We start from the raw sequence: 56189 nt of genomic DNA on the forward strand, positions 1-56189 counted from the left end.
CGAGAGCACGGCCCCCGACAGGTTAATCCGCATCACGGTCTTGAAATTGAGTTCCCTGCGCAGCAGGGCCAGGCACACCGAATTGAACGGCAGGATCAGGAAGTTGAGCGCCACGATGCGGGCGATGGTGGTCAGGCTCTCTTCATGATAGAAGGCGCCGATCAGCGGCGCGCACAGTTGAATGAGCAAAAACAGGCTGGTGCCCAGGATCAGGGCCAGGCCCCAGGCGCTGGCGATGTACTCGCTCGTCAGCTCCTTCTTCTGGATCAAAAAATTCACGAGACCGAAATCACGGATCACCTGGGTGACGCTGATGATCGCCAGCGCAACCGAAAACAGGCCGACCTGCTTGGGCGTGAGCAGGCGCGCCAGCAGCACGAAGGAAACCAGGTTCAGGGCAATGCCGAGATAACTCTCCAGGAAGGAAAACGCCATCGCGCGCCGCACGGTGCTCATGCGGCGCTCCGTGGGTGCTGCACGATCGCGTCGAGGGCGAGCGCCAGTTTGCCAGTCAGGTTCGCGCGCGTGTACATGGCCAGCTCGCTGGGAATGCGCGGCGAAAAAATCGACGCCGGGCCGCTCTCGCACAGGCGGGCCAGAATGTCCGCCAGCGCCGCCACCTCGCCAGGGTCGGCACGGCATGCGCCGCCGACCTGGGTGAGCGTCTTGGCCACTTCGCTGACCGGCTGCGCCGAGGCCAGGATCGGGCGGCCGCTGCCCAGGTATTCGAACAGCTTTCCGGGCATGCTGGCGTGCTCGTAGACGCCTTTCGAGACCGGCAGGTACAGGGCGCTGGCGCCCGACATCAGCGCGGTCGCTTCGGCGTGCTGCACGCGCCCGCGCTCCTCGACGATGTCGTCGATGCCGTACTCGCGCGCGGGGCCCGGCGCGTAGCCGGCCACCACGATGACGAGGCGCGCCAGCGATGGCAGTCCACGCTCCTTGAGCAGCCGCACCGCCGCGTACAGGTCGTCCGGGCCGTAGCCGGGCCGCCATACGCCGGTGTAGACGATGCGTACCTGATCGTTGGCAGGCGCCGGCGCGGCGGCCGGGAAGTCGTCTTCATCGAAGCCGTTGGTAATAAAAAAGCGGTTCTTCGGCAGCAGCTCCTGCGGCAGCAGGCCAAGGAACGATTCGGTGGTGGCGATCACCCCGGACGCCGCGCGCAGCACGCGCCGCTCCAGGCCGGGGTTCAGGCGCCGCTGCAGCCAGGTGGACTTGTCCCACTCCACTTCGGCCGGCTTCCACAGGTCGCGATAATCGATCACGAACGGCACGCCGATGCGCCGGCTGAGCTTTTCGGCGACCAGGAAAGAAGACCACGGCCAGCCGGTGGCGTAAATGGCGTCAAAGGGTTGCGCCGCATGAAGCTGCACGGCATGCTCGACCGCCATGGGAATCCAGCTGGCGCATTCGTCCGGCACATTCCAGAAACGGCGCACGCGCCATTCGATGGCGCCGGCCAGCCGCTGCGGGTCGATCACGCTGGCGAATTTTGCCGCGATCCTGGGCGCCATGTGGCGGGTCCACAAGGGCGCGCGCTCGATGCGGGTGCCGGGGCGCACTTCATCCAGCAGCGAGGCATCGCAATCCTTCGGGTCCGGGCTGTCGACCGTCAGCACGGTCGGCGTCCAGCCATGGTCCGGCAAGTGATTGACGAACTCCAGGCTGCGGCGCGTCCCCGAATTGAAAATCGGCGGATACAAATAGGCGATGACCAGCACTTTCTTCATCGTTCAGCCGCGCACTTTGCGGTATACGGCCAGGTGGCTGGCGAAGCTCTCGGACCAGGCGAACTTGCGCACCCACCCGGCTGCCGCGGCGACCATCGGTGCGCGCTGCTCGCCCAGGCTTCCGGCACGCTCCAGCGCCGACACCCAGGCGTCAAGGTCGTGCGGCGGCACCACCATGGCCAGCGGTCCAATCAATTCCTTGAGGCTGCCCAGCGCGCTGAAGATGACCGGCACGCCGGCCGCCTGCGCTTCCAGCGCGGGAAAGCCGAAGCCTTCGTACAGGGTCGGGTACAGCACCGCCTGGGCGCCCCGGTACAGGGCGCGCAGTTCGGCGTCGGACAAAAATTCGGCGAACAGCACGCGGCCCTGCAGATGCGGCGGCAGGTCGGCCATGGCGGTGCGGCGGGCGGCGGCCCCAAAACCGCAGATGACCAGTTTCAGGTCCTTCTGGCGGCTGGCGGCGATCACTTCCATCGCCCACTCGGGGCGCTTGCGCTTCATCGGGCCGCCCAGGTAGACGGCGTAGGGTGCGCTGCCGATCTGGCGTGCCAATTCCGCGTGCATCGCACTCTGCTCATTCGTAAAATAGGCTTCGTCGATCCCGTGCGGGATCACCGTCAGCTTCGGCTCCAGCCACGGCCAGCGCGCCAGGATGTCGGTGCGCGAGCATTCGCTGATGGTGATGACGTGCGCGCACTTTTTCAGGGCGGCCGGAATCGTGTGGTCCCAGTACAGGCGCGCGCCCAGCGTATCGGGGCGTTCTTCCCAGGCCAGCGTATCGTGCAAGGTCACCACCGTGGGTTTCGGCTGCCACAGCGACAAGGCGCCTTCGGTCGCGTGCAGCAGGTCGATATCGAGTTTGCGCAGGCGCAGCGGCAGGCCGACCTGCTCCCATGCGCGGAAACGGTCGCCGCGGAAGGTGAACACGTCGGTTTCCAGGTTGGCGCCGGGCGGCGTGACCATGCCATGGCGGTCGTCGTCGCCGAACAGGCGCCAGTGCATCTCGGGATGGTTCTTCGAGTGGCTCAGCAGCTCGTACACGTACTTGCCCATGCCGCGAATGTGTTCGGTATTGAGGCAGCGTGCTACCAGTCCTATGTTCAGGCTCATGATTTTTCCTTTGATGGCGACAGCGCCTTGAGGCCAGTCTTGACCAGCACTTTCCACGCCGGGACGTGAGTGGGGTCGGTGCGCAGCGCGGTCCAGCCGGCGCGCCGCGCCTGGCCCAGGTTGCGCGCTTGCAGGTGGGCCCCGGCGAAGTCGCTCCAGCTTTTGGCGAGCATGCGCCGCACCGCTTGCGCGTCGCCGATGCGCCCGTCGGGCGAAGCCAGGCCCCAGCGGCCCAGCGCCTGGCCGATCACGCGCGCGCGGTAGTTTTCGGCGGGCGTGGCCCTGGTGATGCTGGCCGGGTGAATGCGGTACAGGGCGTAGGGCCGCGCCACGCGGTCAATCGGCGTCACGCGCGAGGCGCGCAGCCACAGGTCGTAGTCTTCGCCGAGACGCAAGGTGGTGTCGAAGCCGTTCAATTCCGCCAGCAGCGTGCGCTGCATCAGCACCGTGGAGGTCCACACCACGCAGTCGAGCAGCAGCTGCGGATAGATCCAGCCGGTCGCGCCGGCCCAGCGCGCGCTATCCATCGCCTCGTCCTGCAGGCGCGCCAGGTAGTCGGGCGGCGGCTGCGGCACGTCGCTCGGCCACACCTTCCAGGCGGTGTAGCTCATGCGGCAGTCGGGCAGCGCCGCGATCTGCGCCAGCTGGGCCGCCAGCTTACCGGGCAGCCAGATGTCGTCGGCGTCGATAAAGGCGATCCACTCGCCGCGCGCGGCGGCGATGCCGGCATTGCGCGCGGCCGCCACGCCGGCGTTGGCCTGTTCGATGACGCGCACCGCCGGGAAACCCGTGCGCACCAGTGCCACCGAGCCGTCGCGCGAGCCGTCGTCGACCACGATGATCTCCAGCGTAACGTCCTTTTGCGCCAGCACCGAGGCGATGGTCGCGCCGATGTAGCGCTGCGCGTTGTAGCACGGGATGACGACCGACACCAGCGGCGTGGATGCGTGAGGCATGGCTATTTCCGCACAATCGCGTTAAAGAGGCGCAGCTGGCCGGCGGTGGTGCTGTCCCAGCTGAACTGCTCGGCGTAGCGGCGCGTGTCGTCATGCGCGGGGTAGTCGGCGCGCAGCGCCTGCACGGCATCGGCCACGCCCTGGCGGCTGCGCTCCCGCATCAGCACACCGGCGGCCGGCGCGGCCACCACTTCCGGCGTACCCCACACGCGGCTGGCCACCACGGGTGTGCCGCAAGCCATCGATTCGAGCAGCACATTGGCCCAGCCTTCGCGGCTCGACGCCAGCACCAGCGCGTCGGCCGCGCCGTAGTAGCGCGGCAGCTCGGGCTGCGGCACGGCGCCCAGGAAGCGCACGCGCTCCTCCACCTTCAATTCGCGCGCCAGTGCCTGCAGGCGTGGCAGTTCGACGCCGCTGCCGGCGATCAGCAAGGTCACGCCGGGGAGCAGCGGCAGCGCGCCGATGGCCAGGTCGTGGCCCTTCAGTTCAACCAGGTGGCCGACCGACAGCAGGGTAAAGCCATCGAGCCCGATTTCGCGGCGCAAGCCGGCGCGGTCGCCCTGATGGAAGCGCTGCAGGTCGACGCCGTTGCGCAGCGGCGTGATGGTGGCCGGGTCGGCGCCCAGCTGCACCAGCTCCGTCTTGAGCGCGTCGCACACGGTGATGACGGCGGCGGCGTTGGCGGCGGCCCACTGGATCATCTTGCGCGGTTTGGCAAAATTCGGAATCAGGCTGATGTCCGAGCCGCGCGCGGTGATCACCACCGGCTTGTTGAAATGCTTGCCCAGCTTGACCGCGGCCACGCCATCGGGATAAAAATAGTGGGCGTCGATCAGGTCGAAGTCGTAGCCTTCATCGAGCATGCGGCCCACCGTGGCCTTGGCCGCGTTGGCCAGCAGCGCCGGCGCGAAGTTCATGCCGACCTTCGGGATGACCGGATAGCGCGGGTGCAGCACCGGCAGGCCGAAGCGCTCTTCACTGGCCGGCACGCGCGCAAAGTCGCCGTACTGGCCGAACCGCTTGGCCGTGAACGGAAACCAGGGCACCGGCGCCACCACGCGCGCCTCCACCTGGCCGCTGGCGACCAGGTGACGCAGGCGCGTCTCGACAAAAATGGCGTTGTTCGGCCTGACCTGGTTCGGGAACAGGGTCGTGAAGGTCAGGATTTTCATTCGTCACCGGCGCGTTTGAGCGAGCCGTACACCGCCTTGTAGCGCGCCACGCTGGCGGTCCAGGTGCGTTCGCGCTCCACAAAGGCGCGGCCGTTGGCGCGCAGCGCGGCCCAGCGCTCCGGCGCGCCCAGCAGGGCCAGCACTTTCTGCGCCAGCGCGGCCGGGTCGCCGGCGGCGAACAGGATGCCGGTCTGGCCGTCGGCTATCAGTTCGCGGTGGCCGCCCACGTCGGATGCGGCCAGCAAGCGGCCCTGGGCCATCGCTTCGAGCGGTTTGAGCGGCGTGACCAGGTCGGTCAGGCGCATCTTCAGGCGCGGATACACCAGCACGTCGACCAGGTTGTAATAGCGCTGCACCTGGTCGTGCGGCACGCGGCCGGTGAACACCACCTGATCGGCCACGCCCAGCTGCTTGGCCAGCGCCTTGAGCGCCGCATCCTGCGGGCCGCCGCCGACCAGCAGCACGCGGATGTCGGGGTTCGCCGCCAGCATCGCCGGCAGCGCGCGCAGCAGCACGTCCAGGCCCTCGTAGGCGTAGAACGAGCCGATGAAGCCGAGTACCGACTTGCCGTCGAGGTGCAGGCGCAAGGCCAGCGTCTCGTCGCGCGTGCCGTCGACGCCGAAGTCGGCCACGTCGACCGCGTTCGGAATCACGGTGATTTTATCGGCCGGAATACCGCGCCCGACGATCTCGGCGCGCAAGCCTTCGCAGATGGTGGTGGCGGCGTCGACGCGTTTGAGCGCATACGTTTCCAGCGCGCGCGTCATGCGGTAGCGCAGGCCCCATTCGCGGCTGGTGCCGTGATCGACCGCGGCGTCTTCCCAGAAGGCGCGGATTTCATACACCACCGGAATACCGAGGCGGCGCCCCACGCGCAGGGCCGCCACCGCATTCAACGCCGGCGAATGCGCGTGCAGCACGTCGGGCTTGACCTCGCGCGCGACGTTGAGCAGGCGGTCTTCCAGCACGTCGATGACGGCGATCTGGTTGAACACCGGCAGGCGCGATAGCGGGCCGCCCGCCGCCGCCGTGCGGAAGAAATCGAGGCCGTCGACGTGCTCGAAGGCGGCCTGGGTCATCCCCTGTTTGGGGCTGGTGACGTGAAAGGTGTCCCAGCCCAGCGCACGCTGTTCGTTCAGGATCGCGCGCGTGCGGAAGGTGTAGCCGCTGTGGAGCGGAATGGAGTGGTCCAGCACGTGCAGAATGCGCAGCGGTGCGCCCGCCACCGTCATGCCCCGGCTCCCAGCAGCTCTTTGCGCAGGAAGGCTTCAAACATCAGCAGGGTCCAGATCGGCGCGCTGTAATCGCGCCGGCCCGACTCGTGCTGCTCGACCATCTCGGTCAGGTAATCGATGTTGAAGATGCCGGTATCCTTGAGCGTTTCGCCAAGCAGCGAATCGCGCACGCGCTGGCGCAGCGGGCCGCGGAACCAGCCCGCCAGCGGCACCGCGAAGCCCATCTTCTTGCGGTACAAAATATCGTTGGGCAGGTACTGCTCCAGGCTTTTCTTGAAGATGTACTTGCCTTCGCTGCCGCGCAGCTTCATTTCCGGCGGCAGGCCCGAAATCCATTCCACCAGCTTGTGGTCCAGCAGCGGCACGCGCACTTCGAGCGCATGGGCCATGCTGGCGCGGTCGACCTTGGTAAGAATGTCGCCCGGCAGATAGGTTTTCATGTCGAGGTACTGGATCATCGACAGCGGATCGTCGGTCGGCGATTTGGCGGCGTGGCCCTGCATCACGTCGATCGCGCGGTAGCCCTGCAACTGCTTGTGAAAGCCTGGCGTGAACAACTGCGCGCGCATGGCGTCGGACATGATCGACACGCCATGAAAGTAACCCTCGACCAGATCGCGCGAGAGCGCCTCGAAGGTGGTCTTGGCGCGGAACATGCGCGGCGCCCAGTCGGCCTTGGGATAGTATTTTCCGAGCGGGCCGAAAACCAGCTTGCGCAGGCCGGTCGGCAGGCGCGAACGCACGCTGTCCTCGGCCATGGCGTAGCGGTAGCGGCGGTAGCCGGCCAGGTTTTCGTCGCCGCCGTCGCCCGACAGGGCTACCGTCACGCGCTTCCTCGCCAGCTGGCACACGCGGTAGGTCGGAATGGCGGAGCTGTCGGCATACGGCTCGTCGTACAGGTCGGCCAGGGTGTCGAGCAGCGCGTAATCGTCGGTGTCCACCGTTTCGGTGTGGTGGTGCGTCTTGTACTGGCGCGCCACCTGTTCCGCGTACTCCGACTCGTCGAAGGCCTTGTCGTTGAAGGCAATCGAGCAGGTGTTGACCGGGTCCTTCATCAGGCCGGCCATCATGGCCACGATGGCGCTCGAATCGACGCCGCCCGACAAAAAGGCGCCCAGCGGCACTTCGGCCTTGAGGCGGATCTTGACCGCTTCGCGCAGGCGCACCACCAGCTCGCCCTCGGCGTCGCTCTGGGTCATGGCACCGTGCAGCTTGAACGGCACGTCCCAGAACTGGCGCGGCTGCGGAATCGGCTCGCCGATTTTCACGGTCAGGCAAAAGCCCGGCGAGAGCTTGAAGGCACTGCTGTAGATGGTTTTCGGTTCCGGCACGTAGCCGTAGGCGAAATAGTCTTCCACGGCGCGCGGGTCGATCGCACGCGGCAGGTCCGGGTGGGCGCGCAGCGACTTGAGCTCGGAACCGAAGATGAACATCCCGTCCGGCAGCACGGCGTAGTAAAAAGGTTTGACGCCGAGGCGGTCGCGCGCCATGAACATGGTCTGCTTGACGCGGTCCCACACGGCGATGGCGAACATGCCGCGAAAGTGCTGCACGCACTCCTCGCCCCAGGCCGACCAGGCGTGCACGATGGTTTCGGTGTCGCTCTTGGTGCGGAACACGTAGCCGAGTTTTTGCAGTTCCTCGGTCAGCTCGGGGTAGTTGTAGATTTCGCCGTTGAAGACCACGCCGACATTGCCTTCGGCATTGAACATCGGCTGCTGGCCGCTCAGGATATCGATCACCGACAGGCGCCGGTGGCCGAAGCCGACGCCCGGCTCGGTGTACACGTCGCCTTCGTCCGGACCGCGATGGTGCTGGGTTTCGTTCATGCGCTTGACCAGCGCCGGGTCGATCTCGCGCGCACCGCGCGTATCAAAAATGCCGACTATTCCACACATGATTTCGCACTCTTCCTGAATTGTTTTTTATGTTCGCACAAGGCGTCGTACAAAGATTCGTAAGCGGCCACCATGGCCGCCATGTTGTAGTGGCGCTCGACCCGTGCGCGGCCTGCCGTGCCGTGTTCCAGCCGCAGTGCGGCGTCCGTCACGTAGCGCTCCAGCGCATCGGCCATGGCAGCCGGATCGGACGGCGGAACCAGCGCGCCCGTCACGCCATGGGCGACCACTTCCGGCACGCCGCCGACGCGGGTGCCGACCACCGGCAGGCCGCTCGCCATCGCTTCCAGCGCCGAACCGGGCGTGCCTTCGGCAATCGACGACAGCGCAAACATATCGAAGCCGCGCAAAATGTCGGCAACGTCGGTGCGCGCGCCGGGCAGCCAGACGGCGTGTGCCACGCCAGCCTGCCCGGCCTGGGCCTGCAGGGCCGCCAGCAGCGGGCCGCCGCCGACAATCGCCAGGCGCACCTGCGGCAGGCGCGCGTGCAGCAGCACAAAGGCGCGCAAGAGCGTCGCATGGTCCTTCACGTCCTGGATGCGGCCGACGGTGCCGATGACGATCGTCTCCGGTCCGAACTGGCGCACCGCGCCGCCTTGCGGGTTGAATTTGTCGGCGTCGATGCCGTTGGCCAGCAAGCGGCTCTTGTTCTCGGCCACGCCGATCACCGTGCGGTTCCAGGCCAGCATGTCGGCCGAATTGGCGTAGCAGCAGTCGTAAAACGGCAGCATCAGGCGGCGCAGCAGGTTGTGCTTGCGGTTGCGCCCTTGCGGATCGCCCGCGTCGCGTCCGTGCAGGCCGTTGATGCGCACCGGGACCCCGGCCAGCATGGCGGCCGGCGCGTATTCGACCGCCGACAGATTGTAAGTGTGCAGGATGGTCGGGCGCAGGCGGCGCAGCAGCTTCCACAGCGCCGCGTGGGTACCGGGCGACAAGCCGGGCTGCTTGTGCAGGGCGAACAGCTCCACGCCGGGCTTGGTGATCTTGTCGGCGAAGGCGGTGTAGTCGGTCAGGCACACCACCGCATGGCGGTAGTGCGCGGCCGGCATGCGGTTGATGCGCTCGACGAGCAAGGTCTCCAGGCCGCCGAAATCGAGCCGGTAGATCAGGTGGACGACGAGGGGTGCCGTGTTGTTCGCCTGCGCGGTCATCTGGGCCTCGTGTTGGCGGCCAGCGCGGCCTCGATGGCGGCCAGGTCGCCTTTGAGGAAGGCGCGCATCGCCACCCGCGCCGGCTCCGGATTCTCATCGTACGGCGCGAAAATCATCACGGCGGCGCCGTCGTCGCTGGCATGCAGCAGCTTCTGGCGGATCTGCAGCAGCTTGCCGACGTAGTCGTTGCTGGTGGTGCTGCCGTCGATCCAGTACCAGTGCCACACCAGCATCTTGCCGCTCGGGCCGGACATGCTGCTTTCGCGCAGGCGCAGGCCGCGCTCGCCGATCGCTTCGTCGCGCACGACGGTGGTGATGGTGCGCCAGACCGGATCTTCAACCGGCGAAAGGCGGTTGGTGGTGGTAATGAGCTTGGTGCCTTTGGGCGGCTTGCGGTAGTACAGCAGCTTGACGCCGACGCCAACGCCATCCTGCGCATGGAACTGCTGCAGTTCGGCGCTCGCTGTCGGGAAGGCCGGGGTCCAGTCGACAAAGGCGGGGCCGCGCGGCGCACGGGTAGCTACCTCGGTGAGCACCACGGGTGCGGGCGCCGGCTCGGTCTTTTCCAGGTAGTAGTCATAGGCGGGCCAGATGCCGACGCAGGCGATGACCGCCAGCGCGGCCGGCAGCAGCTTGTTCAGCGGCGCCGGCGGTGCATTCGGCACGGCCGGCGCCGCTGCCGCATCGGCGGCGGGCGCGATATCTTCGCGCCAGATGGCGCCGATCCAGAACAGCAGGAACATCACGAAGCCGAAGAACACCCAGCCGTAGATCAGGTGGTCGAAGCCGACCGCCAGGGTCATGCCGCTCAGGTGGCCGATCATCACGATCAGGTAGGCGCGCGCGCCGTTGGCGAAGATCGGCACGATGATCGAGGCGGCGATGAACAGCGCGCGGCGCCAGGTGGTGCGGTAGGTCAGGTAGGCGTACAGGCAGCCGAGCGTCACCGACGAAATCAGGTAGCGCACGCCGCTGCAGGCTTCCACCACAGACCAGTTGCCGGTCGGGATACTGAAGTTGTTCCCTTCGCGGAAAACCGGAATGCCGGTGGCGATCAGGGCGTCGACCGTGAAGTTGGCGGTCATGCCGATCAACGGTTCGATGAACACATCGCCGAAGGGCACCGCGAACAGCATGAACGCCAGCGGAAAGGCCAGGCTGCGCGCGATCGGCATACCGAGGATCGCCAGCGCGCTCAAAGGCAGCATGGCCACAAAGGCGTAGTGGCGCACGATCTGCACTTCGCCCATTTCGCCGAGCAGCCAGGCCACGCCGCAACCAGCCAGCAGGACAAGCGCGGGCCACCACGGCTGCACCGGCATGGCCCGCAGCGCATCGCGCCGGCCCCAGATCAGCCAGAGGCTGATCGGCAGGATCACATAGCCGTGCGCAAAGGTGCCGGAACTGTCCCAGATGTTGACGATCGACGCCGCCGTCTCGAAGTAGGCGAGGAAGGGAAACAGCAGCACGGCGCCGATCAGGAGCGCCTGCAGAAAATAGGATTGGGCCGGGCGCGCCGGGTTGAGGGTAATGCCTTGTTCCACTATGCGCTTTCGACGGACATCTGTTCTAACAGGGAGACAACCGGCGCCAGGTTGCTGGACCAGCCATACTGGGTTTCGACGACGTGGCGCGCGGCGCGGCCCATGTCGGGGCGTGGCGCGTCCAGCGCCTGGCCGATGGCGGCGGCAAACTGCGGCGCGTCGGCGGCGAGCAGCAGGTCGCGTCCCGGCTCGGCGGCGATGCCTTCGAGCGCCTGCGGCGACACCACCACCGTTTTCGCCATGGACAGGGCTTCGAGCACCTTGTTCTGGATGCCGCGCGCGATGCGCAGCGGTGCCACGCACAGGGCCGCGTGCGCGACGTACGGGCGTACATCGGGCACGGTGCCGGTGACGGACACGCCGGGCAGCGCGGCCAGTTGCAGCACGTCGGGCGCGGGACGCGCGCCGACGATGACGAATTGCGCCGCCGGATGGCGCGCCAGCACGGCCGGGAAAATCTCGCGCGCGAACCAGGTCACCGCGTCCACGTTCGGCCAGTAATCCATGGCGCCGCAAAACACCAGCGCCTGCTGGCCGGCGATGAACGGGTTCGGATAATCGGCGTGCGGCGTGAAGTAGTCGGTATCGACGCCGTTATTGAAAAAACCGGTGCGCTCGGCGCTCTCGGGCGCGAGCTGGCGAAACAGCGCCGCTTCCGGCGCCGAGACGAACAGCGCGGCCGCGCTGTCAAGCGCCACCTTGCGCTCGTAGCGCAGCAACTGGCGCGCTTCGTGCGCGTACAGCATGCTCATTGGCCAGGATTTCTGCGCGGCGTACTGGCGCCATTTGTCGGAATCGACATCGCAAAAGTCGACCACGCGGCGCGCCTTCTTATACGGCTCGGCATACTGCGCCATGGGCGAGGAAAACACCAGGATGCGGTCGATCCTGTTGGCCGCCATGGTGCCGGCAACCCAGCCGCGCAAACCCTTGTCGCGGTAGTAGTCGAGCGAGAGCGAGCGGTTGGCCAGCAGCGCGCCCAGGCTGCGCACGCGCGCCATGGTCGGATCGAGCCGGGCGAAATGGCTCGACGCGCACAGGGCTTGCACGCGCGGCAGGTGCTGCCAGTCGTCGGCGTCGTCCACAAACGTGGCCAGGTGTACCCTGTAGTGGCGCGCCAGGTGCTTGAGCAGATGATACGAGCGGATCTTGTCGCCCTTGTTGGGCGGGTAGGGAATCCGGTGGATCAGCAGCAGCAGGTCGTCCACGCTCAGCCCAGGCTCTTGACGATGTGCGGGCCCAGGACATTGGCCAGCGCCAGCGGCATCTTTTTCCACAGCTTGATGAACAGCTGGTACTTGGGATTGAGCGGGTTGTTGTCGGGCAGTTCGGTCGACTCGTACAGGCGGTATTCGTAGGCCAGCGGCGTGGGCGAAAAGCCCCAGTTCTTCTTGAAGTCGAAGGCGCCGGTACCGAGCTTGCTGCGGCCGAAGTCGAAGATGCGCGCGCCGCGCGCGGCGGCGGCCTGCATCAGGTTCCAGTACATGAAGTCGTTGCCGGCGAACTCGCGCGCGGCCGGCATGCCGCCGCCGTAGTAAGGCAGCACTTCGTCGCGGAAGTAAAAGCTCAGCACCCCGGCCACGATCGCGCCATCCTTGACGATGATGCGGATTTCGCATTCCTCGCCGAAGACTTCCTTGATCACCGCGAAGTACTTTTTCGGGAATACCGGCGTGCCGAGACGGTGCACGCTGGTGGCGTAGGCGGTGAAGAAGCGGTCCACGCCCTGGTCGATCTCGGCGCTGAGGCCGCACTTGATCCCCTTGCGCACCATGGCGCGCTGCTTGCGCGGAATGGCGTTCATGTTCTCGTCGTCGTCGGCGGTTATCGCCTTGCGGAAGGTGACGTACAGTTCCTTCTGGTGCCAGGCCGGGTCGCCCGCGTGCGCCGGCAGCAGGTTGCGGTATTCGAGGTGACCGACCTTGAGCGACGCGGCCAGCTTGTCGGCGGCGGCGTCGAGCAGCGGACGGGCGACGTCCGAGGTGGCGGCCACGCCGCCCAGCACGCAGAACGGCAGCGATCCGAGCGAATGGCCGAACAGGCGGCTCTTGATCTCGGCCAGCGGCAGCACGCCGACGATCTGCCCATCCTGTTCCACGTAGTAGAACCAGGTCTTGTGGCCGTACACGCGGTCGATGATGGTTTGCCAGCCGGCGCGATGGAAGAACGTCGCTTCCGGACAGGCGGCCACGAAGGCATCCCAGCGCGCCATGTCGCGCGCGTCGCCGGCGCGCAACAGATGCACGGTGGCGCCAGCGCCGCTGCTGGTAGTCGGGCGGTCCTGCACAGCGTCGGTAATCGAACTCATTTAGTCCCTAAGAATATGCGGTCCATCCGGTCCCAGGCAAAATCGCGCGTGAGCAGCTTGATGCGCCCTTCCATGCGTTGCAGGTTGACGTAATGGCGGAAACGGGTTTTCAGGCTGGCGCCTTCGGGGCGCGGCTGGCCGGGATCGAGCTCCCACGGGTGGAAGTAGAAGATCGCCGGCTGGCCGTCGTCGCTGTTCACGCGCCGCATCATCCAGCGCGACAGGCTGTAAGGCAGCAGGCGAAAGTAACCGCCGCCGCCGGCCGGCAGCTTGCGCTGGCCCAGCATGGCGGTGGTGATCGGCACTTCCAGCAGGCCATCGGGGCCGTTCGGGAAAAACGCGAAGCGCGGCGCGTCCGGCATGCCGTAGTGGTCATGCTGGATCGGGTAGATGCTGGAGCTGTAGCGGTAGCCGGCGTCGTGCAGCACGTCGAGCGCCCACAGGTTGGCCGTGCCGATCGAAAAACTCGGCGCGCGGTAGCCCAGCACTGCTTGGGCCCCGATGTCTTCCAGCAGGGCCTTGCTGCGCCCGACGTCGTCGGCGAATTCGGCGCGGGTCTGGTCGGAGGCGCGCAGGTGGCCGTAGCCGTGGCTGGCCAGTTCGTGGCCGCCGGCGACGATGCGGCGCACCATGTCGGGATAGCGTTCGGCGATCCAGCCCAGCGTGAAGAAGGTGGCATGCACGCCGCCGTCGGCCAGGATCGCCAGGATGCGTTCGATGTTCGCTTCAACCCGGCATTCGCGCGCGGGCCAGGACTCGCGCGCGATGATGGGCGCGAACGCCGACACCTGGAAGTAATCCTCGACGTCGATCGTCATCGCATTGCGGATCGGTTGGCCGAGCGCGCGCGGCATGGCGGCGGGATGCAGGCGGTCGTTCATTCGTGATGGTCCGATGGATGGTGATCCGGCGCCTGGTGCGAGAGCGCCGGCAGGGTACTGACGACTTTTTTGAGGATCGACAGCACCGAGGCCATCGACTTTTCCATCTTGAGAATGCGCTCGTCGAGGTAGCCCGGGTTATCCAGCGTGCCGATCGAGGCCACGCCGCGCAGGGCGGCGGCAGCCTGCTCGCGCAGCGCTTCGGGCGGCAGTTCGTATTCCTGGCGGATGTCGCGCACCACTTCATTCACATCGGCTTCGGTGAAGGAGTGCATCTCTTCCAGGTAGCCCATCAGCAGCAGGCGGTCGCACAGGGCGTTGGTCTTCCTCGGGATGCCGCCGCTGTAGTCGTAGATGGCCGCGTGCGCGCCGGGGGAGAACGAGGGATCGTTGTTCCAGCCGACCGTATGCAGGCGGTGCTCGACGTAGGCCTGGGTTTCCGGGCCATCCATGGGGCCGAGGTGATAGCTGGCCGTGATGCGCTGGCGCAGCTGCTGCATGCCGGCGCTGTGCAGGATGGTGCGGAACTCCGGCTGGCCCAGCAAAAAGGTTTGCAGCAAGGACTTGTCGTCGGTCTGGAAGTTCGACAGCATGCGCAGTTCCTCGACCGCGCGCGGGGTCAGGTTCTGCGCTTCGTCGACCACCAGCAAGGCGCGCTTGCCGTCCTGGTCGCAGGCGAGCAGGAACTGTTCGAGGCGCTCGAGCAGCGCGGTCTTGCTGGCGTTTTCATACGGCAGCCCGAAGGCGGCGACCACGGTGCGCAGGGTGTCGTCGGCATCGAGATGGGTGTTGACGATGTGGGCGGCGACGATCTGCTCGGACGGCATTTGCTTGAACAGGTTGCGCACCAGCGTGGTCTTGCCGGCGCCGACTTCACCGGTGATGACGATAAAGCCTTCGCCATGCGACAGGCCGTACTCGAGGTACGCCATGGCGCGCTTGTGGCCTTTGCTGGCAAAGAAAAAATGGGGGTCCGGCCGCAGCCGGAAGGGCTTGTCGCTCAGCCCATAATAAGTTTCATACATCGCTGACTCGATTCCGCTAGAACTGTAAGGACAGAGAGGCCGACAAGGCGTTCTCGCGGTACGACGCGACCTGGTCGGTCGTGGTACCGGACACGCGGCGCGCCTCGAAGGCGCCCCGCACTTTGGGCGAAAACTGGCGCGTCACGGCCAGCCGCAAGGCTGCATTCTTACTAGACAAACCAGTGGCGTGCGATTGCGTGCGCGAGGTGGTCCACGAAGCGTTGATCCCGCTGCGCGAGGTCAGGCGCATGTTCCACAGTGCGCTGCCGCCGCGCTGGGTGGTGTCGTCGTTGATGCGCGCGCTGGCCGGACCGGTGAGCAGGCTGTCGGTCTGGATCAGCGACAGCCCTTCGCGCCGGTTGTCAAAACCGCTCAGTATCAAGGTAGTGCGCGCCGTGTTGAGTGCCACCGAGGCCTGGAACTGCTTCTGCAGGATGTAGCGGTTGCTGAAGTAGTTGATGCTGTCGGCCAGTGCGACCGGCAAGCCGGTGGCGCGGATGTAGGCGTCGACCGCCTGCGCGCGCGCCACCGGGTCGGGAATCTGCGCGGTAAACAGGCGGTCCAGCATCGAAGCGGTGTCGATGGTGGCCGGCAGCAGCAGCTGCGAACGGGTGGTGGTCACCGAATCGCTGTAGTTGATGCTCCAGACCGAGCGGCGGCTGCGGTGCAGCGCCTGCAGGTTGTAGGTATTGCCGTAGTAACGCTTGCCGGCGCCGGCCACGAGGCTGGTGCGCGAGGTCGGGGTCCACTCGATGCCGCCCTGCCAGAAGCGGCCCTTGGTCGGTTCGCCGCCGGACTGGTAATCGTATTCGTCGTAGCCGGCGCTGGCGGTCAGGTTCAATTCCTGGCCGAGGCGGTAGCGCGCATTGGCGCTGACCATCTTGACGTTCGACTTGGGCGCGATGCTGTCGTCCACGCGCTGCTGACTGTACTGCACGCCCCAGCCGACGCGGCGGAAGGTGCGCCCGCTGTTCAGGTTCATCATCAGCACGTCGCTGGTGCTGTCGCCAAAGCCGATGCGCCCGGCGTCGACCGAATCGTGGGTGTAGCGCACCGCCGCCGTGGCCGTGCTGCCGAAGCGGTGCAGCATGTAGGGGCTGATGCGCCAGGTCTTGACGTTGGCGCGGTTGGCTGTCGCGTAGCCGTTGCTGTTGACCTGCGGGCCGAAGGCCGACACGGCTTGCTGGCCGATGGCGCCGTCGGCGTCGACAAACAGCAGGTCGCCGATGACGGTGGCCTTGGCCGCCGCCCGCAATTGCGACTGGGCGTGGCGCACGCCTTCCACATCGTCGTCGTCGAAGGCGTAGTAGTGCAGCTGGTAGTTGGCCGATAGTTTCAGGCGCGGGCCTTTGCCCAGCAAGGTGAAACCGGGCGTGAGCTCGGTCACGAAGCGGCTTTTGGCCTGGTCGGCGCGGGTCAGCGCCACATTGTCGGTGACCGTCTCGCGCAGGTCGAGCGTGGGCGTGAACTTCCAGGCGGCGCGGCCTGCCGGCGCGGCCAGCAGGGCCGCCAGCGCCACGGGAACGACCGCGGCGCGGCACCGTCCGGACGCACGCTTAGCCATAGTGGTAGTCATACGTTTCGGTGCCGGGGAATTCGCGCGTCTTGTTGTAGATCAGGTTCACATTGCTGCAGCCTTCGAGCTGGCGCAGCGATTCCTTGACCGCGTGCTGGGTCGTGCCCTCGGCTTCGACCACCAGCGCGATCTGGCCCATGTGGCTGGCCAGGACGTGCGCTTCGCTGGTGAGCAGCAGCGGCGGCGAATCGAAAATGACGATACGGTCGGGATAGCGGTTGGCGATTTCGTAGACGAAGGTGCTCATGGCCTGGCTGGCCAGCAGTTCGGTGGCGCGCGGGTTGTTGCTGCCGGCCGGCAGGATGCTCAGGGTGTTCACGTTCGTGCGCAGCATGACGTCCGACATATCGAGCTTATCGTCGAGCAGGAGGTCCATCAGGCCGCGGTGGGCCGGCAGGCCGAGCGTGCGCAGCACCGAGGGACGGGCCACGTCGGCGTCGATCAGCAGCACCGTGTGATCGAGTTCCATGGCGATGCTCATGGCCAGGTTGATCGAGCAGAAGGTCTTGCCTTCGCCCGGCAGGGAGCTGGTGACCATGATCAGGTTGCCCGGTTTTTCGCCGGGCGCGCGCGCCGCGAAAGCGCGCTTGAGCAAGGGCCGCTTGATGATGCGGAAGTCCTCGACCAGGGTGGTGCGCCCGCCGGCGGCCGTCACCAGGCCGATGCCGTGCATGCGTTCCAGATCGAGTTCGACGTGGTTGGTGGTGCGGCGCGGGGCATGCAGCGGCGCCGCTGCCGGCGCCGGCGCGCTCGCAGCCGCCGTCGGCGTCGCAGCGTCCGGCACGGCCGCAGGCGGCGCTGGCGGCGCTGGCGGCAGGCTGTCGGCCTGGCGCGCGGCGCCGGCCGGCGCGCCCTGCGCCTCGCCCTTCTTGTTGTCGATGCGGCTGGCCGCTTTTTCGATAATGCTCACGCTGTTCTCTCCAGTGAAGGCCGCATCAGAGCAGCGGTCGTACAAACAGGGCCGCCATCACGCCGCCGTAGGCGCCGAACAGGACGATCACCGCCGCGCCGAAGGCGTACAGGCGCTTGGTGCGCATGACCTTCTGTTCGTTGGTCCAGTTCATGCTGATGCTGCCCAGGATAGGAATGCCGGTAACGTCGCGCAGGGTGCCCTGGCTCATGAAGGTCGGACGCAATTGGCTCATCAGGAAGGCCACGCCCAGGCCGGCCAGCAGCGCGGCGGCGAACACGAACGAGAACAGGCGGTGGCGGTTCGGTCCCGACGGGGTCGACGGCACGGTCGGCGGGTCGATCACGCGGAAGGTCAGCATGTCGGTGGCCGAACTCAAGTCGCCCGACAGCTTGGCCGCTTCGCGCCGTCCGACCAGCTTTTCGTAGTTCTCTTTGTTGATCAGGTAATCGCGGTTGAGCTGGGCCAGCTGGGCCTCGACTTCGGGCGCGTTGGCGCTCTGCGAGCGCAGGCGCGCCGCGCGCGATCCGTATTCGGCCACGCGGGCCTTGAGCGAGGCGACCCGCGCTTCTTCCACCGACAGGGCCACGTTCATTTGCTGCAGCATCGGGCTGTAGTTGGCGCCGGGATCGTTGTTGCGCTTGTTGCGCTTGGCTTCTTCGAGCTTGCGCGCTTCCAGCTGGGCGATCAGGCGGCGCGCCGCCACGATGTCCGGATGGGCGTCGGTGTACTGCATGCGCAGGCTGTCCAGGTTCTTGTTGAGCGTGGCGATGCGGGCATCGAGTTCGGGGTTGGCGACGCTTGATGCTTCCGGAGCGGTCAGCGGTGCCGGTTCCTCGCCGGCGATCTGGCGCTTGATGGCGTTGCGCGCCTGCTCGGCTTCGGTCAGTTCCAGGCGCGCCTGGTTGAGCAAGTCTTCGATCTGGGTCATGTTGGCGGTAAAGTCGCCACCGCCGCCGCGCGGCAGCATGCCCAGGTGCTTGATCTTGAATTCCTTGAGCGCGTTTTCGGCCTGGACCAGTTTTTCTTCGTAATTCTTGATCTGGTCGTCGATGAACTGCACGGCTTTTTCGGAATCCTGCTTCTTGCCGCCGAAACTGCCTTCGACGAAAATCGTCAGCAGCGACTGCACGATATCCTTGCCCAGCTTGGGATTGGAATTCTTGTACGAGATCGTGTAGATGTCGTCGCGCTCGGTGCCGCCGATGCTGATCTGCGCCATCAGGTCGTCGACCAGCTTTTCGTTTTCCTTGGGGGTGGACGCCTTGATGTCGAGGTCGACCATGCGCATGACGCGCTCGACGTTGGGACGGCTGATCAGGGTGCGGCGCATGAAGGCCACCTGCTGGTCCACGTTCGGCACGCTGGTCATGCCCGCCAGCAGCGGCTGCAGGATGCTCTGGGTGTCGACGTACACGCGCGCCGACGCCTGGTATTCGTTGGGGAGACGGTACACGACTGCCCAGCCGACCAAGGCCACGATCCAGGAAATGACGACCGCATACCAGCGGTATTTCCAGATCGCTTTCAAGAAGTTCGTCAACAGGGCCTGCAATTCTGCCATCTCGTCAATCTCGCCATGAAGGGCGGCCCGCAAGGGTGGCCCAGGCCGGCAGCTCCGAACACGGACGCGGCGCGCCCGGTGCCGCAAAGCGCCAGCCAAAGTGTTGTCGGATGCACAAAAAGCAATTCGTTGCGGCAGCTCAGGGAGCTTAGCAATGAATTGCCCTAAGGCATTGATTAATAATCATATGATACAGGAAATCCGTTGCTTGCTGATAGTAAATTCGCTAAGGAAAGTATACGTTCAACAATTGTTTACGGCACCACTCGTGTATTCCATGACAAGTCGACTAATCCTGTTGCCCCTCGCAAAGAGTTTCGCACATCGCCCCGTAAAAAAGGAGGAAAACCGTGCCCGCGAAGCTGAAATTACAACAGTGGCGAAGTAACCATGGTGCAGTGCTTTTGCGTGAATGAAACTAGTTGTTGCGCGCTCGCCAATCAGGTACTGTCGGCGCATGGCTACTTCCCCCTTTTTGCACCTCGGCAAAACCCTTGCGGCGGCGACCGTCTGGTCCCTGCTGGTGAATTTTCCAGCCGGGGCCGCCAGCTTCGGCCAAGTGATCCAGTCGGTCAAGCCCTCCGTGGTCGGCATCGGCACTTACCAGCCCACCCGCAGTCCTGCGATCGTGTTCGTGGCCACCGGTTTCGTCACCGGCGACGGCCTGAGCGTGGTCACCAATGCGCACGGCATTCCCGAGACGCTCGACAGCGAGCGCAATGAAACGCTCGGCATCGTCATCGCGCGCGGCGACAAGGTCGATTTCCGGCCGGCCAAGCTGGCGGCGCTCGACCGCCTGCACGACCTGGCCCATTTGCGCCTGGCGGGCTCGCCCATGCCGGCCCTGCGCCTGGGCGACGGCAGCGGTATCGAGGAAGGCCAGGCGCTGGCGTTTACCGGCTTTCCGCTCGGCATGGTCCTCGGCCTGCATCCGGTGACCCACCGCGCCATGCTGTCGGCCATCACCCCGCTGGTGATGCCCTCGGTCAGTTCGCGCAAGCTCGATGCGCGGGCGATCACGCAACTGGCGCGCGCCCCCTCCCCCATCTACCAGCTCGACGGCACGGCCTATCCCGGCAACAGCGGCAGCCCGGTCTACGATCCCGAAACCGGCCATGTGCTGGCGGTGCTCAATATGGTATTCGTCAAGGGCTTGAAGGAAAATGCGATCACCAAGCCGAGCGGGATCAGCTATGCGATCCCGGTCAGCCATGTACGCGCCCTGTTACAACAAACAACAGCGCCAGGACAAAAATAGCGCCTGCCCTTTCGCTTAAAAAACTTCATGCTAAAATAGAAACTGTTGTAATTAAAATTGCATTGCAGTACTTCAATACCGGCGCCGTCCGCATAAAGGAAAATCAGGTGAACACGTTCAAATCGCATACGATGAAATGGCTGGGCGGCAGCGCACTGGCGCTGTCCGCCCTGTTGCTGGGCGGCTGCGCTTCCCCGGTCTCGACCGTGGTACCCGATCCGCTGCCGGCCACCGCCCATGAATACCTGATCGGCCCGGGCGACAGCGTCAACATCGTGGTCTGGCGCAATCCGGAAGTGTCGACGTCGGTGCCGGTGCGTCCGGACGGCAAGATCACCACCCCGCTGGTGGAAGACTTGCAGGCCAGCGGCAAAACCTCGACCACCCTGGCGCGCGATATCGAAAAAGCGCTGGAAAAGTACATCCAGCAACCGGTGGTGACGGTGATCGTGACCAGTTTCGTCGGCAATTACAGCGAACAGATCCGCGTGATCGGCCAGGCGGCCCGTCCGCAAGCCCTGGCTTACCGGCGCGACATGTCGCTGATGGATGTGCTGATCGCGGTCGGCGGCGTCACGGAGTTTGCCTCGGGCAACAAAGCCATCGTCATCCGCAAGGTCGACGGCAAGTCGGAAAAGCTGGCCGTGCGCTTGAACGACCTGATCAAGCAGGGCGATATTTCGGCGAATATCTACATGCGGCCGGGCGACGTGCTGGTGATTCCGGAGAGCTTCTTTTAAGCGCGCTGCCACGCCTTCTTCCAAAGCTGGTCGACAACGGGCCCAAGTCGTGGAATACTTGCGCAAAAGACAGGATGTCGGGTTTTTTTACAGGCTGGGCCGCGCAATGGCCGGGCCGCTAGCACACCCTGCCGCCAAGCCTTTGATCTAGATCAGATTTTTATGGCGCAATGCGCCGATGGTATGGAAATTGCATGGATTGCTCCGTATCGTGCACGCCTGACTGGGCATCGCCTGACGGTGCTTTTCAATTCGAGGAAACTGACGTGACTAACAATGAGCAACAGGACCGCCCCAGCGGCGAACCAGCCCAGCCGCAAGCGGGCTTGTCAGTGTCGGGGAATGCGCGGCGCCGCTTTACGCGCGCCGGCGTGGGCGTGTCCGGGGTCCTGATGACCCTGGCCAGCCAGCCCGGCATGGCCGCCACCACGTGCGCTTCCCCGTCCGGCTCGCTGTCGAACGGCCTGCAATCGAGCCACCGGCCCGATAATCCCCTGACCTGCGGCGGCAATTCGCCGGGCTTTTACGCCAACAATCCGGCGGGCTGGCCATCGACGCCGGCGTCCACGCGCCACTTCAAGGATATTTTCCCGGTCAACGCCGGCCAGGCCGCGCTCGGCGAACTGGCCCTGGTCGACGTGCTCAAGACCAACGGCAAGAAAAACGGCGGCAACAGCGGCAAGGGCCCGTTCAAGAGCGAAGACCTCGATCCGCACAATGTGGCCAGCCATGTGGTCGCCGCCTACCTGAACATCCAGACCAAGCGCTCCACCGTGCTGACCGAAACGCAGTTGCGCAATATCTGGCGCGAATACCAGACCACCGGTGGCGGCAAGCTGGGCTATTACGCACCGACGGCCGGCATCAAATGGTATGGCGACGACATCGTCGCTTACCTGAAAACCACCTTCCATCAGTAGCCTGCACGGCGATGGCGCCGCGCGCGCCCGCCTTTCCGACCTCATGCCGCACGCTCTTTCCTGGCACGTCCTTCCCGGCCAATCCCTGCGCTACCACAGCTGGGACCAGGAAGCGGTCCTGTTTAACGACCTCAGCGGCGACACCCACCTGCTCGACGCCGATGCGCTGGCGCTGCTGCTGGCCGTGAAGGGCGGCGCGGCCGACCTGGCCGCCCTGCGCCTGGCGCTGGACGCCGGGGACGAGGCCGACTCCGCGCTGCAAGCCTTGCTCGAGCAGCTGGCGGGCATTTCCCTGATCGCCGCCCATCCATGACCACCCTGAGCGCGCTCGGCCGCGCCGAACTGGGCCGCCGCCTGCGCGAGGGCAGCATCGACCTGCAGACCGGCGCCTTCGTCACCCGCGTGCATAGCCCCTTTGCCAGCGTGGCCGATGGCTTGCACCTGCTGTACGGCGACTATCCCCTGCTGGAAAACAATGGCTTTGCCGACTTCCACGTCGACGTCGCGCCGCCGCCATCGCTGCGGCGCTGGTACAAGCCGCTGGCGCGCTTCGTCTACGATGGCATGGTGCCCTTCCTGCCGCTGCCGGCCGCGCAAGCGTTTCCCATGTTCGAGTGGGGCATGAACTGGTGCGTGTCGAGCCGCGCCCACGGCTACCTGATCCTGCACGCGGCCGTGGTCGAGAAGCATGGGCGCGCCGCCATCCTGCCGGCCCCGCCCGGCTCGGGCAAGAGCACCCTGTGCGCGGCCCTGGTCAGCCGCGGCTGGCGCCTGCTATCGGACGAACTGGCGCTGGTGCGCCCCGAAGACGGCTTGCTGGCACCGCTGCCGCGCCCGATCAGCCTGAAAAACGCCTCGATCGAGGTGATGCGGCGCTACCAGCCGGACGCCGTCATCAGCCGCCCGGTGCCCGACACCACCAAGGGCACGGTGGCGCACCTGAAGGCGCCGGCCGACAGCATCGCGCGCGCGCGGGAACTGGCGCGCCCGGGCTGGATCGTGTTTCCGAAATACGCGGCGGGCGCGGCCACCACGCTGCTGGAGGTGGCGGCCGCGCGCGCCTTCATGCGCGTGGCCGAGAACGGCTTTAACTACAGCGTGCTGGGCGCGCGCGGCTTCGCCGCCCTGGGTACCCTGGTCGGGCAGTCGCGCTGCATCGATTTCACCTACAGTGCGCTGGACGAGGCGGTGGCCGTGTTCGAGCAGCTCGCGGGCACGCCGTGATGTCCACCGAAGGGCAAGCCGGCCGCGCTCCCCGCAGCGCCGTACCGCTGCTGCTGCAACTGCTGCGCCAGCCCGCGCGCGGCGCCGCCCTGACGCTGGCCGAATGGGACTTGCTGCTGCGCCAGGCCGCCAGCGCGCGCCTGGAAGCGAGCCTGCACGGCTTGCTGGACGAGCACGGCGCGGCCGGCGCGATTCCCCCCCAGGCCAGGCGCCACCTCGACTGGGCCGGGGTGCATGCCGAACGCCACGCGAACGCGGTGCGCTTCGAAGTGGCGCAGATCGGCGCGGCGCTGGCCGCCACCGGCGTGCCGCTGATCCTGCTCAAGGGCGGCGCCTACGCCATGGCGCGCCTGCCGGCGGCGCGCGGACGGCTGTTTTCCGACATCGACATCCTGGTGCCCAAGGACCAGCTGGCCCAGGTCGAAGCGGCGCTGATGCTGCACGGCTGGTCCACGGTGGCGCAGGACGCCTACGACCAGCGCTATTACCGCACCTGGATGCACGAATTGCCGCCGATGAAGCATGCGCGGCGCGCCAGCGTGATCGATGTGCACCACGCGATCCTGCCGGAAACGGCGCGCCTGCGGCCCGACCCGGCCAGGCTGCGCGCCGCCGCCGTGGCCCTGGCGCCGGAAGGACAACCCGCCCCGGGCCAGGCGCCAGTCCATGTGCTGGCCCCGGCCGACATGGTGCTGCACAGCGCCGTGCACCTGTTCCATGACGGCGAATTCGACCACGGCCTGCGCGACCTGCTCGACCTGCACCGCCTGCTGAGCAGCCTGGGCGCCGCGCCCGGTTTCTGGGAAGCGCTGCCGGCGCGCGCCGCCGAACTGGAACTGGGCCGGCCCCTGTTCTATGCCCTGCGCTACTGCGCGCGCCTGCTGCACACGCCGGTGCCGGCATCGGCCCTGGCCGCCGCGCGCCCGGCCGGACCCGGCGCGCCGCTGCTGGCCCTGATGGACAGCCTGTTCCTGCGCGCCCTGCTGCCGAACCACCCCAGCTGCGCCGACCGCTGGAGCGCCGGCGCGCGCTTTTTGCTGTATATCCGCGGAAACTGGCTGCGCATGCCACCGATATTATTAACAAGACATCTGTTTCATAAGGCTTTTATTTCTCCCCGTAAAGATTAATGCAAGTGCGACATGTCGGTTTTCCTTACACCCCCTCACGCAGCAGCCATAAAATAGTTGGTAAGCCTTTGATTTAAAACAAAGACTATTATCTGGCACGAGTCCTGCTTACACAGAGGCACGTAGGAACAACAAACACAATCCGGGAGAACCACATATGAAACTGACAAAATACCTCGCTGCAGCAGCCGTGTCGGCAGCGTTCGTCGCCGCCCCCGCATCGGCAGCGACCATGGGTATGGCCGACCTGGCCATCACCGGCCTGATCATCCTGAACTCGAACAACGCGCCAGTGACCAACGGCATCGTGATCCAGAACGAAAACCGCACCGGCACCGCGAACTCGAACTTCAACAATGCGCAAGGCACCGGCGCCGGCCTGGGCAACATTTTCAGCACCACCATCGGTGGCACGGTCGACGTCCAGAACCGTTGCGCGGGTCCTTCGTGCGGCGCAGGCATGCCAGTTGGCAACTACCCAGGTGGCGTGGAAAACAATTTCACGGCTCACATCCCTGCACCGAGCGGCAACTACGCCATGGGTGACATGTACATCGCCGGCACCGCGCTGGGCGTGACGGGCGCTAACGGCCTGACCCGTGCCGATTCGTCCGTGATGTCGCCAGGTAACGCCGGCAGCGCGAACGCCACCATCGCCAACTCGGCGACCGCGGTAACCACGTTCACCGTCGGCAATACGCTGCAAGCGAAATTCGCGCTCGGCTACAACGCCTACGTGGCTGCGTTCGTCAATGCGATCAACGGCGTCAGCGGTTCCTCGCTGGGCACGATCAGCTGGACGCTGTCGCTGCAGGAAGTGATCGGCAATGTATCGACGACGATCATGAACTGGAGCCCGGCCGAGATCAACGACGGCGTGACCTCGAGCGACATTTCGCAAAACTCGATCAAGGAAAGCTCGGGCACGATCCTGTCGAACCTGGTGACCCTGACCGGCGGCCGTACCTACAAGCTGACCATCAACCAGGCGTCGAACTCGATCGCTTCGGAAGTGCGTGCCGTGCCTGAACCAGGCAGCATGGTCCTGATCGGCCTGGGCCTGCTGGCCTTGGGCGCCGCTTCGCGCCGCAAGGCTGCCAAGTAAGACCGATGCGCGCGCCGGGCTGGCCAGGCCGGTGCGCGCAGTGTGTCAATGAACGACCCGAGCGCGTCAGCGCCCGGGTCGTTTGCTTTTGCGCGCCCGCTTTTAAGCGATAATAGAATCATGGCCTACACCCAGAGCGACCACCCGAGCAATAACATCACCGGCCGCGCGACCGATGTGCGCGGCCAGGTGCGTCCCGAGAGCGTGCGCGCCGTGATCAAGCTGGTGCGCGCGGCGCGCGAGAACGGCACGCCCCTGTACCCGTTCTCGACCGGCCTCAATTTCGGCTACGGCGGCAAGTCGCCCACCATGGCCGGCAGCCTGCTGGTCGACCTCGGCGCGCTCAACGCGATCCGCATGACAGTCGACAAGCGCAACGGCCGGGTGTTGCCGGTGGCCGTGATCGGTCCGGGCGTCACCCAGGGCGCGCTGTACGACTTCCTCGAAGAACACCATCCTAACCTCACGTTCAACGTCACCGGCTCGGCGCGCGCCACCAGCATCATCGGCAATGCGCTCGACCGCGGGGTCGGCTATTTCGGTCCGCGCAAGGAAGACCTGTTCGGGCTGGCCGTGGTGTGCGGCAACGGCAAGCTGCTGCGCACCGGGTTCCGGCGCCTGAAGCGCTCGCCGCTGGGCACCAGCAATCCTTACGGGCTGGGGCCGATGCTCGACGGGCTTTTCTTCCAGAGTAATTTCGGCATCGTCGTCAGCGCCTGCTTTCGCCTCGTGCCCAAGCGTCCCAGGCAGGTGGCGCTGTCGCTGTCGCTGCGGCGCGAAGAGGATTTGCCGGCCTTTATCGACGAGCTGGCCAATTGCAAGCGCGAAGGCTTGATCGAATCGGTCACCCACATCGCCAACCGCGCGCGCACCCACGCCACCCTGGCCTACGGCGTGACGCGCTACCTGGAACAGGAATGCGCGTACACGCCCGAGCGCGCCTTTGGCGAAGCGGAAAGCGTGATGGACCTGATCGCCCCGGGCGAATGGGCCAGCCTGGGGGCGATTACGGGCACCCGCGCCCAGGTCAAGGCCAACCTGGCCGAGATCCGCAAACGCATGAAGGGCCTGGCGCAGGTGCGCCCGATCACCCACCAGTTGCTCGACACCGCCTACGCGGTGGCGCACAAGCTGCGCTTCATTCCGGTCGCGCGCGCGAACGCGGCCGCGATCTCGGCCATCCGCCCCCTGCACACGCTGGCGCTGGGGGTGCCGACCGATGCGGCGATCGATAATTTACTGTGGAAATTCGGGCGCACCGACCTGAACGCGGCCCAGCTCGACCAGTCGAACTGCGGTTTGCTGTTCATTAACCCGGCGCTGCCGCTGGACGGGGCTTTCGTGGCCAAGTTCATCGATGAAATGAAAAAGACGGCGGCGCGCCATTATCACGACACCCTGTACATCACGATCAATATCGAAACCCCGACCTCGCTGGTGGCGGTGATCAACCTGCTGTTCGACCGCAGCAACCTGGAAGGGGTCAAGCGCGCCCACTTCTGCGCCGACCGCCTGCTCGACAAGATCCACGCGATGGGGCTGGAAGTGTACCGGGCACGGGCCGACATGATGGCGGCCATCGTGCGGCGCGACCCGCACTACTGGGCCATCATCCACTCGCTCAAGACCCGGCTCGATCCGGACGGCATCATCGCGCCGGGGCGCTACGATGCCCAGCCGGCCGCGCCAGGCCCCAGGCCGCCTCCTAGCCGAGCTTGATCAGGCGGTTGGCGATGCCCTCTTCCTCGCGCGAGGAGAAAAAATACGGATACAGCGAGCGTTCGGTGCCGGGATTGCTGCCGCTGCCGCCCAGCAGCGCGATCTGCTGCGCCATGTGCTCGACGCTGAGCCACATCAGGTAGGCGGGCGCATCGACCCGGGTATTGTGGCGCAGCTCGGCCTGGTCCTCGAAACCGAGCATGGTCTGGTAAAAGCGCCGGTGGCGCGGATTGACTTCGATCAGCACGTCGGTGCGGCTGTGAATATAGCGCGCGTAGATGAACAGGGTGTGGAACAGGGCCGCCAGCGCCGCCTTGGATTTGACCTGGGGATCGAACGCCAGCTTGGTGATTTCGCACAGGCGCGCGCCGCGCGCGCGGAAGGCATCGACATGGTCGCGGAAAATCTCGTCGGCCAGGATGCCGCGCTCGGAATCGAGCCCCAGTGTCACGGTGCCGATCAGGCTACCCTTGTCGGAAGCCGACAGGGTGATGCGGTTGGGGTCGCGTTCCATGCGCGCCACGTTGTAGCCGCGCGTGGCGTACATTTTACTGATCAGCAGGCTGGCCGAATTGCGCCCCTGGTCGGTATCGGCCAGGCGGATCCCGAAGGTACGGTCGTTGTCGGTGAAGCTGCCGATCAGGCGGCCGTGATCCTCTTCCTCGCCTTTCACCAGATAAGACAACTCGAGACGGTCCTGCTCCTGGCCCATCGCTTCCACTGCATCGTGCCCTGCATTCATGTGAAAACTCCCTGTGGCGCGGCGCCAGCCCGGCACATGGTGCCGCCGAGTAAAGCGCCCGGTGGGCTGCGACTCGCCGTCGTGCCCGCTTTATAGTTGTTTCAGCAAGCCCCGCGCCTCCTCCCCTTGCGGAAATTGCTTGTACTTCTCCACCAACACTTCAAGTTCCTTGCGCGCCGCGTCCTTGTCCTTGGCCTGGATCAGCGCCTTGGCCAGATGCAGGCGGATTTCGGGCACGCCCGGCAATCTGGCGCTGGCGTCGCGCAGCAGCGGCAAGCCGCGCGCCAGGTCGCCCTTTTGCACCAGCAGCCAGCCCAAGGTATCCTTCACCGCCGCGTTGCCGGGCAGCGCCCTGAAGGCCAGCTCGGCGGTCGGCAGGGCGCGCGCATCGCCCGCCAGTTGGTAGGCCACCGCCAGATTGTTCAGGGCGCTCGGGTAGGCAGGCGCCTTCTTCAGTATGGCCTCAAATTCTGTTATTGCTAATTGATATTTTTTATTGGCAATATACTGCTCTCCAAGGTAACCCGGCACCTTGACGTCATCGGGGTTAGCGGCACGCCATTGTTGCACTCGTGCATCAGCTTCCTTGGTCTTGCCGACGATGCGCAAGGCTTCATACAGCTTGATCAGCAGCTCGGCATTGTTGCCCAAAGAAAATGCTTTATCGTACAAGGGGATCGCCGCCATGGCATTGTGCTGCACCAGAAGCACGTCGGCTTCGGCCACGTAGCCAACCGGCAGTTTCGGATGCTGCTTCTGCATGGAACGCGCCACGCCGAGCGCATCGTTGAACTGTTGCTGGCGCAGGTGAGCGCTGGCCAGCGCCAGCTGGGCGTCGAGGTAATTGGGCTGCAGCACCAGGGCGCGCTTGAGCGAGACGCTGGCCGAAGGCAGGTTGCCCATGGCCGCGTGGGCCGAGCCGAGGCGGAAATGGGCTTCGGCCGACTGCGGCGCGGCCACGGTCAGCTTGTTGAAGGTTTCCATGGCGCTGCCATTGTCGCCGGTGGCGAGCTGCAGCTGGCCGAGCTGGTCGAGCACGGCCGGGTTGTCCGGATGGGCCACCAGCAGCTTGCGCATCAGGGTCAGGGATTTGTCGGCGGCGCCCATGCGCACGTAGTGGCCGGCCAGCACGATGGCCGGACCGACCGCGGCCGGGTCGACCGCGCTGGCGCGTTCGAGCAGGGTGCCCGCTTCGGCCAGGCGGCGCTGGGCCACGGCCATGGCGCCGAGCGCGGTGAGCGCTTCGACATTGTTGGGATACTTGGCCAGGAAGGCTTGGTAGCGCTGGCGCGTGGCGTCCAGGTTCTTGGCCTGCATGTCCAGGCGCGCCAGGTTGTCGACCGCGGGAAAGAAATCAGGATGCAGGCCGAGCGCCTTTTCAAAGGCGGCGCGCGCCGCGGCCTGGTCCTTCTTGCCCAGCAGCGCCAAGCCCTTGAGGTTCTGGATCATCGGGTCGCCCGGGGCGCGCGCTTCGAGCGGCGCCAGCGCTGCCAGGGCCTTGTCGAACTGGTTCAGGCGCAGCGCCGTCATGGCCAGGGTGGTGCCGGCATTGCTGGTGGCCTGGTCGAGGGTGCTGGCCAGTTCCAGTTCGCTCAGGGCGCGCGCTTCTTCGCCCTGTTCGAGCTTGCTCAAGCCCAGGGCGGTGCGCAGCTGCGCCTTTTTCGGGTCGAGCGCGCTGGCCCGCTCCAGCAGTTCGGTGGCCTTGCCGAAGTCGCGGTGATCCGTGTACGCCTTGCCGGCAATGGCCAGCAGCTGGGCATCCTGGGAAGCGCCCACGACCGGCGCGAGCACCGCGATGGCGCCCTTGGCGTCGCCGGCGGCGATGCGGGTCGAGGCCAGCAGCTTGCGCGCGTAGTCGCTCTCGGGATGGGCTTCGTGGTATTTTTTCAGGTGCTGCTCGGCTTGCGGCAGCGATTTGAGGGTGAACTGCACCGCGCCGGCCAGCAGCACCGAAGGCATGTGGTCGGGCGCCACGCGCAGCACTTGCTGCAGCGATTCGAGCGCGGCCGCGTGCTTGCCCTGGGTGAAGTCGAGCATGGCGCTGGCGTAGCTGACCATCAGGTTCTTCGGCGCGTTTTTCCTGGCGGCGGCCAGCGACACGGCCGCCTCGTCATAGCGCCGTTCGGCGATGAACAGATAAGCCTTCTGCAGGTGGCCGGAAGCGCTGTTGGGGTCGAGCGCCAGCACCTGGTCGTAGGCGGCCAGGGCGGCTGCCGGATTGCCCTGGGCGCGCTCGAAGTCGCCCTTGAACAGCCAGCTCTGGATATCCTTGGGATTTTTCGTCACGGCCAGGTCGACATAGCGGGCCGCGGCGGCCTTGTCTTCGTTGGCCATGGCAATGTTGGCCAGGCCCATCAGCGCGACCGGGTGGCCGGGATCGAGCTTGAGGGCGCGCTCGAACGCTTCGGTCGCCTCGGCCCGCTTGCCGAGCTGGTAGAACGCGGCGCCGCGCTGGCTGACCACCTTGACGTCGGCCGTATAGGCCTTGTCGGCGGTGGCGTCGATGACTTTCTGGAATTGCCCCTGGAACAGTTGCGCAAGCAACAGCTCGGGCAAGGTGCGTTCGGGCGCCATGCCCAGCTCCATGGCCTTGCGCACTTCCTTTTCGGCCGAGACGGCGTCGCCGAGCTTGTTATAGGTTTCGCCCAGCGCCAGGCGCGCCTCGGGGTCGGTGGGATTTTTGGCGACCGCGTTCTTGAGCTGGATCAGGGCCGACACATGGTCGCCCTGCTGCTGGAACTGTTTGGCCTCGGCCAGCAGGGCTGCCGGCGTTTCGGTCTTGCCACACCCGCTTAATGCACCGAGCATAAGAACGGTGGTGAGGGCGGCGGCGCCGGCCAGGGAGTGCGCGTGCGTTGACATGACGATCCTGTTGTTACAGGCGGTGGCGTGGGCACGCTTCCCGCCGATTGCGTGAATGAAGCGCCGCAGGCATGCCGGTCAGCCGCTGCCGTTGCGCTGGACAGGCGTCAGCCGATCGACAGCAGGCGGTCGGCGATGCCGGCTTCCTCGCGCTTCGAGAAAAAATACGGGTAGAGCGAGCGTTCGGTACCCGCATCGTCGTGCACGCCGCCGAGGCGCTCGATCTCGGCGCCCATGAAATCGAGGCTGAGCCAGAGCAAATGGGCAGGTGCGTCGACGCGCGGATTGATCCTCACCCCGCTCTGGGTGCGAAAACCGAGCATGTGCTCATAATAGCGCCGGTGACGCGGATTGATCTCGATAAAAGCATCCGTGCACTGGTAAATATGATGCGCATAGATGTACAGGATATGAAACAGCGAGCCGAGCGCGAACTTGGAGCGCACGGTGGGGTCGAACGCCAGTTTGCTGATTTCGCACACCTTGGCGCCGCGCGCGCGGAAAACGTCGATATGGTCCTTGAAGACCTCGTCGGCCAGGATGCCGACCGGGGAGTCGACCCCCAGTGTGACTGTGCCGATCACTTCGCCCTGGTCGAAGGCCGACAGGGTGATCTGGTTGGGATTATCTTCAAGCCGATGGGTACCGGCATAACCGCGCCAGGCATACATCTTATTGATGAGCATGCTGGCGCGGTTACGCCCTTCTTCGGTGTCGGCAACGCGGATCCCGAAGCTTCTTGTATTGATCGTCATCTCGGAGATGTTATCAGAATAATCTTCGACAAAAACGCAATGACTACCCAGGTTGCCAGCATCGGGCGCGGGAAAATTGAAACGAGTTGTTTCAACCATATTAAGAACCTGATCCATCGACTATGATCCCGAAGATATTGTCCAAGCTGCGAATTCAGTAACATATTGCTAACTCAGCTATCCTAACATCGCTGGCAAAATGCAGGGAGACAATTAAACTTTTTCTTCGCAAATATGCAACAGACGTCGATGGTTGCGGGAATGGGATGTTGTGATGCTGATGTGAAACTTTCCACCAGCGTTTCCTTCCCCAAATAGCAAAAACCGTCATTTCCGCGCAGGCGGGAATGACGGTTTTTAGTTTTCCAGCTCGCGCTTGGCGCAGCAGACCGGCGCCACCCGAACGGCGGCGCCCTTCTCCTTACAGCGTCTTGGCCAGCGCCTTGGCCTCCTCCATCTGCGCGAAGTTCTTGCTGGCCAGTACCCGCTCCAGTTCGCGTTTGGCACCGGCCTTGTCGCCCGTTTTCGCCAGTCCCGCCGCCAGGTGGAAGCGGATGTCGGCCGCATCCGGCGCCAGCGCGACCGCCTTTTGCAGCAGGGTCAGGCCGCGCTTGGCGTCGCCCTGCTCGACCAGCATCCAGCCCAGGGTATCGGTCACGGCCGCGCTGCTGCCGCCCAGCTCGAAAGCCTTTTCGGCGGTTTTCAGCGCGCGCGGATCTTTTTCCTGCTGGTAAGCCCAGGCCAGGTTGTTCAGCGCCGCGACATTCGCCGGCGCCTCCTTGAGCACCGCTTCGAGCCCGGCAATGGCTGCCTTGTAGCGCTTGTTGGAAAGGTCGTTCTCGGCCACATACAGCGCCAGCGCCACGTCGTTCGGGTGCTCGGTCACCGCCCTGGCCAGGCGCGCATCGGCTTCCTTGCCTTTGCCGGACTGGCGCATGGCCGCATGCAGCTTGATCAGGTTGGCGCTCGACGGCGCCAGCGCGAACGCTTTCTCGAACGAAGCCACCGCTTGCGCCGCCTTGCCCTGCCCCATCGTCAGGTTGCCTTCCAGCTGGTAGCCGAGCGCTTCCTTCGGACGCTGTTTCTGCATCTGGCGCGCAATCGCCAGCGCATCGTCGACCTTGCCGGCGCGCGCGGCCAGCTCGGCCTGGGCCACCTGGGCATCGACAAAGTCGGGCTGCAGCGCCAGCGCCCTTTTCAAGTCCTCGGCGGTGGCGTTCAGGTTCTTCATCTGCGCGTGCACGGTCGCCAGGCGGAAATGCGCCATCGCCGATTTGGGCGCGGCGCCGGCCAGCTTGCCGTAGGTATCGAGCGCGCCGGGCAGGTCGTCATTGGCGATCTGGGCCTGGCCCAGCAGGTCGAGCAAATCGAGGTTTTTCGGATTGGCGACCTGGAACTTGCGCGCCAGGGTCAGCGCCTTTTGCTTCTGGCCGATCGCCAGGTAGTGCGCACCCAGGGTGCGGGCCGGGCCGATCGCTTCCGGATTTTCGCTGCTGGCTTTTTCCAGCCACTGGTTCGCTTCATCGTTGCGCCCTTGCGCCAGGGCCAGCTTGGTCAGGGCGTAGTAGGCTTCGACATTCTTCTTGTCCTTTTCCAGGAAACCGACCAGCTGCTGTTTCGCCAGGTCCGGCTTTTTCTCGCGCAGGGCCAGTTGCGCCAGGTTGGCGGCGGCCGGGAAATAGTCGGCCTTGAGCGAGAGTGCCTTGTCGAAGCTGGCGCGGGCGTTGACCATGTCGTTCATGCCCAGGTACACGCCGCCCTTGAGGTTGTGCACCATCGGGTCGGCCGGCTGGGTCGCTTCGAGCGCCTTGACCGCGGCCAGCGCCTTGTCGTAGCGCTTCATGCGCAGTTCGGTCATCACCAGCAGCACCGCCGCCTTGGGCGACTTGGTGTCGAGCTTGGTCGACTGTTCCAGTTCGCTCACGGCGCGCGCATCGTCGCCGGTGGCCAGCTTGCCCAGCGCCAGCGAGGTGCGCAGCCCGGCCGCGTTCGGCGCCAGGGTGCTGGCCTGCTCGAAGTAGGCGGTGGCCTTGCCGTAGTCGCGCGCCTGCATGTAGGCTTCGCCGGCCAGCGCCAGCAATTGCACGTCATCCTTGCCGGACTCGAGCATCGGCGTGAGCTGGGTCAGCGCTTCGGTGGTCTGGCCCATTTTCAGCAGGGTGCTCACCATCAGCTTGCGCGCGTAGCGGTGCTCGGGCATGGCGGCCAGGTATTTGCGCAGGTGCTGTTCGGCTTGCGGCATCGAGCCGAGCGCATGCTCGACCGCGCCAGCCATCAGCACGCTCGGCATGTGTTCGGGCGCCACGCGCAGGATTTTTTGCAGCGCATCCTTGGCCGCTGCGTGCTTGCCCTGGGTGAAGTCGAGCAGCGCCTGGGCGTAGGCCACCATCAGCGCGTTGGGGGTGAGCTTGCGGGCCGCTTCGAGGTCGGCCCTGGCGGCATCGAACTTGCCTTCCGCGATTTCGACGAAGGCGCGCTCGACGTGGGCCGAGCGGTGGTTCGGCTTGAGCTTCAAGACCTGGTCGTAGGCGGCCAGGGCCGGCCCAGCCTTGGCCTGGGCGCGCAGCATGTCGCCCTTGAACATCCAGGCGGTCGCGTCGTTCGGGTTGCTGGCGACGACCTCGTCGGCCAGGCGGTTGGCTTCCTCCAGATCCTTGCGCGCCAGGGCCTGGCGCGCCGAACCGATCAGCGCGGACACATGGCCCGGTTTCGCGACCAGGGCCTGGGCATACAAGTCCCTGGCCTGGTCGGCGCGGCCGAGGCCGGCGTTGGCGTCGGCGCGCAGGGCCAGCATGTCGGCGTCGCTGCCCGCGTCGGCGGCCAGGTCGAGCACTTTCTGGTATTGCTGCTGCTGCATCAGGGCAGTCGACAGGGCGGGGATGACCTTGTCCTTGGGCACGCCCAGCTCCAGCGCCTTGCGCAATTCTTTTTCGGCCGAGACGGCGTCGCCTGTGTCGATATACAACAGGCCCAGGGTCAGGCGCGCGTCGGCGTCCGCCGGGTTTTTCACCAGTGCATTTTTCAACTGGATCACGGCCGCCTTGCTGTCACCCTTCTGGATGAACTGTTTGGCGTCGGCCACCAGCGACGCCGACGTTTCGGTCTTGCCGCAACCGCCGACGGCGCCCAGCAGTAATAGTGCGGACACCACGGCGGCGCCGGCGTGCGTCTTGGTTCTGGTAACTGGCATGACTTCCCTATCGTGTGCAACGTGAAATGTTTGGCTGGATGACCGTGCGCCGGCCTGCTGGCCGGTCTGGGACGTTCTAATATTCTATATCGATTTCTCGGGAGAACGAGAAGAATAGCGCCCCCGCAGGCAGCCGCTGTGGCGCCCCGGGAGGTGCCCGAAGGCGGGGGGCCGGACGCTGCTACCAGGGGCTCGCGCAGCGCGGGCCCGGACGGGTGCGCCTAGGTGTCGTCGCCGGGAGCGAGGGTGTAGGGCACCACGACTGTATCGCCCGGCACGAAATCGCGGGTATCGCGCGTGATCAGCACGCGCCCGGACAGGTTGGCGGTGGCCTGGATCACGGCATCCGGCAGGCGCATGGCATGCGCCTCGCGCACGCGCGACGCTTCCAGTGCCACCCGGTGGTCGATCGGCACCAGCTCGAACTGGCCCAAAAAGGCTTCGACCAGCAGGCGCTCGTCCTCGTCCTCGTCCACGCCTTCCATGATTTCCATCCACGTCACCACGCTGATGGCCTTGTCGACATAGTGATCGCAGGCCAGTTCCGCTTCCAGGATGCCGTTCAGATAGTCGATCAGGATGTTGGTATCGAACAGCGCTTTTACCATTCGTCGCGCAACCTGTGCTGGTAGCTCACGCCATCTTCGGGAATGCGCTTTTTCCAGATGCCGAAAGCGCTCGGTTGCGGCGCCTGGGGCCGCTCGGCAACCGCGGTCGCTGCGCGCACGCCCCTGCCTGTTTCATCGGCAATGACACCTGGAACATGGGTTACCGCGACGTCGTTCGGATTGCGGCCCATGTTGCGCCTCGAAAGTTGTTCAATGTTAAGTAGTGTATATCATCGTTTGTCCGTCGTCAGCAGACACCCAAGGGAACAGGACTACCCGTTTCGCATGGAAATACACGGAAATACGTGCCATCTGCCGAATAAGCGCGGAAGTAACTGCCCTTTTATGCCGGATTAGGCGGAAATTCAAGTATTTACATCAAGAAGATTTGGCCGCGAAGAGTGAAAGGCAGCAGGCTCGGCCATGAAGAAAATGTGCCGATTGGATACATACATACTCTTGCTCATATGGTAACGTTCTGCCGTCGGAATTGATAGCTCGCCGACAACTTCACCGCCTGCCTGGGCGGGAAGCAAAGATCGATAAAAAACGATGAATCCGGAGACTGAATGAAATCCAAGCAAACCCTGTTCCTGCTCATGGCCGCAGCCTTCGCTGCCGGCGCCACCGCTCAAACCGAACTCGCCAGCGCACAAGGGCAACGCCCCGCACCCGGCATGGAGATCGGCAGCGTCGACGCGGTGCTGAGCGGCTTTGCCGCACAACACGCCAACGGCCGCAGCATGCAAGTGCAATCGGTCCGCGGCAACACCGTGGCCGCCCATATCCGCGACTACGCCAACAAGAATGGCGTGGTGTCGATCAGCGGTACCGCGGTCGACACGCCCGATTCGGTGTTCGTGCTCAAAGGGAACAAGAAGGCCGTGTACGGCTACCTGCTCAAGTACGACACGCGCAAGGCCTACGAATACACCACCGACAGCGCCGGCAAGGTCTGGCTGACGGAAGTGCCGATCACCAAGATCGTGCCCGACTTCGATCCGGAGTTCCGCGACAAGCGCAGCGCGGCCATGCTGGCGATGGCAGTCTCGCATCCGGTCTACAGCCCGATGGCGCTGCGCCAGGCGCGCCACATCGGCCCGTACCAGAATGAAGACCTGACCCAGCTGCAGAGCAAACCGGGCAGCCCTTACGTGTTTTATCTCAACATCACGGCAGTGATGAACGGCACCACCCCGCTCAACGGCGTGACCAAGGAAAACATGTACCGCGCCTGGCAATCGATCGCCGACCAGTATTCGATGCTCAACCTGAACGTGACCACCAGCCGCGCCGTGTACGACGCCGCGCGCACCACCAACCTGCTGCGCACCGGCATCATCAACTTCATCAACCAGGATGGCCGCTCGTTCGCGCCGCTGCGCTCCTTCGGCACTACCGCCGCCGGCACGCTGTACCGCAATCCGTCGTCCGGGTTCGACTATGGCTACGGCATCGGCATGACCGGCGCCCACGAAGTCGGGCACCAGATGGGCATGAACCACGACCGCGGCGGCAGCGGCGGCGAGTATTTCGAGGGCATCGCCGCCTACCAGTGGGGGCCGATCATGGGCAACTACTGGATGGGCGGCGGCTGGGCCAACCAGCTGTTCACGTGGAGCCGCGGCGAGTACACGACGGCCAGCAATTTCGAGGATGACCTGCGCATCATGACCGTGGACGAGGCGGTGCCGTACATGGCCGACGATATCCCGACCACGCGCGCCCTGACCTTGGGCACGGGCGGCGCCATCGATCCGACCCGCAACTTCGGCCAGATCGAACGCAACACCGATACCGATACCTTCACCTTCACCACCACCGGCACGACCACCCTGAACCTGCGCATCGACCCGCTCGAATACCTGCGCATGCTCGATGTCGACGCCAGCATCCTCAACGCGGCGGGCACGGTGGTTGCGCGCAGCAACCTGGCGGTCAACCGCTCGGCCCAGTTCACCAATCTGTCGCTGCCGGCCGGCAGCTACCGCCTGGTGGTGCGCGGCGGCGCCGAGGGCACCCCGGCCAACGGCTTCTCGAACTACTCGTCGCTGGGACACTACGCGATGAAGGGGACGCTGGCGGGCGCGGGCGGCGGCTATCCGGTGCTGGGCAACGGCGTGGCCCTGACCGGCCAGGGCGCGGCCGCAGGCAGCTGGAAGTACTACACGATTGACGTTCCGGCGGGTAAAACCCAGGTCGCGTTCGCCCTCAACGGCGGCAATGGCGACGCCGACATGTTCGTCAAACTGGGCGGCACCCCGACCACGGCCAGCTACAACTGCAAGTCGGACGGGCCGAGCAGCGTGGAAAACTGCTCCATCAATGCGCCAGCGGCAGGCCGCTACTACGTGGGCGTGTATGCCTACACAGCCTACAACACGCTGAGCGTCAAGGCGACCTACGCGCCGTAAGGCATAGCAAGGACGGCAGCGGTCGTGTTAACGACGACCGCTGCCGCGGGCGGCTCTTCCGGACGCGGCCGACTGATGAAAACGATTGAGCCTGGTCAACCTCCCATTGGGCCGAGAATTCGATAGGTGCGGGGGGAACGTGGTAGATTATGTGCACCCGATAAGGTCAGATAATCATGCCCGAACTGAAAAAAAAACCCGCTCCGGTTGTTGGCTCCGGACGACGCAAACCATCCGGCGCCAGCACAACACCCGCACTCGCTGAAGACTTGTCGCCCGAGCAGACAAAACTCTACGGCGCCCTGACATCCGAAAATGGGTTCTCCGTCAGCGAGGCTCGCCGCCATTTCCTCGGTGAATCTTCAGCACCGAAATCCAAGCGCACCCGCAACTAACACCTGTCATTGCGGCCAAGCCCACGCAAGTGTCCAGCTTCATTCGCGCTCAATTCGCAGCAAATAATTTGAGTGTGGCTCAGTTGATCGCTGACTTCGATCAGTGGAAAGCCATTCCCGGCGTCGACGCGGAGACTGCGATCTTCGGGCGCAACGGGCTGAACAAAGGCTCCAGGATCACTTAGCCATGTGCACATGGTTCCTCTGGGAACCGCCGCAGCCGCTCGCTGGAAGGAAAACTTTCGCAAAAAGCGGGGCAACAAAAGCGACCGTTATCTTTTTTACGTCGACGGTGGCCCGGCCTACGGTTTTCTGCTTCTTGCCATCATCGACGATCCGGGGGGACATGCCATTTGGGATAAGTCGAATGAAGATCTTCGCAAAATATGGGACAAGATGGCCGAGCGATTCCACAGTCAGGGAATTGTCCCGTAGCGCCTGTTGGTGCTAGCTGTCCTTGAACAGCGCCGACACCGGACAGTCGAACAGGCTGGCCAGTCCCTCGAGCAGATCGATGCTCAGGGACTTGGTGCTGTTGTTGACCACGCGCGTGAGCTGGGAGTGCGAAATCTCCACGCCCATGGCGGTCAGGCGTTTCCACAGCTCTGTGACGAAACGGATGTCGTGTTCAGCCATCAAAACCTGGACCCGCAGGACGGCTTTGCGCTGTGGCCCCTGGAGGGGCGTGGATAGGGGGGATGGTTTTAGTGTTTGCATGGGTTCGCCGTACCTCACTACGACAGGCGCCATCATACTCTTTTGCCGCTCACCCCGTTTTCATCTGTTGCAAAAAAACCCAAGCAGCGCCATTTATTTGCATCTCATGCAAATTATTTTCGATATTTGCTTGCTTTCCGATTTTGTGCATGTCAGAATGCATTCACTGGCTCAGCAAGAGCACCAACCGCAGCAACGACCACAGGGATTTACCGTGAAAACAACGACGCAACAACAGATGACGACGCAGCGCCCAGCGCGCGGCCTGTCGCTGCTTGCCAGCAGTCTGTTGGCGTCGCTGCAAGTTGCTGTTCTGGCCACCCTGCAAGGCGCCGGCGCCGCCGGGCTCAAGGGTTCCCGTACCCTCGCCGCCGCGCTTGATGCATGCCGTCCTTTGCCAGCGCCCTATTACCACCAACATCACCAGTGGCCCGCATTTTGTGGCGCGAATTGGGAACATACGAACAACATCCGAGGGGGCAACCCCTAGCCGCGGAGGCTCACCCCTCCCCGGCTGACCGGCAGGTCAAGCTCAAGGGCTCGGATGTTCCGCAAGGACTCCGGGCCCTTTTTGTTTTGGCCAGAGGTTTAACCGCAGTACCGCAACACGCAGTCAAGCCCTTTCAGTTTGAGGCCGTCCCCGGACAACCCGGACCAGACGCAGGTTCTTTCACAATTTGGACAGGTATTAAACGGTTCCGCCTGTATCGGTATCGCACCCTCACGTGCGATACCAGTGCGGGTGGAACGGTGCGGGAATAGCTCAATCGCAGAGCGCAACCTTGACGGGTTGAGGCCGGAAGTTCGAATCTTCCATCCCGCGCCATTCCACAAAGCGCTTTCAGACAGCGCCTGGCCCTGCCAGGGGCGATTCACGCCGAGAGGCTTTGTGGAATGGCCGATCAAGCCTTGGGTGACGAGCAGCATTGGCGACTGCAGCGGACTGTAAATCCGCCGTCTCCGACATACGGGGTTCGAATCCCTGGTCACCCACCATCATTCATGCGCCGCTTTCAGGCGGCGCGTATGCCTTTTTCCCCGATACGCTAACTGGTAAGCGGACGCACTGTTAATGCGTTGTCGGCCCGACAGGGTTATGCAGGTTCGAGTCCTGCTTGGGGAGCCAGTTTCAATTGTGGATTAGCTCAGCTGGTAGAGCACTTGACTTTGACTCAAGTTGTCGCAGGTTCGACTCCTGCATCCACTGCCAGTTTGCCGCGTATGACCGCGCGGTTCTTTTTCAATGGTGACGTTAGCTCAGTTGGCAGAGCTTTGGATTGTGATTCCAAGGGCCGCCGGTTCGAATCCGGTACGTCACCCCACTATTCTCACCTTATCAGACGTAAGAGCGCGACGCTACGAACGTCGAGGTCGCAGGTTCGATCCCTGCAGGTGGGTCCATTCAAGGCACGTGTCGCCCGCACGCGGCATTCCCATAGTTCCCGGATAGGGTTCGTGGCGAACACCGTGTGCGGGTTCGGGAAATCAGCCCGGCACGCGCAAGCCGTGGTGCGCTCCGAAAGTTTGATGCGCACTACCCCGGCAGGCAACCGGGACCCGCACCGCGCTCGTGGTGAAAATGGCAGACACACCAGACTTAGGATCTGGCGCCGCAAGGCATTGGGGGTTCGACGCCCTCCGAGCGCACCAATTACCCGTCGTTGCCGGAATCTGCAGCGGCAGTGACAAGTCAATTACTCAGGTTTTCAATGGTGACGTTAGCTTAGTTGGCAGAGCTTTGGATTGTGATTCCAAGGGCCACCGGTTCGAGTCCCATTATTCTCACCTTAGCTCAGATGGAAGAGCGCGACGCTACGAACGTCGAGGTCGCAGGTTCGATCCCTGCAGGTGGGTCCATTCAAGGCACGTGTCGCCCGCACGCGGTAGTCCCATAGTTCCCGGATAGGGTTCGTGGCGAATTCCGTGTGCGGGTTCCGGATATCAGCCCGGCACGCGCAAGCCGTGGTGCGCTCCGAAAGTTTGATGCGCACTACCCCGGCAGGCAACCGGGGCCCGCACCGCGCTCGTGGTGGAAATGGCAGACACACCAGATTCAAAATCTGGCGCCGCAAAGGCATTGAGGGTTCGACGCCCTCCGAGCGCACCAATCACCCATGTTCGCCGCGGTATTGCGCCTGTGGCAAAACTTTGGCGACAGCAACGAGAGCGTCAGCGGCGAAGCCCTGGCCGGACTGGCGTCGCGCAAGGATGAACGCGTGATCGCGGTTTTGCTCGAACGCCTCGATGAGGACTGCATGGTCTTCGAACTGGACGCGGCCGACATGATGGGAAATCCGCTGCTGCTGGCGCCGCTAAACGCGATCAGGAATGCGGTCAGCCGTGACGAGGACAGCAATTCGTACTGGCATAACCACCTCGACGACGCCATCGCGGCTTGCGGCGGCAGCAAAAAGTAATAGTTTTTATAAGGTTTCAATGGTGACGTTAGCTCAGTTGGCAGAGCATTGGATTGTGATTCCAAGGGCCGCCGGTTCAAATCCGGTACGTCACCCCATTTCTTCGATTGCGCGCTTTTCGCCGCGATCATCCAGGCACTATCTCAGTGGCGCAATTGGCAGCGCAGCGGTCTCCAAAACCGAAGGCTGAAGGTTCGACTCCTTCCTGGGATGCCATTTTTACGTGGGGTTGCCCGAGCGGTCCAAGGGCGCAGCCTGCAAAGCTGTTGTTCGCCGGTTCGAATCCGGCACCCCACTCCAATGCAGCGCAAGCGGTATCGCTCGGGCGTCCCTCACGGCGCCCCGGAATGCGCGGTGCGCTGCGCCTTTTTTTTCGTGCTTGCTGCTTTGCCTGCAAGGCGTATTATCACGTTAATACCTGTCCAGATTTTCATTCTCCGGCCAGCGCCCAGGCGCCGATCTTTTCTACTATTCCATTCAAACAGGCATCAGTAAAAGTGAAAATATGACTCCGCAAATCTTAGCACTCGACATCGCAGGAAATCCATTCGGATGGATCTCCGCCCAGGAAGCGATCCACTACTACGCCGTCGGCAAGGTAGCGTGGGAACTGGGCGACCGCGAATTCTTGTTTCGCGGCGGCGTGTCGAATGCGGGCGTGCTCTCGACGATGACGGTCAAGCCGATCATTTCCATTTCGGGCAGCGAGCGCATGACCAAGAAACTGCGCGTGGCGTTGCCGCTGGGTGACGATAACCACCTGCTGTTCGCGCGCGACCGCCATACCTGCGCTTACTGCGGTAACGTCTTCGCCCGCCAGCACCTGTCGCGCGACCACGTGCTGGCGCGCACCCACGGCGGCAAGGATAGCTGGACAAACTGCGTCACCGCGTGCAAGCCGTGCAACCAGGCCAAAGGCGCCACCATGGTGCACGACTTCCATCCGCTGCTGTACGTGCCGTATGTGCCATGCCGTTTCGAGCACTTCATTTTGAGCGGCAGGAATGTGTTGGCGGACCAGCATGATTATCTGTCGGCCAAACTGCCGAAGCACTCGCGTCTCCTGGTCTGAGAAAAGGATGGCGGCGGCGCGCCGGCCGCCGCTTTCGCTTGAGCCTGACGTAAGGTGAGGCTTTAGCATGCGGGCATGACTATCGATCAGAAAGGATCGCACATGCCCCCGCTTTCATTGTTTCATCCTGCCCCACCAACTCCACGCAGTTCCACCACATGAGCTGGCTCGACAAGCTGCTGCCGCCGCGCATCCGGCGCGACGGCGGCGCGCTGCGCCAGTCGATTCCGTCCGGATTGTGGATTCAATGTCCTTCGTGCAAGGCGCCCCTGTACCGCGCCGCGCTGGAAGCGAGCCTGCAGGTGTGTCCCAAGTGCGACCATCATCTGCGCATCCGGGCCCGCGCCCGGCTCGACGCCCTGCTGGACGCCGGCGGGCGCTACGAGATCGGCCAGGAAGTGCTGCCGGTCGACAGCCTGAAATTCAAGGAAAGCAAGCGCTACACCGAACGCCTGCGCGCCGCCACCGAGGCGACCGGGGAAACCGACGCCATGGTGGTCATGGGCGGCGCCATCCTGTCGGTGCCGGTGGTGGTGGCCTGCTTCGAATTCGACTTCATGGGCGGTTCGATGGGCTCGGTGGTCGGCGAGCGTTTCGTGCGCGGGGCGCAGGCAGCCATCGACCAGCAGGTACCGTTCATCTGCTTTACCGCCAGCGGTGGAGCACGCATGCAGGAAGGGTTGATGTCCCTGCTGCAAATGGCCAAGACCACTGCCATGCTGGCCCGGCTGGCGGAAAGGAAGCTGCCCTTTATTTCCGTGCTGACCGATCCGACCTCGGGCGGCGTGTCGGCCTCGTTCTGCTTCCTGGGCGACGTGGTGATCGCCGAGCCAAAGGCCTTGATTGCCTTCACCGGCGCCAGGGTCATCAAAAGTACCCTGGGCGTGACCTTGCCCGATGGTTATCAGCGTCCCGAATTCCTGCTCGAACGCGGCGCGGTCGACATGATTGTCGACCGCAGGCAGATGCGGGCCGAACTATCGGCGCTGCTGGCGCTGCTGCTGAAGCTTCCCACGGATGCCGTCGTCTGACGGAAGCGCGCAGGTGGTGACGACGATCACGTGGCCTGATTGGTATTAAATCGAAGCGAGCAACAGGTCAGTGTCGATAATCATGATCAGTAGCAAATCGAAGAATCCGGGCTTCGTCCTCGGCGGCAACCACCTGTACGTCCGCCGCCAACAGGTCGTTCCGAATTTCTTGAAAAGCGCGATAGGACTTGGTGTTCTCGGCCGGTTCAGTCACGGGGAAGAGCACATTTGGTGGCAAGGCGTTTCGGTTGCGCAGACGACGTATCTTGTCAACCCATTGACCACCATGCGTCAAAATCTTGGTACTGTCCCCTTGAGCAAGATATAGGGGCTTTATTACTCGTTGTGCTTCGCCGTCAACCATGCTTACGAAAGGAAAGTTCACCGCAAAATCTTCGGTTCCGATCTTTTCCCGTTGATATTTCTCCATGACTTTTGCTCGCAAAAGAAGTTTACGAACATTGTTCTCCAACAAACGTTCCTGATATTCTTTTGTCACAAAATTACGTTCGACATAGTGATCGAACAACTGTAGAAGCTTGGCTTTCGGATCTTGGGCCAAGACTAACCGTTGCTCAGCAAATTGCATCATCGCTTCCCGAGGACGAACCATTTCTGCGAAGAGGTTTCGGGCTAGAGACAGGTTTGGCTCCGCCTTGCGCCCGTCTAGCGCCAAGCTGCGAAGCTCTTTAGCAAAGCGATCCAACTCTTCCTTAAATAGCTGACGCCCATCAAGGTAGACTTGACGGTCGAGCTGGTGGAAGAACTGAGTAATTCGACCGTAACGCTTCAATATTCGGAAGCCAAAGAATCGGGCCTCGGGGGCGATCAGGACAATGCCGACGTTAGCGAACTCACCTGTTTCGACAAACGGGCGAAAACGCAGTAGGGCATATTGGCAAGCAAATTTTTTCATGGGGTATTCCAAAAATCTTCCCGGCGACAGCGCTCGATACAACTCTCGATTTCGCCCCACGTTATATCGGCGGGGACGCCATCATCAACATACCACCATGAATCGGGTATGGTAGCACGTATGTCCACCAGCTTTGGCAGGAGGGCTACCAATCTGGCCTGGTAGCGCTCGCGCTCGAGATGGTCACCAAAAATTCCATTCCACTGCCTCGAAAAGACATGTGAACTCAGAAAATTTACAGCATCAAAGTTGCGATCGAAGGCTTGATTGTGGTCGATGACAACCAGCTCTGATGCCTGCATGTCCCATAGTAAATTAGGATTGCCGCCGCGTTCAGTGAGATAGCGATCTTCATTATGGAGCCACCAGTCGAAAATCAGGACGTCGCTCGCTAGTTCGTTTGACACCAAATTACGCGTGATCGCCGTCAACTCCTGAGGATGCGGCAACTCGCGCGATGCAAATACAATTCCGCTTCCCAGTTGGCTGATGTTGGGAAATACCCCTGCTTCGATGAGTTCGATGGCTACTTCCGCCAAAGCGTATTCTGCAATTGGAAGCCCGAACCCCGTCGCGAGTTGGGCCGCAACCCATTCACAAATCTGGCTACGTCTACCAGCACCCTTACCTTTGACGAAATAAATCGCGCCGTCGTTGCCGCGACAGATGAATGGCTCGGTCACCCCTTGCTGTGCTCTCCCCAGGACTTCCTCAATAATGATAGTTGGCTCATTCACGTTCGGCAGCCTCCGTGCTCCAACACACAAATTTTGGCAGCGGGAACCTGGCGTGCGAGAAGAACTTGGGCATGGCAGGCTAGCTAGGTCGTTTAGACGTCCATGATATAGGAGACGACGATGTTTTTAAGCCAATATCATGTCCATGCTCAACATGACGAAGACCATATCCACAAGTGCTGGGCCAACCGATCAAAATCCGCCAGCGTACAGCGAGCCCCTCAGGGAGGCGCGGGCGCATGATTTTCGACATTGCGCGGGGCCGCACGATAGCGGAGCACCTGCGGTGCTAAAAATGCCGCCTATTGCAACGTCGTCAAGGCTAAACTTGATATCTTTACTGAACAAAAGTGGTGCGGCTGGCGGGGATCGAACCCACGACCCTTGGCTTCGGAGGCCAATACTCTATCCACTGAGCTACAGCCGCGCTGAGGAATGTCGAACGTAACGCGAAGGATACCGTTTTTTCTGTACACGCGTCCATGGAAAGTGTCGCGTTACAGGGAATTTGCGTTCCATAAGAGGTGCTTTGAGTCTATAATCGCGGGTTTGGCGAGTATTTGCAAGTTCATCCATGCGAACACGACCGGCCGGCAGCTTTTTGAAAATTGTACTAAGGACATCATGAGCGACGCACACAACGAACACGAATCCGCGATCCGGACACCCAAGCAGCTCGTCGCTGCGGTGGCCGGCTTCTTCCTGGTCACTGTCATCGGCATCATTCTGCTGGTAACGTTCGTGACGACGACGAAAACCACTGGCGCCGGCACCGACAGCCAGAAGGCCGAAGCGATCGCCGCACGTCTGCGTCCGGTGGCCGACGAAGGGTACGTCCTCAAGGATGCCAACGCACCGAAGATTTTCCTCGCCGGCGACGCCGTGTACACCGCCAACTGCGTGGCCTGCCACGGCGCGGGCATCGGTGGCGCACCGAAGGTCGGCGATGCCGGCGGCTGGGCTACCCGTATTGCTCAGGGCTACGATACGCTGGTCAAGCACGCCATCGTCGGTATCCGCGGCATGCCTGCGCGCGGCGGCAATCCTGATCTGGACGATGTCGAAGTAGCGCGCGCAGTCGTGCACATGGCAAACCAGTCCGGCGCCACGTTCAAGGAACCAGCCGCTCCTGCTCCCGCAGCAGCCGCAGCCCCGGCAGCCGCCGAAGCAGCAGCACCGGCGGCAGCTCCCGCAGCGGCCCCGGCTGCTGCAGCAGCACCGGCCGAAGCGCCAAAGCTGGCCGCTGACACAGGCAAGACCGTCTACAACTCCGCATGCATCGCTTGCCACGGCGCAGGTATCGCCGGTGCGCCGAAAGTCGGCGACAAGGCAGCATGGACCGCACGCATCGCGCAAGGCGCGCCACTGCTGTACGAGCACGCCATCAAGGGATATACCGGCAAGGCTGGCATGATGCCTCCAAAAGGCGGTTCCTCGGCATCGGATGACGAAGTCAAGGCAGCGGTTGATTTCATGGTTACCGCATCCAAGTAAGCGTTCAGAACGCCCGCTAAACCGCTCTTTCAGAGCGGTTTTTTTTCGCCTGGAGAAATAGCCGAGGGAGGCTGGCGCAGTCAGTTGTTGCGAACTTGACAGGAACGCATGTGTTCGCGCCAAGGGCAGGAGCGGCGCCAGTGAGCGCTCGCACACGTAAAACTGTCGCGAGCATGGCGCCCGGCAAATCCCCCGTTCCCAATACCGCGGGCACAAAAAAAGGGCCACTCGCGTGGCCCTTGTCGTATCAATTCACCCGATTACCAGATCGTGACGCGCTCTTTCGGCGGCAGGTACATCTTGTCGCCTTCCTTCACGCCGAACGCTTCGTAGAACGCCGGCTGGTTCATCATGGTGCCGTTGGCGCGGAACTGGCCCGGCGAGTGCGGATCGGTCTTCACCTGCACGATCTGCTGCGCTTCACGCATCTTCATGCGCCATACCTGCCCGAAGCCCATGAAGAAGCGCTGGTCGCCCGTCAGGCCGTCGATTACCGGCGCCGGCTTGCCGCCCAGCGACAGCTTGTAGGCCTTGTACGCAATCGCCACGCCCGAGTTGTCGCCGATGTTTTCGCCCAGGGTCAGCTCGCCATTGACGTTGTAGCCCTTCAGCGGGCTGTAGCCGCTGTACTGCTTGACCAGCATGTCGGCCTTGGCCTGGAACTTGGCGCGGTCTTCCTTGGTCCACCATTCGCGCAGGTTGCCGTCGCCGTCGGACTGGCTGCCCTTGTCGTCGAAGCCGTGGCTGATCTCGTGCCCGATTACCGCGCCGATGGCGCCGTAGTTCACGGCATCGTCGGCGCGCATGTCGAAGAACGGCGGCTGCAGGATCGATGCCGGGAACACGATTTCGTTCATCGTCGAGCTGTAGTAAGCATTCACTGTCTGCGGCGTCATGCCCCACTCTTCGCGGTCGATCGGCTTACCGAGCTTGTTGATGCTGCGGTTGTAGGCAAAGGTGCGCGCGCGCATCATGTTGCCGACCAGATCATCCTGCTTGACCGTCAGCGCCGAATAGTCGCGCCATTTGCTCGGATAGCCGATCTTCGGGCGGAACTTGGCCAGCTTGGCCTGGGCTTCCTTCCTGGTTTCCGGACCCATCCAGTCGAGCGTGTCGATGCTCTGCTTGTAGGCCACCAGCAGGTTCTGCACCAGCTCTTCCATGCGCGCCTTGCGTTCGGCCGGGAAATGCTTGCCGACGTATTCCTTGCCCACCGCTTCGCCCAGCACGCCATTCACGGTCGAGACGCCGTTCTTCCAGCGCGGTTCATTTTCCGGCACGCCCTTGAGCACGGTTTCAAAGAAGGCAAAATCGGCGTCGACGAATTCTTTCGACAGGTATTCCGAATAACCGTTCAACAGTTGCCATTCGAAATACGATTTCCAGGTCGCCAGGTCGGTCTTTTCCAGCACCTGGTTGAATCCGCTCAGGTAACTCGGCTGGCCGACGATGACGTAGTCGACCTTGCCCGCCACGTTGGCGGCGCCCAGCGCGCCCTTCCAGTCGTAGCCCGGGGTCAGTTCGCCCAGCTTGGCGATCTCGACCTTGTTGTAGCGCTTGACCGGGTCGCGCAGCTCGACCTTGCTCCACTGCACTTCAGCCAGCGCGGTTTCCAGCGCCAGGATGGCCTTGGCCGCAACGGCCGCATCCTTGTGGCCGGCCATACCCAAGGTTTTCTCGATATGGCGCTCGTACTTGGCGCGCACGTCGGCCAGCTTGGCGTCGTCTTTTTTCAGATAGTAGTCGCGGTCCGGCAAGCCCAGGCCGCTCTGGCTGATGTAGGTGGCGTAGCGCGTCGATTCGCGGCTGTCCTGGCCTACATAGATGCCGTACGGCACACTGACGCCGATCTTCGACAGATGTGCGATCAGGGCCGGAATGGCTTTCTTTTCACGCAGCGCGCGAATGCGCTGCAATTCGCCGGCCAGCGGCTTGTAACCGAGCTTTTCCAGCTTGGCTTCGTTCATGAAGCTGGCATACAGGTCGCCGATTTTCTGCGTCTCGCTGCCGGCTTTCTTGTTCTTCTCGTTCTGGGCCGCTTCGATCAAAACACGCAGCTGCGGCAGGGTGTCGTCGCGCAGCTTGGCAAAGGTGCCCCAGCTCGACTTGTCGGACGGGATCGCGGTATTTTTGAGCCACAGGCCGTTGAGGTAGCTGAAAAAATCGTCCTGCGGCCGCACGCTGCTGTCGATGTATTGCACATCGATGCCGGAAAGCGGCGCGGGCGGCTGGACCGGTTCGGCGGCGCTGGCAAAAGCGGCCGCCAGGCTCAGGGTCAGGGTGCTCAGAAGATATCGTTTCACAGGGGTGTCCTTATGGGGCGGGGAAAAAATGGCTTGTGGCCATGGCATCGATCACTATAACTTCATTTCCAGACGAATGGTCCAGGTGGTGTACGTGCGGCTGGCCGTGTCCGACAGCTGGGCAATGCCCTCCTTGGTCACGCTGCGCCCGGCCAGGTAATCGTCGCTCATCAGGTTGTTGGCCGACAGGCGCAGCTGGGTGCCGGCGCTGAACTTCCACAGGCCGTACACGTCGAACTGGCGCTTCACGCCGGTGGTGGCGATTTCATCGGCACTGGTGCGCACCCGGATCGCCGGGGTCCAGTTGTAGCTGCCGCCCAGGGTCAGCGGCACGTCCTTTAGCCGCCAGTCGAGGCCGACGTTGGCGGTTTGCTTGGCTTGCTGGTCGAGCCGGTTGTCGGGGCCGGGAATGCCATCCACGCTCGACCAGAAACGGCTGTAGTTCGAGCGCAGGTCGATAGTCGGGGCGTTGGCCACCAGCTCGGCCAGCTGGAACTTCGCCTCCAGCTCGATGCCGCTGGTGCGCGCGCTGCCGATGTTCGACGGGCTCGACAGCCAGCGCGGGCCGTCCGGCGTGTCGCGCAAAGTCAGTTCGCGCCGCATCAGCTTATCGATCTTGCGCACGAAACCGCTGGCGCTGAGGATGCCGCTCTTGCCGAGGTAGTGCTCGTAGGCCAGGTCGATCCCTTGCGCCAGCTCGGGTTTGAGGTTCGGATTGCCGGTGCGGTCGGGCCGGGTTGCGCTGTTGAGCTGCGACCAGGTCGGCACGGCGATCAGGTCGTTCAGCTGGGGTGCGCGGTAGCTCTGCGTCAGGCTGGCGCGGATCTGGTCCTTTTCAAAGCCGGGAATGCGCCACACGGTATGCAGTACCGGGCTCCACACGCTGCTGTTGTTGCGCACGTCGCGTCCCTGGTTGGTGGCGCTGGTGCGAATGCCTTCCCAGCGCAGGCCCAGGTAGGCCGACCATTGCGGCGTGATATCCCACTCGTCCTGCACGTAGCCGGCCACGCGGCGCGTATCGGCCGTCATGCTCGATCCCGATTCGGCGAACTGGGCGCGGCCGTTGACCAGCGCCACCGTACTCTGCTCGCGGTGCCCGCCTTCCAGGTCCCAGCCGGCGGCCAGCAGGTGGCCCTTGGCCAGCGGCGTGCTGTACTTGCCGCCGCTGTTGAGGCTATGGCTGCGCGAGGTGTCGACGTCGTTGAAGACATCCTCGAGCGCGCCATTGTCGCCGTACTGCTTGCGCAGCGAGGTGCTTTCGCTGCGCCCGCCGCCGAAGCCGAACTTGACGTCGAGCTTGGCGCCGGCCTCCATCCGGTGCAGCCAGTTTCCGATGCCGCGCAGCATGGTCATGGAGGAGGTCGAGTCCGACAGCGCCAGCGCGTACTCGCGCTGCGGCGGGCCGATGCGCTGGGTCAGCAGGCTGCCGCTGTCGCCTTCGCTGCGGTTATGCATCAAAAAGGGCTGGAAATTGAGCGTGTCGCCATTGTCGAATTTATACGACAGGCGCGGCGTCAGGTGCACCGAGCGCGAGCTCCGGTTGCTGTGGGCGTCGACCTGCTGGTCTTTCAGCATCACGCCGGCCGGATCGGTATCCTGATAGGTGGTGACGCTCTCGTCGTGCTGGCGGTTGGCGCCCATCGAGCCGCTCATCAGCCAGGTCAGCGCGCCCACCTTGCCGGGCATGGTGAGCGACACGTTCGGTCCGTGGCGGCCATCTTCGATGCTGTCGGACAGCTTGAGCTGGATATCCTTCTGCTGGTAACCCTCGCGCAGCACCACGTTGATGGTGCCGGCGATGGCCTGGGTGCTGTGTTCGGCCACGGGACCGCGCATGACTTCGATGCGTTCGACCTGGTCCGGAGAGAGCGATTCGAGCGAAAACCCGGCCGGCGGGCGCTCGCCGTTGACCAGCATCTGGGTGTAGCCGTTGCCCAGGCCGCGCATGCGCACCCCGCCGCCGCCGCGTCCCGGCGGCCCGCCCATGGTCACGCCGGGCAGGCGCTTGAGGATTTCGCCGACGCTGCTGTCGCCGTTGCGGTCCAGTTCCTCGCGCCCGAACACCATCTTGGCGGCGGTCGAGAGGCGGCGCGATTCGGTGTCGCCGGCGCGGCTGCCGCTGATGGTGACCGCCGTCACCCCTGCTGCAGCCTTGGGCTCTCCCTTGGACCTGGGTGCGGGCACGGCGCCAGGCACGGCGGCAGCTTCCTCCACCGGCACGGCTGTCACCGGCCCGGCGGGCGCGTCCTGGGCGTGGAGGGACGGGGCGAGACTGGCGATCAGGGCGGCGCAGGCGAAGGGAATCAGTTTGCTCATCGAGGGGTTCAGTGGTGAATCAGGCTGGCTGGACGGCAAGTGGGTGGCGCGTCATAGGGCTTGCGATGCTGGCATTCTAGCCCTTGCCTTCCCGGGGGAACCGCCGGGCCCGGTTTTTTTACTTTTCGATACACAAGGCGGACATACACAATTTCGCTGCGGGCCGCGCAATCGGGTTTATACTGGATTCGTGCCAGCTCATCAGCTGAACTGGCGCATTTTTCCCGGCATCATAGGTGACACCATGGGTTCTACCCTTAAAAATTCCGGGCTGGTCGGCCTGGGCGCCCTGGCCGGCGTGGCCTTTTCCATGCAATTTTCGGCGCTGGCGCAAAAGCCGGTCGAGCAAGGCATGCCGCTCGAAGAACTGCGACAGTTGTCCGACGCCTACGATCTGATCAAAACCGATTATGTCGAAGCGGTGCCCGACAAGAAATTGCTGACCGATGCCCTGAGCGGCATGGTGGCCTCGCTCGATCCCCATTCCGCCTACCTCGACAAGAAAGCCTACCGCGACCTGCGCGAAGGCACCCAGGGCAAGTTCGTCGGCCTGGGCATCGAAATTGCCCAGAGCGAGGAAGGCTACATCAAGATCGTGGCCCCGATCGAGGATTCGCCGGCCTGGCGCGCCGGCATCAAGGCGGGCGACCTGATCACGCGCATCAACAACGAGGCCATCCAGAACCTGGGCATCGACGAAGCGATCAAGAAGATGCGCGGCGAGCCGCTCACCAAGGTCACCCTGACCCTGCTGCGCAAGGACGTGGCGCTGCCGCTGGTGATGACGATCACGCGCCAGGAAATCATCCAGAAAAGCGTCAAGGGCAAGATTGTCGAACCGGGCTACGCCTGGCTGCGCATTTCGCAATTCCAGGAACCGACCGTGGACGACATGGCGGCCCGCCTCAGCGCGCTGTACCAGCAGGATCCGGCCCTCAAGGGCCTGGTGCTGGACTTGCGCAACGACCCGGGCGGCCTGCTGCAAGGCGCCATCGGCGTGTCGGCCGCGTTTTTGCCGCGCGGCGTAGAAATCGTCTCGACCAACGGCCAGCTGGCCAATTCGCGCCAGAGCTACCTCGGCAAGCCCGAGTATTACACCCTGCACGGCGACGGCGACGTGCTGGCCAGGCTGCCGGCGGCGCTCAAGACGGTGCCGATGGTGGTGCTGGTCAACACCGGCTCGGCCTCGGCCTCCGAAATCGTGGCCGGCGCACTCCAGGATTACAAGCGCGCCGTGATTCTCGGCAGCCAGACTTTCGGCAAGGGCTCGGTCCAGACCATCAAGCCGCTCGGCGGCGATACCGCGGTCAAGCTGACCACGGCGCGCTATTACACCCCGCACGGGCGCTCGATCCAGGCGCGCGGCATCATTCCCGATTTTCTGGTCGACGAAAATGCCGACGGCGATGGCTTGAACGGGTTTCGCATGCGCGAGGCCGACCTGGAGAAGCACCTCTCGAACGACCGCGACAAGGAAAGCGCGGCCAGCACGCGCGAGCAGCTCGACGTCCAGCGCCGCCTGCTGGCGATCGAGCGCAAGCGCAAGCCGCTCGAATACGGCAGCGCCGACGACTTCCAGCTGGCGCAGGCGCTCAATCACCTGAAAGGCTTGCCGGTGCAACTGGCCAAGCAGGTCAAGGACGCGGCCGCCGAGGCGCCAGATGCGCCGGCGCCCGCGAAAAAGCGGAAATAGGCGCTCTCCACCGGGGTGGCCCCGCGCTTTTCTCGCCACCATGAAGTCCATTGTGTAGAATCAGCGGCACGTGCCGGGTTATGCCCGGCTTACCTTATTTGAAAGCTCCACCATGAAACAAGTCGTCATCAGCGGCACGGGTCTGTTCACGCCGCCCCATTCGATCTCCAACGAAGAGCTGGTCGTCGCCTTCAACGCTTACGCCGAACTGTACAACGCCGAAAACGCCGATGCGATCGCGGCGGGCGAGCTGACGGCCATTGAAGGGTCGAGCGCCGCCTTTATCGAAAAAGCATCGGGCATCAAATCGCGCTATGTGATGGAAAAATCCGGCATTCTGGACCCGGCGCGCATGACGGCGCGCATTCCGGAGCGCGCCGACGAAGAAATCTCGCTGCAGGCGGAAATCTGCGTGGCCGCCGCGCGCCAGGCGCTGGACCGGGCCGGACGCACGGCGGCCGACATCGACATGGTGCTGGTCGCCTGCAGCAACATGCAGCGCGCCTACCCGGCCATGGCGGTCGAGGTGCAGGAAGCGCTGGGCATCGAGGGTTTCGGCTTCGACATGAACGTGGCCTGTTCCTCGGCCACCTTCGGGATCCAGACGGCGATGGCGGCGGTGCAAAGCGGGCAGGCGCGCGCGGTGCTGGTACTCAATCCGGAAATCACCAGCGGCCATTTGAACTTCCGCGACCGCGACAGCCACTTCATTTTCGGCGACGCCTGCACGGCGATCGTGATCGAAGCGGCCGAGACGGCGACCAGCGCGCACCAGTTCGAGATCCTCGAATCGAAGCTCAAGACCAAATTCTCGAACAATATCCGCAATAACTTCGGCTTCATGAACCGCTTCGACGAATCGGGTGTGGGCAAGCCGGACAAGCTGTTCCGCCAGCAGGGCCGCAAGGTGTTCAAGGAAGTCTGTCCGATGGCGGCCGAGATGATCCGCGAGACGGTCACCAATGCGGGGCTGGAAGTGGCGCAGGTCTCGCGCTACTGGCTGCACCAGGCCAATCTGAACATGAACTTGCTGATCACGCGCATGCTGCTCGGGCGCGACGCCGAACCGCAGGAAGCGCCGGTCATTCTGGACACGTATGCCAATACCTCGTCGGCCGGCTCGATCATCGCCTTCCACAAGTACCAGGACGACATGCCAAGCGGCTCGCACGGGGTAATTTGCTCGTTCGGCGCGGGGTACTCGATCGGCTGCGTGGTGGTGCGCAAAAAATAGCCACCGCTCGCCTTCGCTCCGTCGTTTCTGGCAGTGCCAGGAACGACGGTGTCTGATCTTACAGGCGCGCGGCCAGTTCCGCGCCTTCCCTGATGGCCCGCTTGGCGTCCAGCTCGGCCGCCAGCGCGGCGCCGCCGATCTTGTGGAATACCGGCCCGCCACCCGCCGCGCCCTCTTCCGGCATCAGCTCCGTCAAGCTGTCCTGCCCCGCGCAGATGATCACGTTGTCGACCGCGATCAAGCGCTCTTCCCCGCCGACCGTGATATGCAGGCCATGGTCGTCGATCTTGTTGTACGTGACCCCGGCCAGCATCACCACCCCATTGCGGCTCAGGGTCGCGCGGTGCACCCAGCCGGACGTCTTGCCCAGCCCCGCACCCAGCTTGGACGCCTTGCGCTGCATCAGGAACAGCTGGCGCACCGGTTCGGCCGCGTGCGGCGCCACCAGCCCGCCGCTGGTGGTCGCCGCCAGGTCCACGCCCCACTCGCCGGCCCACTCGGCCACCGGCAGCGGCAGCGGGTGCGCCGGGTTGTGCAGCAGGTACTCGCCCACGTCGAAACCAATCCCGCCCGCGCCAATGATGGCCACGCGTTTTCCCACCGGCGCTTTTTTCTGCAACACGTCGATGTACGACAGCACCTTGGGATGCCTGATGCCCTCGATCGGCGGCATGCGCACCTTGATGCCGGTGGCGACGATCACGTCATCGAAGCCGCCCGCCAGCAGCGCCTCGCGCGTGACCCGCTCGCCGAGCCGCACCGTCACGCCGGTCAGCTCCAGCTTGCGCGAAAAATAGCGGATCGTTTCGGCGAATTCCTCCTTGCCCGGAATTTGCATGGCGATCTTGAACTGCCCGCCCACCGTGTCGCTCGAATCGAACAGGGTCACCGCGTGCCCGCATTCGGCCGCCACGGTCGCTGCCGACAGCCCGGCCGGCCCGGCGCCCACCACCGCCACCTTGCGCGGCCTGGCCGTTCTGGCGTACACCAGCTCCGTTTCATGGCAGGCGCGCGGGTTGACCAGGCAACTGGCGCGCTTGTTGGCGAAGGTGTGATCGAGACAGGCCTGGTTGCAGCCGATGCAGGTGTTGATTTCATCGGCGCGCCCGCTGGCCGCCTTGGCCACGAACTCGGCGTCGGCCAGGAACGGGCGCGCCATCGACACCATGTCGGCGTCGCCGCGGGCGATGATGTCGTCCGCTTCGAACGGCATGTTGATACGGTTCGAGGCCACCACCGGAATCTTCACTTCGCGCCGCAGGCGCCCGGCCACGCTGGCAAAGGCCGCGCGCGGCACCGAGGTGACGATGGTCGGCACGCGCGCCTCGTGCCAGCCGTAGCCGGTGTTGAGGATCGTGACGCCGGCCTGTTCGAGCGCATGCGCCACCTTGATCACGTCGTCCCAGGTGTTGCCGCCTTCGACCAGGTCGAGCAGCGAGTGGCGGTACATGATGATGAAGTCCTCGCCCACCGTCTTGCGGATGCGCTTGATGATCTCCACGGGCAGGCGCATGCGGTTTTCGATGCTGCCGCCCCAGCGGTCCTGGCGCAGGTTGGTGCGCGCGCACAGGAACTGGTTGAGCAGGTAGCCTTCGCTGCCCATCACTTCGATGCCGTCGTAGCCGGCGCGCCTGGCCAGCCTGGCGCAGCGCGCGTAGTCGCGGATGGTCGCTTCGATTCCGCTTTCCGTCAGCGCGCGCGGCTTGAACGGCGAGATCGGCGACTTCACGTTCGACGCCGATACCACCAGCGGCTGATAACCATAGCGTCCCGAGTGCAGGATCTGCATCAGGATCTTGCCACCCTCCTCGTGCACCGCCGTCGTCACGCGCCGGTGGTTGTAGACATCGCCGGCGAAATTGAGGGTGCCGCCGAACGGCAGCAGCCAGCCCTGGCGGTTGGGCGAGATGCCGCCGGTGACGATCAGCCCCACGCCGCCCCTGGCGCGCTCGCGGTAAAAGGCGGCCAGCTTGCCGTAATTGTAGAAGCGGTCTTCGAGCCCGGTGTGCATCGAACCCATGATGACGCGGTTGCGCAAGGTGGTGAAGCCCAGGTCCAGGGGCGCGAGCAGGTGCGGGTAGGCTTGGATTGTCATGATTGTGATGGGTGGGGGCGTGAAGACGGAACGTCGGGA

The 56189-nt window shown here is 64.1% G+C and carries 46 protein-coding genes and 12 tRNA genes (1 of these 58 only partly in view); 29 read left to right on the forward strand and 29 right to left on the reverse strand.

Annotated elements, in window-relative coordinates; translation table 11 throughout:
• The 16 genes in view from RBA41_RS16890 to RBA41_RS16965 are tightly spaced (at most 25 nt apart) and all read right to left on the reverse strand, a layout consistent with a single transcriptional unit that may run on beyond the window.
• Nucleotides 1-456: the start of a lipopolysaccharide biosynthesis protein gene (locus RBA41_RS16890; RefSeq protein ID WP_306625283.1), read on the reverse strand. The gene continues 1002 nt to the left of window position 1, outside the view; only the first 456 of its 1458 coding nucleotides appear in the window; the start codon lies at nt 454-456; its stop codon lies beyond the left edge, outside the window.
• Complete coding sequence (locus RBA41_RS16895; protein WP_306625284.1) at nt 453-1733, reverse strand: glycosyltransferase; 1281 nt, start codon at nt 1731-1733, stop codon at nt 453-455. The genes RBA41_RS16890 and RBA41_RS16895 overlap by 4 nt, the downstream gene beginning before the upstream one ends.
• 3 nt (nt 1734-1736) lie before the next feature.
• Nucleotides 1737-2843: a glycosyltransferase family 4 protein gene (locus RBA41_RS16900; protein WP_306625286.1), complete on the reverse strand. Its 1107-nt coding sequence runs from the start codon at nt 2841-2843 to the stop codon at nt 1737-1739.
• Nucleotides 2840-3799: a glycosyltransferase family 2 protein gene (locus RBA41_RS16905; protein WP_306625287.1), complete on the reverse strand. Its 960-nt coding sequence runs from the start codon at nt 3797-3799 to the stop codon at nt 2840-2842. Before RBA41_RS16905 ends, RBA41_RS16900 begins: the two co-directional genes overlap by 4 nt.
• A 2-nt stretch (nt 3800-3801) precedes the next feature.
• On the reverse strand, nt 3802-4971 hold the full coding sequence (locus RBA41_RS16910; protein WP_306625289.1) for a glycosyltransferase family 4 protein: 1170 nt from the start codon (nt 4969-4971) through the stop codon (nt 3802-3804).
• Nucleotides 4968-6182 carry a TIGR04063 family PEP-CTERM/XrtA system glycosyltransferase gene (locus RBA41_RS16915; RefSeq protein ID WP_306625460.1) on the reverse strand — a complete coding sequence of 405 codons (1215 nt, stop codon included), beginning with the start codon at nt 6180-6182 and terminating at the stop codon, nt 4968-4970. Before RBA41_RS16915 ends, RBA41_RS16910 begins: the two co-directional genes overlap by 4 nt.
• Nucleotides 6183-6199: 17 nt before the next feature.
• Complete coding sequence (locus RBA41_RS16920) at nt 6200-8104, reverse strand: XrtA/PEP-CTERM system amidotransferase (protein WP_306625291.1); 1905 nt, start codon at nt 8102-8104, stop codon at nt 6200-6202.
• Nucleotides 8092-9255, reverse strand: coding sequence for a TIGR03088 family PEP-CTERM/XrtA system glycosyltransferase (locus RBA41_RS16925; RefSeq protein WP_306625292.1), 1164 nt, complete (start codon nt 9253-9255; stop codon nt 8092-8094). Before RBA41_RS16925 ends, RBA41_RS16920 begins: the two co-directional genes overlap by 13 nt.
• Complete coding sequence (gene xrtA, locus RBA41_RS16930) at nt 9252-10799, reverse strand: exosortase A (RefSeq protein WP_306625293.1); 1548 nt, start codon at nt 10797-10799, stop codon at nt 9252-9254. The genes RBA41_RS16925 and xrtA overlap by 4 nt, the downstream gene beginning before the upstream one ends.
• A complete protein-coding gene (locus RBA41_RS16935) occupies nt 10799-12007 on the reverse strand; it encodes a TIGR03087 family PEP-CTERM/XrtA system glycosyltransferase (protein ID WP_306625295.1) in 1209 nt (402 codons plus the stop codon). The genes xrtA and RBA41_RS16935 overlap by 1 nt, the downstream gene beginning before the upstream one ends.
• A gap of 2 nt (nt 12008-12009) precedes the next feature.
• Nucleotides 12010-13107 carry a FemAB family XrtA/PEP-CTERM system-associated protein gene (locus RBA41_RS16940; RefSeq protein ID WP_306625297.1) on the reverse strand — a complete coding sequence of 366 codons (1098 nt, stop codon included), beginning with the start codon at nt 13105-13107 and terminating at the stop codon, nt 12010-12012.
• Nucleotides 13104-13988: an XrtA system polysaccharide deacetylase gene (locus tag RBA41_RS16945; protein ID WP_306625299.1), complete on the reverse strand. Its 885-nt coding sequence runs from the start codon at nt 13986-13988 to the stop codon at nt 13104-13106. Before RBA41_RS16945 ends, RBA41_RS16940 begins: the two co-directional genes overlap by 4 nt.
• Nucleotides 13985-15013, reverse strand: a complete 1029-nt coding sequence (locus RBA41_RS16950; RefSeq protein ID WP_306625301.1) for an XrtA/PEP-CTERM system-associated ATPase — start codon at nt 15011-15013, stop codon at nt 13985-13987. Before RBA41_RS16950 ends, RBA41_RS16945 begins: the two co-directional genes overlap by 4 nt.
• A gap of 16 nt (nt 15014-15029) precedes the next feature.
• Nucleotides 15030-16577, reverse strand: coding sequence for a TIGR03016 family PEP-CTERM system-associated outer membrane protein (locus RBA41_RS16955; RefSeq protein ID WP_306625302.1), 1548 nt, complete (start codon nt 16575-16577; stop codon nt 15030-15032).
• The gene (locus RBA41_RS16960) at nt 16570-17499 is read right to left on the reverse strand and encodes an XrtA-associated tyrosine autokinase (protein WP_306625303.1); all 930 of its coding nucleotides are present in this window, start codon (nt 17497-17499) and stop codon (nt 16570-16572) included. The genes RBA41_RS16955 and RBA41_RS16960 overlap by 8 nt, the downstream gene beginning before the upstream one ends.
• 25 nt (nt 17500-17524) lie before the next feature.
• Nucleotides 17525-19063, reverse strand: coding sequence for an XrtA system polysaccharide chain length determinant (locus RBA41_RS16965; protein ID WP_306625305.1), 1539 nt, complete (start codon nt 19061-19063; stop codon nt 17525-17527).
• 457 nt (nt 19064-19520) lie between these two features.
• On the opposite strand from RBA41_RS16965, the gene RBA41_RS16970 reads away from it, so the two are divergent.
• From RBA41_RS16970 to RBA41_RS17005, 8 genes are all read left to right on the forward strand, one after another.
• On the forward strand, nt 19521-20321 hold the full coding sequence (locus RBA41_RS16970; RefSeq protein ID WP_306625307.1) for a S1 family peptidase: 801 nt from the start codon (nt 19521-19523) through the stop codon (nt 20319-20321).
• 131 nt (nt 20322-20452) lie between these two features.
• Nucleotides 20453-21061, forward strand: a complete 609-nt coding sequence (locus RBA41_RS16975) for an XrtA/PEP-CTERM system exopolysaccharide export protein (protein ID WP_306625461.1) — start codon at nt 20453-20455, stop codon at nt 21059-21061.
• 266 nt (nt 21062-21327) lie between these two features.
• Nucleotides 21328-21981, forward strand: coding sequence for a hypothetical protein (locus tag RBA41_RS16980; protein ID WP_306625308.1), 654 nt, complete (start codon nt 21328-21330; stop codon nt 21979-21981).
• A gap of 43 nt (nt 21982-22024) precedes the next feature.
• Nucleotides 22025-22294: an HPr-rel-A system PqqD family peptide chaperone gene (locus RBA41_RS16985; protein ID WP_306625309.1), complete on the forward strand. Its 270-nt coding sequence runs from the start codon at nt 22025-22027 to the stop codon at nt 22292-22294.
• Complete coding sequence (locus tag RBA41_RS16990; protein ID WP_306625310.1) at nt 22291-23205, forward strand: HprK-related kinase A; 915 nt, start codon at nt 22291-22293, stop codon at nt 23203-23205. Before RBA41_RS16985 ends, RBA41_RS16990 begins: the two co-directional genes overlap by 4 nt.
• A complete protein-coding gene (locus RBA41_RS16995) occupies nt 23205-24335 on the forward strand; it encodes a nucleotidyltransferase domain-containing protein (protein WP_306625462.1) in 1131 nt (376 codons plus the stop codon). The genes RBA41_RS16990 and RBA41_RS16995 overlap by 1 nt, the downstream gene beginning before the upstream one ends.
• 157 nt (nt 24336-24492) lie before the next feature.
• A complete protein-coding gene (locus tag RBA41_RS17000) occupies nt 24493-25440 on the forward strand; it encodes an EDSAP-1 family PEP-CTERM protein (RefSeq protein WP_306625312.1) in 948 nt (315 codons plus the stop codon).
• A gap of 120 nt (nt 25441-25560) precedes the next feature.
• Complete coding sequence (locus tag RBA41_RS17005; protein ID WP_306625314.1) at nt 25561-27159, forward strand: FAD-binding oxidoreductase; 1599 nt, start codon at nt 25561-25563, stop codon at nt 27157-27159.
• Here RBA41_RS17005 and RBA41_RS17010 read toward each other — a convergent pair.
• The 6 genes from RBA41_RS17010 to RBA41_RS17035 all read right to left on the reverse strand — a co-directional run bounded on the left by RBA41_RS17010 (nt 27146) and on the right by RBA41_RS17035 (nt 35507).
• Entirely contained in the window at nt 27146-27901 is a 756-nt protein-coding gene (locus RBA41_RS17010) for an N-acyl amino acid synthase FeeM domain-containing protein (protein ID WP_306625315.1), read from the reverse strand. The genes RBA41_RS17005 and RBA41_RS17010 overlap by 14 nt on opposite strands.
• Nucleotides 27902-27991: 90 nt before the next feature.
• Nucleotides 27992-30763 (reverse strand): XrtA/PEP-CTERM system TPR-repeat protein PrsT, encoded by a 2772-nt coding sequence (gene prsT, locus RBA41_RS17015; RefSeq protein ID WP_306625316.1) that lies wholly within the window; start codon nt 30761-30763, stop codon nt 27992-27994.
• A 107-nt stretch (nt 30764-30870) separates the two neighbouring features.
• On the reverse strand, nt 30871-31518 hold the full coding sequence (locus RBA41_RS17020) for an N-acyl amino acid synthase FeeM domain-containing protein (RefSeq protein ID WP_306625317.1): 648 nt from the start codon (nt 31516-31518) through the stop codon (nt 30871-30873).
• 421 nt (nt 31519-31939) lie between these two features.
• Complete coding sequence (prsT, locus tag RBA41_RS17025; RefSeq protein WP_306625318.1) at nt 31940-34708, reverse strand: XrtA/PEP-CTERM system TPR-repeat protein PrsT; 2769 nt, start codon at nt 34706-34708, stop codon at nt 31940-31942.
• Nucleotides 34709-34929: 221 nt separating this feature from the next.
• On the reverse strand, nt 34930-35316 hold the full coding sequence (locus RBA41_RS17030; protein ID WP_306625319.1) for a PIN domain-containing protein: 387 nt from the start codon (nt 35314-35316) through the stop codon (nt 34930-34932).
• On the reverse strand, nt 35310-35507 hold the full coding sequence (locus RBA41_RS17035) for a hypothetical protein (protein WP_099873564.1): 198 nt from the start codon (nt 35505-35507) through the stop codon (nt 35310-35312). Before RBA41_RS17035 ends, RBA41_RS17030 begins: the two co-directional genes overlap by 7 nt.
• A gap of 378 nt (nt 35508-35885) precedes the next feature.
• Here RBA41_RS17035 and RBA41_RS17040 point away from each other — a divergent pair, with 378 nt between their 5' ends.
• From RBA41_RS17040 to RBA41_RS17050, 3 genes are all read left to right on the forward strand, one after another.
• Nucleotides 35886-37730 (forward strand): pre-peptidase C-terminal domain-containing protein, encoded by a 1845-nt coding sequence (locus RBA41_RS17040; protein WP_306625320.1) that lies wholly within the window; start codon nt 35886-35888, stop codon nt 37728-37730.
• Between the two features lie 176 nt (nt 37731-37906).
• Complete coding sequence (locus tag RBA41_RS17045; protein WP_306625321.1) at nt 37907-38125, forward strand: hypothetical protein; 219 nt, start codon at nt 37907-37909, stop codon at nt 38123-38125.
• A 189-nt stretch (nt 38126-38314) separates the two neighbouring features.
• Complete coding sequence (locus RBA41_RS17050) at nt 38315-38560, forward strand: type II toxin-antitoxin system YafO family toxin (protein ID WP_510184552.1); 246 nt, start codon at nt 38315-38317, stop codon at nt 38558-38560.
• A 12-nt stretch (nt 38561-38572) separates the two neighbouring features.
• Here RBA41_RS17050 and RBA41_RS17055 read toward each other — a convergent pair whose 3' ends face one another.
• Entirely contained in the window at nt 38573-38761 is a 189-nt protein-coding gene (locus RBA41_RS17055) for a helix-turn-helix domain-containing protein (RefSeq protein ID WP_306625324.1), read from the reverse strand.
• A 79-nt stretch (nt 38762-38840) separates the two neighbouring features.
• Here RBA41_RS17055 and RBA41_RS17060 point away from each other — a divergent pair, with 79 nt between their 5' ends.
• From RBA41_RS17060 to accD, 15 genes are all read left to right on the forward strand, one after another.
• Nucleotides 38841-39332, forward strand: coding sequence for a hypothetical protein (locus tag RBA41_RS17060; protein ID WP_306625325.1), 492 nt, complete (start codon nt 38841-38843; stop codon nt 39330-39332).
• A gap of 262 nt (nt 39333-39594) precedes the next feature.
• A tRNA-OTHER gene (locus RBA41_RS17065) sits at nt 39595-39668 on the forward strand.
• Nucleotides 39669-39753: 85 nt separating this feature from the next.
• Nucleotides 39754-39838, forward strand: a tRNA-Tyr gene (locus RBA41_RS17070).
• A 39-nt stretch (nt 39839-39877) separates the two neighbouring features.
• Nucleotides 39878-39968, forward strand: a tRNA-Asn gene (locus RBA41_RS17075).
• Between the two features lie 120 nt (nt 39969-40088).
• Nucleotides 40089-40164: transfer RNA gene (locus RBA41_RS17080), tRNA-His, on the forward strand.
• A 5-nt stretch (nt 40165-40169) separates the two neighbouring features.
• Nucleotides 40170-40243, forward strand: a tRNA-Arg gene (locus RBA41_RS17085).
• A gap of 163 nt (nt 40244-40406) precedes the next feature.
• Nucleotides 40407-40492 (forward strand) — tRNA-Leu (locus RBA41_RS17090).
• 131 nt (nt 40493-40623) lie between these two features.
• Nucleotides 40624-40699: transfer RNA gene (locus RBA41_RS17095), tRNA-Arg, on the forward strand.
• Between the two features lie 163 nt (nt 40700-40862).
• A tRNA-Leu gene (locus RBA41_RS17100) sits at nt 40863-40949 on the forward strand.
• Nucleotides 40950-40956: 7 nt separating this feature from the next.
• Nucleotides 40957-41259, forward strand: a complete 303-nt coding sequence (locus RBA41_RS17105) for a hypothetical protein (RefSeq protein ID WP_306625326.1) — start codon at nt 40957-40959, stop codon at nt 41257-41259.
• Between the two features lie 22 nt (nt 41260-41281).
• Nucleotides 41282-41357: transfer RNA gene (locus RBA41_RS17110), tRNA-His, on the forward strand.
• A gap of 42 nt (nt 41358-41399) precedes the next feature.
• A tRNA-Trp gene (locus RBA41_RS17115) sits at nt 41400-41475 on the forward strand.
• 7 nt (nt 41476-41482) lie between these two features.
• Nucleotides 41483-41559: transfer RNA gene (locus tag RBA41_RS17120), tRNA-Cys, on the forward strand.
• A 205-nt stretch (nt 41560-41764) separates the two neighbouring features.
• On the forward strand, nt 41765-42331 hold the full coding sequence (locus RBA41_RS17125) for an HNH endonuclease (protein ID WP_306625327.1): 567 nt from the start codon (nt 41765-41767) through the stop codon (nt 42329-42331).
• 158 nt (nt 42332-42489) lie between these two features.
• On the forward strand, nt 42490-43362 hold the full coding sequence (gene accD / locus RBA41_RS17130; protein WP_306625328.1) for an acetyl-CoA carboxylase, carboxyltransferase subunit beta: 873 nt from the start codon (nt 42490-42492) through the stop codon (nt 43360-43362).
• Between the two features lie 67 nt (nt 43363-43429).
• Here accD and RBA41_RS17135 read toward each other — a convergent pair whose 3' ends face one another.
• From RBA41_RS17135 to RBA41_RS17145, 3 genes are all read right to left on the reverse strand, one after another.
• Nucleotides 43430-44278, reverse strand: coding sequence for a DUF3037 domain-containing protein (locus RBA41_RS17135; RefSeq protein ID WP_306625329.1), 849 nt, complete (start codon nt 44276-44278; stop codon nt 43430-43432).
• Complete coding sequence (locus RBA41_RS17140; RefSeq protein ID WP_306625330.1) at nt 44275-45015, reverse strand: HipA family kinase; 741 nt, start codon at nt 45013-45015, stop codon at nt 44275-44277. The genes RBA41_RS17135 and RBA41_RS17140 overlap by 4 nt, the downstream gene beginning before the upstream one ends.
• A gap of 351 nt (nt 45016-45366) precedes the next feature.
• Nucleotides 45367-45442: transfer RNA gene (locus RBA41_RS17145), tRNA-Arg, on the reverse strand.
• Nucleotides 45443-45639: 197 nt separating this feature from the next.
• On the opposite strand from RBA41_RS17145, the gene RBA41_RS17150 reads away from it, so the two are divergent.
• Nucleotides 45640-46509: a c-type cytochrome gene (locus tag RBA41_RS17150; protein ID WP_306625331.1), complete on the forward strand. Its 870-nt coding sequence runs from the start codon at nt 45640-45642 to the stop codon at nt 46507-46509.
• 260 nt (nt 46510-46769) lie between these two features.
• Here the strand turns inward: RBA41_RS17150 and RBA41_RS17155 are convergent, their stop codons facing one another.
• Nucleotides 46770-48812 carry a M13 family metallopeptidase gene (locus RBA41_RS17155; protein WP_306625332.1) on the reverse strand — a complete coding sequence of 681 codons (2043 nt, stop codon included), beginning with the start codon at nt 48810-48812 and terminating at the stop codon, nt 46770-46772.
• Between the two features lie 54 nt (nt 48813-48866).
• Nucleotides 48867-51128 (reverse strand): TonB-dependent receptor plug domain-containing protein, encoded by a 2262-nt coding sequence (locus RBA41_RS17160; RefSeq protein WP_306625333.1) that lies wholly within the window; start codon nt 51126-51128, stop codon nt 48867-48869.
• Nucleotides 51129-51372: 244 nt separating this feature from the next.
• Here RBA41_RS17160 and RBA41_RS17165 point away from each other — a divergent pair, with 244 nt between their 5' ends.
• Together RBA41_RS17165 and RBA41_RS17170 are read left to right on the forward strand one after the other, a co-directional pair.
• Nucleotides 51373-52821, forward strand: coding sequence for a S41 family peptidase (locus RBA41_RS17165; RefSeq protein ID WP_306625334.1), 1449 nt, complete (start codon nt 51373-51375; stop codon nt 52819-52821).
• A 112-nt stretch (nt 52822-52933) separates the two neighbouring features.
• On the forward strand, nt 52934-54055 hold the full coding sequence (locus RBA41_RS17170) for a beta-ketoacyl-ACP synthase III (protein ID WP_306625336.1): 1122 nt from the start codon (nt 52934-52936) through the stop codon (nt 54053-54055).
• A gap of 58 nt (nt 54056-54113) precedes the next feature.
• Here RBA41_RS17170 and RBA41_RS17175 read toward each other — a convergent pair whose 3' ends face one another.
• Nucleotides 54114-56150, reverse strand: coding sequence for an NADPH-dependent 2,4-dienoyl-CoA reductase (locus tag RBA41_RS17175; protein WP_306625337.1), 2037 nt, complete (start codon nt 56148-56150; stop codon nt 54114-54116).
• Between the last annotated feature and the right edge of the window lie 39 nt (nt 56151-56189).

Origin of the sequence: Massilia scottii (assembly GCF_030846495.1) — a bacterium.
In the GTDB taxonomy this organism is placed as follows: domain Bacteria; phylum Pseudomonadota; class Gammaproteobacteria; order Burkholderiales; family Burkholderiaceae_D; genus Telluria_A; species Telluria_A violaceinigra.

What these genes read in the sequence shown, in the direction of transcription:
- RBA41_RS16895 (WP_306625284.1), bottom strand. Translation starts at nt 1,733, where the DNA reads ATGAAGAAAGTGCTGGTCATCGCCTATTTGTATCCGCCGATTTTCAAT.
- RBA41_RS16900 (WP_306625286.1), bottom strand. Translation starts at nt 2,843, where the DNA reads ATGAGCCTGAACATAGGACTGGTAGCACGCTGCCTCAATACCGAACAC.
- RBA41_RS16905 (WP_306625287.1), bottom strand. Translation starts at nt 3,799, where the DNA reads ATGCCTCACGCATCCACGCCGCTGGTGTCGGTCGTCATCCCGTGCTAC.
- RBA41_RS16910 (WP_306625289.1), bottom strand. Translation starts at nt 4,971, where the DNA reads ATGAAAATCCTGACCTTCACGACCCTGTTCCCGAACCAGGTCAGGCCG.
- RBA41_RS16920 (WP_306625291.1), bottom strand. Translation starts at nt 8,104, where the DNA reads ATGTGTGGAATAGTCGGCATTTTTGATACGCGCGGTGCGCGCGAGATC.
- RBA41_RS16925 (WP_306625292.1), bottom strand. Translation starts at nt 9,255, where the DNA reads ATGACCGCGCAGGCGAACAACACGGCACCCCTCGTCGTCCACCTGATC.
- RBA41_RS16940 (WP_306625297.1), bottom strand. Translation starts at nt 13,107, where the DNA reads ATGAGTTCGATTACCGACGCTGTGCAGGACCGCCCGACTACCAGCAGC.
- RBA41_RS16945 (WP_306625299.1), bottom strand. Translation starts at nt 13,988, where the DNA reads ATGAACGACCGCCTGCATCCCGCCGCCATGCCGCGCGCGCTCGGCCAA.
- RBA41_RS16950 (WP_306625301.1), bottom strand. Translation starts at nt 15,013, where the DNA reads ATGTATGAAACTTATTATGGGCTGAGCGACAAGCCCTTCCGGCTGCGG.
- RBA41_RS16955 (WP_306625302.1), bottom strand. Translation starts at nt 16,577, where the DNA reads ATGGCTAAGCGTGCGTCCGGACGGTGCCGCGCCGCGGTCGTTCCCGTG.
- RBA41_RS16965 (WP_306625305.1), bottom strand. Translation starts at nt 19,063, where the DNA reads ATGGCAGAATTGCAGGCCCTGTTGACGAACTTCTTGAAAGCGATCTGG.
- RBA41_RS16970 (WP_306625307.1), top strand. Translation starts at nt 19,521, where the DNA reads ATGGCTACTTCCCCCTTTTTGCACCTCGGCAAAACCCTTGCGGCGGCG.
- RBA41_RS16975 (WP_306625461.1), top strand. Translation starts at nt 20,453, where the DNA reads ATGAAATGGCTGGGCGGCAGCGCACTGGCGCTGTCCGCCCTGTTGCTG.
- RBA41_RS16985 (WP_306625309.1), top strand. Translation starts at nt 22,025, where the DNA reads ATGCCGCACGCTCTTTCCTGGCACGTCCTTCCCGGCCAATCCCTGCGC.
- RBA41_RS16990 (WP_306625310.1), top strand. Translation starts at nt 22,291, where the DNA reads ATGACCACCCTGAGCGCGCTCGGCCGCGCCGAACTGGGCCGCCGCCTG.
- RBA41_RS16995 (WP_306625462.1), top strand. Translation starts at nt 23,205, where the DNA reads ATGTCCACCGAAGGGCAAGCCGGCCGCGCTCCCCGCAGCGCCGTACCG.
- RBA41_RS17000 (WP_306625312.1), top strand. Translation starts at nt 24,493, where the DNA reads ATGAAACTGACAAAATACCTCGCTGCAGCAGCCGTGTCGGCAGCGTTC.
- RBA41_RS17005 (WP_306625314.1), top strand. Translation starts at nt 25,561, where the DNA reads ATGGCCTACACCCAGAGCGACCACCCGAGCAATAACATCACCGGCCGC.
- RBA41_RS17010 (WP_306625315.1), bottom strand. Translation starts at nt 27,901, where the DNA reads ATGAATGCAGGGCACGATGCAGTGGAAGCGATGGGCCAGGAGCAGGAC.
- prsT (WP_306625316.1), bottom strand. Translation starts at nt 30,763, where the DNA reads ATGTCAACGCACGCGCACTCCCTGGCCGGCGCCGCCGCCCTCACCACC.
- RBA41_RS17020 (WP_306625317.1), bottom strand. Translation starts at nt 31,518, where the DNA reads ATGACGATCAATACAAGAAGCTTCGGGATCCGCGTTGCCGACACCGAA.
- prsT (WP_306625318.1), bottom strand. Translation starts at nt 34,708, where the DNA reads ATGCCAGTTACCAGAACCAAGACGCACGCCGGCGCCGCCGTGGTGTCC.
- RBA41_RS17030 (WP_306625319.1), bottom strand. Translation starts at nt 35,316, where the DNA reads ATGGTAAAAGCGCTGTTCGATACCAACATCCTGATCGACTATCTGAAC.
- RBA41_RS17035 (WP_099873564.1), bottom strand. Translation starts at nt 35,507, where the DNA reads ATGGGCCGCAATCCGAACGACGTCGCGGTAACCCATGTTCCAGGTGTC.
- RBA41_RS17040 (WP_306625320.1), top strand. Translation starts at nt 35,886, where the DNA reads ATGAAATCCAAGCAAACCCTGTTCCTGCTCATGGCCGCAGCCTTCGCT.
- RBA41_RS17045 (WP_306625321.1), top strand. Translation starts at nt 37,907, where the DNA reads ATGCCCGAACTGAAAAAAAAACCCGCTCCGGTTGTTGGCTCCGGACGA.
- RBA41_RS17055 (WP_306625324.1), bottom strand. Translation starts at nt 38,761, where the DNA reads ATGGCTGAACACGACATCCGTTTCGTCACAGAGCTGTGGAAACGCCTG.
- RBA41_RS17060 (WP_306625325.1), top strand. Translation starts at nt 38,841, where the DNA reads ATGGGTTCGCCGTACCTCACTACGACAGGCGCCATCATACTCTTTTGC.
- RBA41_RS17105 (WP_306625326.1), top strand. Translation starts at nt 40,957, where the DNA reads ATGTTCGCCGCGGTATTGCGCCTGTGGCAAAACTTTGGCGACAGCAAC.
- RBA41_RS17125 (WP_306625327.1), top strand. Translation starts at nt 41,765, where the DNA reads ATGACTCCGCAAATCTTAGCACTCGACATCGCAGGAAATCCATTCGGA.
- accD (WP_306625328.1), top strand. Translation starts at nt 42,490, where the DNA reads ATGAGCTGGCTCGACAAGCTGCTGCCGCCGCGCATCCGGCGCGACGGC.
- RBA41_RS17135 (WP_306625329.1), bottom strand. Translation starts at nt 44,278, where the DNA reads ATGAAAAAATTTGCTTGCCAATATGCCCTACTGCGTTTTCGCCCGTTT.
- RBA41_RS17150 (WP_306625331.1), top strand. Translation starts at nt 45,640, where the DNA reads ATGAGCGACGCACACAACGAACACGAATCCGCGATCCGGACACCCAAG.
- RBA41_RS17160 (WP_306625333.1), bottom strand. Translation starts at nt 51,128, where the DNA reads ATGAGCAAACTGATTCCCTTCGCCTGCGCCGCCCTGATCGCCAGTCTC.
- RBA41_RS17165 (WP_306625334.1), top strand. Translation starts at nt 51,373, where the DNA reads ATGGGTTCTACCCTTAAAAATTCCGGGCTGGTCGGCCTGGGCGCCCTG.
- RBA41_RS17170 (WP_306625336.1), top strand. Translation starts at nt 52,934, where the DNA reads ATGAAACAAGTCGTCATCAGCGGCACGGGTCTGTTCACGCCGCCCCAT.
- RBA41_RS17175 (WP_306625337.1), bottom strand. Translation starts at nt 56,150, where the DNA reads ATGACAATCCAAGCCTACCCGCACCTGCTCGCGCCCCTGGACCTGGGC.